Genomic DNA, 57,671 nt, shown 5'->3' on the forward strand with positions numbered 1-57,671 from the left:
GGCGAGCGAAGCCAGGGCGGCGGCGAGGCCGGTGGAGGGATCGGAAACGATCATCTCGGCAATCCTTTGCGTACGAGGGTGCGCGACCCCGGGCCGCGCAGCCTTTTCCTATAGCACAGGCCATCGTCGGCTCAAAACGCCAGGCGCCCGTTTGCAGCTGGCCATCACGCGCGGGACACGCCATGGAACGTCGTGGTGGGACGCTTCCCGCCCCGTCACGGCGCCAGCCCGCGGCTTCAGGGGTCGCATCGGTCGCGGCGCTGAATGCGGCGGCGCCCACGCGATCGGGCTGCATGGCCTGAAGCGTCCCGGCCGGGTGGGCCGCCGGCGGTGTCGGCCGCCTGCCGGGCGGTCCGGCCCCTGCGGGACATGGGTCGCGCCGCTCCGAACCCGGCCGTCGCGACATGCCGACCGCAGCCCTCGCCGCGATGCACGCAAGGCACGGGCGACGCGAGTGCTCGACGATCGGACCACGTCGTACCGGACGGCGTTGAATCGAAGACGCGGACGTCCCGGTCCGACACGTGCCGGTGCGACCCCGGCGTCGCGTGGCATGACCGATCACGAGGATTGTGTAGCCTTGGCGCATGACCTCTCCCAAGACCGATCCAGGTGCGGGCACGCCCGCCGATGCGCCCCTGCGCGACCCGCACTTCGCCGACACCGATACCCTGCTGCGCGACGAGGTGCGCCGGCTCGGCACGCTGGTCGGCGAGATGCTGGCCGACCAGGGCTCCCCCGCGCTGCTCGACGAAGTCGAAGCGGTGCGTCGTGCGGCGATCGCGCGGCGCGAGTCGGGCTTGCCGGTGGATGAGCTGGCGGAGCAACTCGCACGGATTCCGCTCGAGGACGCCGAAGCGCTGGTGCGTGCGTTCGCCGCGTACTTCGGTGCGATCAACCTGGCCGAGCGCGTCCACCGCATCCGGCGCCGTCGCGATTACCAGCGCGAGGAGGGCGCGCCGCAGCCGGGCGGGCTGCAGGCGGTGCTGGCCGGACTGCAGCGCGACGGCGTGGGGTTCGACGACGTCGCGGCGTTGTTGCCGCGGTTGCGCATCGAGCCGGTGTTCACCGCGCATCCGACCGAAGCGATGCGGCGTGCGCTGCTGGAAAAGGAGCGCGACATCGTCGCCAGGCTGGTCGCCGATATCGACCGCGGCCGCACGCCGGACGAACGCGCCGTCGACGTGGCGCGCATCCGGCAGGCGCTGACCGCCGCCTGGCAGACCTCGGAGGCACCGCCCACGCGCCCGACGGTGATCGACGAGATGGAGCATGTCGGCTTCTATCTCGGCGACGTGCTCTACCGCGTCCTGCCGACGTATTACCGGGTGTTCGCCGAAGCGCTGTCGGCGGTCTACGGCGAGTCCGCAGAAGGACTCGATGCGTTGCCGGTGCTGCTGCAGTTCGGCACCTGGGTCGGCGGCGACATGGACGGCAATCCGAATGTCGGCGCGGAGACCATCCGTGCCACGCTCGCCGCGCAGCGTGCGCAGGTGGTGACGCACTATCGCCAGGATCTGGGCAAGCTGATGACGGTGCTCACCCAGACCGCGGACCGGGCCGGCATCGATCCCGCGGTCGGCGAGCGGCTGGAGGCGTACCGCGCGCTGCTGCCCGAGGCGGCCGCGCGCCTGAAGCCCCGCCAGGCCGACATGGTCTATCGGCAGTTGCTCGACATGATGCGCGCACGCCTGCAGGCGACCGCGGATGCGGACGCCGGCGGTTACGCCGACGCCGGCGCGCTGCTGGCCGACCTCGACCTGATCGCCGCCAGCCTGCGCGCCCACCGCGGCGATCACGCAGGCCTGCATGCGCTCGACCGGGTACGGATACGCGTGCGCACCTTCGGTTTCCATCTCGCCAAACTCGATCTGCGCCAGGATTCGGCGGTGCACGACGCCGCCCTCGGGCAACTGCTCGACGACGACGCCTGGGCCGAACGGCCGCTCGACGCACGGCTGGCGGATCTGCATCGCTGGCTCGACGGCGCGCCGCCCGACACCGCGCCGGACGACACCACCCAGCGCACCCTCGCCGTCTTCGCCGAGGTGCGCGAAGCGCGCGCGCGTTACGGCGAACACGCCTTCGGACCCTACATCGTGAGCATGAGCCGCACCGCCGCCGATGCGCTGGCGGTCCTCGCGCTCGCGCGGCTGGCGGGCTGCGTGGAAGACGATGCGGTGCCGCTGGATGTCGCCCCCCTGTTCGAGACCGTGGACGATCTGCAGGCGGCCCCCGGCGTGATGCGCTCGCTGTTCGACGATCCGGTCTACCGTGCGCACCTGGCCGCGCGCGGCGACCGCCAGACGGTGATGCTGGGGTACTCCGACAGCACCAAGGACGGCGGCGTGCTCGCGTCGCGCTGGGCCCTGCAGCGCACCCAGGTGGAACTGACCGCGCTGGCGAAGGAGGCCGGCGTGCGCATCGTGTTCTTCCACGGCCGCGGTGGTTCGGTCAGTCGTGGCGGCGGCAAGACCGAGCGCGCGATCATCGCCGCGCCGCGCGGCTCGATCGACGGCAGTTTGCGGGTCACCGAACAGGGCGAGGTGATCCACCGCAAGTACGGCATCCGTGCGCTCGCGCTGCGCAATCTCGAACAGACCACCGGCGCGGTGTTGCGCGCGACCCTGCGCCCGCGAGAGGCGGATGCGCGCGAAGACGACTGGCGCGCGCGCATGGGCGAACTGGCGCAGTGGTCCCGCAGCCGCTATCGCGGGCTGGTCCACGAGCATCCGGACTTCGTGGCCTACTTTCGCCAGGCCACACCGATCGACGTGATCGAGAGGCTGCAGATCGGTTCGCGCCCGTCGCGTCGTCGCGAGGGCGGGGTCGGCAACCTGCGGGCGATTCCCTGGGTGTTCGCGTGGTCGCAGAACCGCTCGGGTCTCACCGGCTGGTACGGCGTCGGCACCGCGCTGGCGCGCGGGGTCGAGGCCTGGGGCCTGGATGCGTTGCAGGCGATGGCGCGCGACTGGCCGTTCTTCGCCGCGACCCTCGACGATCTCGAAATGCTGCTTGCCAAATCCGATCTCGACATCTTCGAGCGCTATTCGCGCCTGGCCGGCGATCTGCACGCGCCGTTCTTCGACGACATCGCCGGCGAGTTCGCGCGCACCCGCGATGCGATCCTCGCGATCAAGGACCGCGAGCGGATCCTGGCCGACGATTACCGTCTGCGCCTGTCGATCCGGCTGCGCAATCCCTACGTCGATCCGATCAGCCTGCTGCAGGTGGAACTGCTGCGGCGCTGGCGCGCCGAAGACAGCCCGGACGGCGAGCATCTGCGTGCGTTGATCGCCACCGTCAACGGGATCAGCGCAGGCATCCAGAACACCGGCTGAGAGGCGGCCGTCCCGGTTGCGGCGACGGCGCCGACAAGTTCCGCATCGGCCGGGGGCGTTCGACCGGGCACGTTGGTCCGCGCGCGATGCGCACGCCGCGTCCGCCGTGGGCGTGCGGGCACCTCGGGCCGAGGACGCTGGGCGAAGGGAGGCCGCCCGCAGCGAGCGGCCGCGTGCGCGTCGCCGTCGTGTTCCGGTCGCCATCGGGATGGAAGCGATCCGGCCCTGGCACGGAACGCCATGGGCGTCGGCGTGCGTCGGGTGCGCGAGGCACTCCACCCGAGCTCGGCGGATGCCGCAGCGCAGCATCCGGAGATCACGAAGGATGATCCAAAGAATAATTATTCATTACTTGTTCTGATCGAAATCCTCTCGTTAGAGTCGGCTCGACTTCGGACATCGCGCGACACGGTCCACGCAGAAGGCAGGCCGCGCGACGCCACGGGCTTCGACACCGGGAGGGGTGCCATGAACGCCATCGATGCTGCTCCGGCGGCGTTGCCGTCCATCGACAGTGCCGCGGACCTGTTCGTGCGTAGCCTGGCCGAGGCGGGCGTGCGCTACTTCTTCGCCAACGGCGGCACGGACTTTCCGCCGATCGCCGAGGCCTTCGCCCGCGCCGGCGTCGAAGGCGTGGCGACACCGCTTCCGATGGTGATCCCGCACGAGAACGTCGCGGTGGCGATGGCGCACGGCAGCTACATGATCGACGGGCAGCCGCAGGCGGTGATGGTGCATGTCAACGTCGGCACGGCGAACACCGTCAACGCGGTGCTCGATGCCAGCCGCGACCAGACGCCGGTGCTGCTGTTCGCCGGCCGCTCGCCGTACAGCGAACGCGGCCGCGCCGGGACCCGGACCCGCTACATCCACTGGGCGCAGGAGATGTTCGACCAGGCCGGGATGCTGCGCGAGGCGGTGAAATGGGATTACGAGCTGCACCTGCCCGAGCAGGCCGGCGACATCGTGCGCCGAGCGATGCAGGTGGCCATGACCTCGCCACGCGGCCCGACCTACGTGACCCTGCCGCGCGACGTCCTGGCCGAGTCCGCGGGCGAGCGGATCGCCGTGCCGGGGCCCCTGCAGCCACCGGCTGCGCCACGCCCGGATCCGGGCGATCTTGATCGCCTCGCCGGCTGGCTGCGCAACGCGCGGCGGCCGCTGATCGTCACGGCCAGCGCGGGTCGCACCGCCGAAGGCTTCGACGCGCTGTCGCACTTCGCGCAGACGCATGCGATCCCGGTGGCGGTGTTCCATCCGCGGTTCCAGAACATCTCCGCGGACCACCCGATGTTCGCCGGCTACGATCCTGCACCGTTGATCGCCGAGGCGGACCTCATCGTCTCGCTGGAGTGCGACGTGCCCTGGGTGCCGGCGGTGCAGGCGCCGCCGGCCGACTGCCGGGTGGCGCATCTGGGCGAGGATCCGGTGTACGCGCGTTACCCGATGCGCAGCTTCCGGACCGATGTCGCCCTGACCGGCACGGTGGACACCCTGCTCGATGCGCTGGACGCGCGGATCCGCGCGGCGGGTGGTATCGAAGCTGATCGCCTGGAGTACCGGCGCGGCGCCGCGGCCGCTCGCGGCCAGCGCCTGCGCGAGGAATGGGCCGCTGCCGCGCGCCGTCCGGACGGTGCGATCACCCCGGAATGGATCAGCGCCTGCCTCCATGCGGCCGTCGGCGACGACGCCATCATCGTCAACGAGTACCCGTTGCGGCAGCCGCAATGTCCGCAGACGCAGCCGGGCACCTACTTCGGCCTGAGCCCCGCCGGCGGCCTCGGCTGGGGGTTGGGTGCGGCACTCGGCGCCAAGCTCGCCGCGCCGGACCGGCTCGTGGTCGCCACGCTCGGCGACGGCGCCTACATGTTCGCCAACCCCACCGCCTGCCACTGGGTGGGCGAGGCACACCGCCTGCCGGTGCTGACGGTGATCTTCAACAACGCGCTCTACGGCGCGGTACGCAATTCCACACGTGCGATGTACCGCGACGGACACGCCGCGCGGGATGCGCACCGGATGCTGGCCGAGCTGTCGCCGTCGCCGCGGTTCGAGCACGCGGTCGAAGCCAGTGGCGGGCTCGGCATCCGGGTCGAGGCCGCGGATGCGCTGCCGGAGGCGTTGGCGCATGCGGTCGCTGCCGTCCGCGGCGGGCGTCAGGCGCTGGTGAACGTGGTCTGCGACTACTGAGCGCGCCGGCCACCGGCACGCCGCCCATCCGGTTTAGCCGTCGCTCCGACGGCCGCCATCAATCTCCACGCAACGGGCCGAAGAGTCCGCCAGTGCCCTCGGGAGGGGTCGAACGATGAACCGATGCAAGCCCGCGTCATCCATGCTGCACGCACTGCCCGATTCGGGAGACGGCCGCCGTGTCTGAGCCGAACAATCTCATCGTCCTGGCCGCGACCGTGGCCTATATGGTCGCGCTGAGCCTGATCAGCGTGTACGCGCTGCGCTACTCGCGCAGCGCCTCGTCCTACACCTCCGGCACCGGCCACGGCGGCAAGGCGATCCCCGCGTTCCTGATCGGCCTGCTGCTGATGTCCGAGTTCATCGGCACCACCGCCAGCGTGGGCACCGCGCAGTATGGCTACCAGTTCGGCATCTCGGCCGGCTGGAACGTGGCGGTGCTCGGCATCGGCTTCCTGGTGTTCTCGTTCCTGCTGGCGCGCAAGTACAAGGAGCTCGGCGAGAACACCATCTCCGGTGTGCTGTCGAGCGTGTACGGTCCGCGGGTGAAGGTCGCCACCTCGGTGATCATGATCTTCGCGCTGCAGATCGTGGCCGTGTCCACCTTGGCCAGCGCAAGCGCGGTGCTGGCGCCGCTGCTGGAGATCGACCGCCAGCTGGCGATCGTCGTGGTCGGCGTACTGGCCTCGCTGTACGTGGGCATCGGCGGCATGCGTTCGGTGATCTACACCAACGTGATCCACGGGGTGGTGATCATCGGTGGCATCTTCCTGGCGATGTCGTTCGGCCTGGTCCAGGTCGGCGGCCTGTCCGGACTCAACGCGGCGGTGCCGCCCGAGTTCTGGTCGCTGACGAACGTGGGCTGGTCGCAGATCATCGCGTGGCTGGTGGCCGGTGCGGGCGCGACGTTCGCCACCCAGTACGTGATCCAGGCCATCGCCACCGTCGAGGACGGCAACAAGGCGCGGGTGGCGACGATCTGGTCGTCGGTGATGCTGATTCCCCTGGGCTTCGCCGCGGCGATGATCGGCGTGATCGCCAGCGTGCTGTACCCCGGCATCGAATCGCTGCAGGCATTCCCCACCCTGATCGGCGACATGAACACGTTCCTGGCGTCGCTGGTCGTGGCCGGCCTCGCCGCCGCCGCCTTCGGCACCATCTCGGCCCTGAACATCGGCAGCGCCACGCTGATGCTCAAGGACTTCTACATGCCGATGACCGGCCGCACCGCGGCCGACCCGAAGTCGTTGCGGTTCGTGCGGGTGATGACGGTGATGGTCGGCCTGATCCCGCTGCTGCTGGCGCTGGTCGCAGCCGACGTGGTCAAGGTGACCTTCCTGGCCAAGGCGCTGCGCGCGGCACTGGCGGTGCTGGTGTTCATGGCGTTCTATTCGCCGCGCTTCGGCACCCGCACCGGCGCCATCGTCAGCATCGGTCTGGCCCTGGTGGGCACCATCGGCTGGTTCCTGGCGGGCAATCCCTGGGGTATCGACAACGCCTACGTGGCGCTGTGCGTGCCGCTGGTGGTGATGACCATCAGCCACCTGTTCCGCGGCGCGCAGGCCGACGCCGTACCGGCTGCCGGAAGCGGTGGCGGCGTGAGTGGACCGGGAGCACGATGAGCCACGCCCACGCGACTGCTGTATCCGACGGCGCCGCGCTCCCGCGCGGCGCCGCCTGGACCGGCCGCGCGCTGCCGCGTGTGGAGGACGCCGCGCTGCTGACCGGGCGCGGCCGCTACTTCGACGACATCGGCACGCCGCCCGGCACCCTGCACGCGGCGATCGCCCGCTCGCCGCACGGCCATGCGCGCATCGTGCGCATCGACGCGGCGAAGGCGCGCGCGCTGCCGGGGGTGGCGGCGGTGCTGACCGGCGACGACATCCAGGCGCTGACCACCAGCCTTGTGGTCGGGGTGAAGGCGCCGATCCAATGCTGGCCGATCGCCACCGACCGGGTGCGTTACGTCGGCGAGCCGGTGGCGGTCGTGGTCGCGCGCGACCGCTATCTGGCCGAGGACGCGCTGGACCTGATCGAGATCGAGTACGAGGCGCTCGACGCCGTGGTCGATCCGCAGGCCGCGGTCGCCGCCGGCGCGCCGGTGCTGCACGACGGCCTCGGTGGCAACCTCGCCAGCGAGCGCAGCTTCCGCTACGGCGATCCCGAGACGGCGTTCGCCGAGGCCGCACACCGGGTGGCGGTGGATGTGCGCTACCCGCGCAACAGTTGCACGCCGATCGAATGCTACGGCGTACTGGCGGAATACGATCCCGGCCTCGACGGCTACGACGTACTCGCCAACTTCCAGGGGCCCTTCAGCATCCACGCGGTGATCTCGCGCGCGCTGAAGGTGCCGGGCAACCGCCTGCGCCTGCGTACGCCGCCGGAGTCCGGCGGCAGCTACGGCGTCAAGCAGGGCATCTTCCCCTACATCGTGCTGATCGCGGCCGCCGCACGCGTGGCAGGTGCGCCGGTGAAGTGGTTGGAGGACCGGCTGGAGCATCTGTCGGCGTCGGTGTGCGCGACCAACCGCGATACCCGGCTGGAGGCCGCGGTCGATGCCGACGGCCGCGTGCGCGCGCTGGCCTGGGACCAACTGGAGGATTGCGGCGCGCATCTGCGCGCGCCGGAGCCGGCCACGCTGTACCGCATGCACGGCAACATGACCGGCGCCTACGCGATCGAGCACGTGTCGATCCGCAATCGCGTCGTGCTCACCAACAAGATGCCGACCGGCCTCAACCGCGGCTTCGGCGGGCCGCAGGTGTACTTCGCCCTGGAGCGGTTGATGCAGCGCATCGCGATCGAGCTCGGTCTCGATCCGCTCGAGGTTATCCGCCGCAACCTGGTGCCGGCCGACGCCTTCCCCTATCGCACCGCCACCGGTGCGCTGCTCGATTCGGGCGATTACGCCACCGCGGTGACGCGCGCGGTCGAGGAGGGCGGCCTGGCGGACCTGATCGCCCGTCGCGACGCCGCGCGCGCTGAGGGTCGCCACTACGGCATCGGCTTCACCGCCGCGGTCGAGCCCAGCGTCTCCAACATGGGTTACATCACCGCGGTGCTCACCCCCGAGCAGCGCGCCAAGGCCGGGCCGAAGAACGGCGCGCAATCCACCGCCACCATCCAGATCGATGCGGTGGGGTCGGTGAGCGTGCACATCGCCTCGGTGCCGCAGGGTCAGGGTCACCGCACGGTGATCGCCCAGGTCGTGGCGGACGCGTTCGGGTTGACGCCGGCCGACATCCGCGTGGTCGCCGAGATGGACACCGCGCGCGACGCCTGGTCGATCGCTTCGGGCAATTACTCCAGCCGCTTCGCCGCGGCCGTGGCCGGTGCCGCGCACATCGCCGCGACCCGGCTACGGGAGAAACTGGCGAAGATCGCCGCGGTGCAGTTGAAGTGCGACGCGGCCGAGGTCGAGTTCACCGAGGGCACCCTGTGCGTACGTGGCGGCGATGCGAAGCCGCTGCCGTTCGCGCGCGTCGCCTCCAGCAGTCACTGGGCGCCGGGCACGCTGCCGGACGATGTGGACCATGCGATTCGCGAGACCGCCTTCTGGACCCCGCCGCAGCTGACCGCGCCGACCGCGGCCGACGAGGTCAACAGCTCGCTGTGTCACGGTTTCATCTTCGACTTCTGCGGCGTGGAGATCGATCCGGTCACCGCCGAGGTGCGCATCGACAAGTACGTGACCATGCACGACTGCGGCCGGATCCTGCATCCGGGCATGGTCGAAGGTCAGGTCAACGGCGGTTACGCGCATGCGGTGGGCGCGGCCTTGTACGAGGAACACAGCTACGGCGCCGATGGCAGTTTCCTGTCGGGCACGTTCGCCGATTACCTGGTGCCGACTGCGATGGAGGTGACGCCGCCGCTGATCCTGCACCACGAGACGCCGTCGCCGTTCACCCCGCTCGGCGCCAAGGGCGTGGGCGAGGGCAACTGCATGTCCACACCGGTCTGCCTGGCCAACGCCGTGGCCGACGCGTTGGGCGTAGCCGACATCGCGCTGCCGCTGGTGCCGGCCAGGCTCGCGCCGTATCTGCACGGCGACGAGCCTGCGCCATTGAAGGCGCCGGCGAAGAAGGCGCCGGCGGCGAAGCCCGGCGAACGCCTGCTGACCGGCGAGGGCGTGGCGAAGGTGGCTGCGTCGCGCCAGCAGGTCTGGGACATGCTGCTCGATCCGGACACGCTGGCCTCGGTGATCCCGGGTGCGCACGGCATCGAGAAGCCCTCGCCGACCGAGTTCACCGCCGATGTCACCCTCGGCATCGGCCCGGTCAAGGGCCGCTACAAGGCGAAGGTCGGCCTGCACGATCTGCACGAACCCGAATCGCTGACCCTCAAGGGCACCACCACCGGCGCGCTGGGCTTCGGCAACGGCGAGGGCGCGGTGACCCTGGTCGAGCCGACCCCGGGCCACACCGAGATCCACTATCGCTACCAGGTCGCCATCGGCGGCAAGGTCGCCTCGATCGGCGGCCGTCTGCTCGACGGCGCGGCGAAGGTGGTGATCGGCCAATTGTTCGACGGCCTCGCCGCCAAGGCCGGCGGCGGTGGCGGCATCGGCACCTGGTTCCGGCGCCTGCTGCGCCGGTTCGGAGTGGGCGCATGAAGCCGGCACCGTTCGATTACGTGCGCGCGACCCATCCGGACGAGGTGCTCGCACACCTGCACGAGGCCGGTGATCAGGCGCGCATCCTGGCCGGCGGCCAGTCGCTGGTGCCGATGCTCAACATGCGCCTGGCCAAGCCGGCGGTGCTGGTGGACGTGATGCACGTGGACGCGTTGTCGCGGATCGAGCACACGGACGACGGCATCCGGGTCGGCGCCGGCGTGCGGCAGGCGAAGCTGTTGAGCTGGACCGCGCGCGATCCGCGGCTGCCGCTGCTGGCGCGTGCGTTGCCGTGGGTGGGACATGCGCAGACCCGCAACCGCGGCACCGTGGTCGGTTCGATCGCCCATGCCGACCCCAGCGCCGAGCAGCCGCTGTGCCTGCTCACCCTGGGCGGCACGTTGCAACTGCGTCACCGCAAGAAGGCGCGTTCGATTCCCGCCTCGGAGTTCTTCGTCGGCATGATGGCGACCGCCCGCGGCGACACCGAGCTGATCGAGTCGGTCACGTTCCCGGTCGCGCAACCCGGTACCGGATACGCGTTCAACGAAGTCGGCCGCCGCCACGGCGATTTCGCCATCGTCGCCTGCGCCGCCGTCGCGTCCGCCGAAGGCGTGCGCCTGGGCATCGGTGGCGTGGCCGATATCCCCACGGTGCGCGCATTGCCGCTTCCCGGCGCATCGGACTTCGACGATGCGCTCAACCAGTACGCCTGGGACCTGGACGCCCGCGACGACCTGCACGCCACCGCGCGCTACCGCCGCGAGCTGGTTCGCCGGCTCGGGCGCCAGACCATCGAGGAGGCCTTGCGATGCAGAAGCTGAGCGCCGGTCGCCGCCATGCGGTGACCCTGACCCTCAACGGACGCGAGGTCCGCGGCGAGGCCGAGCCGCGCATGTTGCTGTCGGACTTCCTGCGTCACGAACTCGCCGCGACCGGCACCCACGTCGGCTGCGAGCACGGTGTGTGCGGCGCCTGCACCGTGGTCATCGACGGGGCCCCCGCACGCGCCTGCCTGGCGCTGGCGGTGCAGACCGACGGCGCCGAGGTGCGCACCGTCGAAGGCCTGTCGCCCGACGGCGGTCGCACGCTGTCCGTGCTCCAGGAAAGCTTCCGCGAGCACCACGGTCTGCAGTGCGGGTTCTGCACGCCCGGGATCCTGATGTCGCTCGACAGCTTCCTGCGCGAACAGCCCGACGCCGACGAGGACGCGTTGAAAGACATGCTGTCCGGCCATCTCTGCCGCTGTACCGGTTACATCACCATCATCAAGGCCGCCGTGCACGCGCAGCGCCGGCTGAAGGAGGAACGCGCGCATGCTTGATCTGGGAACCAGTTTCCTCGCCGCCGTCGAGCGCGATCCCGACGCCCTGGCGATCGTGGACGGCGACACCCGCCTGACCTACGCGGCGTGGTACCACGCGATCTCGTCGGTGGTCGCCGGCCTGGACGCGGCCGGCGTGCAGCGCGGCGATCATGTGGTCGGCGTGCTGCGCAACCGCTGGGAGGCGGCGACGCTGCACTGGGCCTGTCAGTTCGCTGGCGTGATCCTGGTGCCCTTGAACTGGCGCGCCACCGCGGAGGACGTCGCCTTCTGCGTGCACGATGCAGAGGCCACGGTGATCGTGTACGAGGACGCGCCGGCCAAGGCGATCGCGGCCGCGGGTCTGGACGAGGCGGTGCTGCACGTCACGCTCGACACCGACCGCGCCGGTGCGCAGCGCTTCGCCGACTGGCTCGCGCTGGACGCCGCGCCGGCGCAGCCGCGCGCGGCCGCCGACGCCTGGTCGCTGATGCTCTACACCTCGGGCACCACGTCCAAGCCCAAGGGCGTGCCGCGCCGCCAGCATGCCGAGCGCGCCGCGGCCGTCGCCCACATCGCCCAGAACCGCTACGGCAACGGCGCGCGCACCCTGGGGGTCATGCCGCTGTACCACACGATGGGCGTACGTTCGCTGCTGGCCTGCACGCTGCTCAACGGCACCTTCGTGTGCCTGCCGAAATTCGACGCCGCCGAGGCGTTGCGGTTGATCGCCGCCGAGCGCATCGACAACCTCTATCTCGTGCCGACGCTCTATCACGACCTGCTGCACCACCCGGACTTCGCCGCCACCGACGTGTCGTCGGTGCGCACGCTGGGCTTCGCCGGCGCGTCGATGACCGACGGTCTGCTGCAGAAACTGCAGGCGGCGTTCGCGCCGGACCTGTTCGTCAACCACTACGGCTCGTCGGAGATCTACACCTTCACCATCGAGGACGACGCGCCGTCGAAGCCGGGCAGCGCCGGGCGTTCCGGGCTCAACCAGATGGTACGGGTGGTGCCGCTCGATGCGACCGACGGCCACACGCGCGCCGCGGCGAACGAGGAGGGCCAGATCGTCGCCCTGCTGGCGGGCGACGAGTCCTTCGAGGGCTATTGGCGGCGTCCGGATGCCGACGCCAAATCGCTGCGCGGCGGCTGGTACTTCACCGGCGACACCGGCTATGTCGACGACGACGGCGACCTGTTCGTCACCGGTCGCGTCGACGACATGATCATCTCCGGCGGCGAGAACGTCTCGCCGGTGGAGATCGAGAGCCACCTGTCGCTGCATCCCCAGGTCGACGAGGTCGCCGTGGTCGGCTTGCCCGACGAGCGCTGGGGCCGCGTGGTCACCGCGTTCGTGCGCCGCAGCGGGCCGGTCACCGAGGACGAGCTCGACGCCTGGTGCCGGGACTCGAAGCTCGCCAACTTCAAGCGTCCGCGCCGGTTCGTCTTCGTCGAGGAAATCCCGAAATCACCGGTCGGCAAGTTGCTGCGGCGCAAGCTGACCGCCGGCGAGTACACCGCGGTGTCCTGACCGGGCGCCGCACCCCTTCACGTTCCACGGTCCAAGCATCTCTCACACAAGGCAGTTTCCCCATGTCCCAGAACACCGAACAGTTCGACGGCTTCCGCGTCGAGATCGATCCCGAGACGCAGCGCGGCGACATCGTGCTCGCGCGTGCGCCGTTCAACACCATCAGCATGGACCAGCGCGACGCGCTGCGGCTGGCGTTCGAGCGCCTGGACGACGACGACCGCGTGCGCGTGATCGTGATCCGCGCCGACGGTGAGCATTTCTCCTCCGGCGGCTTCATCAAGGGCTTCATGGAGGCCTCGCCCGAGCACGTTTCGCATCTGGCCTGGAACGTCGCCGCGCCGGCGCGCGCGAAGAAGCCGGTGATCGCCGCCAACCGCGGCTACACCTTCGGCGTCGGTTTCGAGATCTCGCTGGCCTGCGATTTCCGCATCGTCTCCGAGACCTGCGAGTACGCGCTGCCGGAGCAGAAGCTCGGCCAGATCCCCGGTTCCGGCGGCTCGGCGCGGCTGCAGAAGATCGTCGGCATCACCCGCACCAAGGACATCGTGATGCGCTCCAAGCGGATCAAGGCGCAGCAGGCCTACGACTGGGGCATCGCCACCGAGCTGGTGGCCGACACCGAGCTCGAGGCCGCCACCGCGGCGCTGGTGAAGGAACTGGTGGCGTTCTCGCCGCTGGCCCAGCGCACCGCCAAGAAGCTGCTCAACGACACCGAGGACGCCAGCCTGTCGATCGCCATCGAGCTCGAGGGCCATTGCTACAGCCGCCTGCGCAGCTCCGAGGATTTCCGTGAGGGCGTGGAGGCCTTCCACGCCAAGCGCAAGCCGACCTTCACCGGCCGCTGAGCCGGTGAACGCGCCCGGTTCGGATCGGCCACCCTGCGCCGCGCACGGCTCGGCGCGGCGGAGAGGCGGACGTGCGTCCCCGGCCTCAGCCGGCGCCGGCGTGCCGGCGCGGGCCCGGCCGAAGCCCGGCCGACCCAGTCGAGTGCGGCCTGGGCACAGGCTCCCGATGCGAGGCGGGCTGTCGACGGCGCTGCGCAGGACGTGGAGGGCGGTGGAATGAGCATCGGCGTCCGCGGTATCGGCGGGGTCGCGTTCGACGACGGCGTGTTCGACGATGTGATCGTCGGCGGTGGCTCGGCCGGTTGCGTACTGGCCGCCCGGCTGTCGGCCGATCCGGCACGACGCGTACTGCTGTTGGAAGCGGGTATCGACACGCCGCCGGGGGCGGTGCCCGAGGCGCTGCTCGACAGCTATCCGATGGCGCTGTTCCATGGCGACCGTTACGTCTGGCCGGGGCTGTCGGCGGCGACCACCCGTACCGCCGGCGGGCGCGTGCTGTCGCGCGCCTACGAACAGGCCCGGGTGATGGGCGGTGGCTCCAGCATCAATGTGCAGGCGGCCAATCGCGGCCTGCCGCGCGACTACGACGAGTGGGCGGTGCTCGGCGCGCACGGCTGGGGCTGGGCGGACGTGCTGCCGTACTTCCGTCGGCTCGAGTGCGACCTGGATTGCGACGGCCCGCTGCACGGACGCGACGGTCCGATCCCGATCCGCCGCATCGGCACCGAGGCGATGCCCCCGTTCGGACGCGCGGTCGCCACGGCGTTCGCCGCCGAAGGGCTGACGCTGCGGCCCGACCAGAACGGCGACTTCGAGGACGGTCTGTTTCCGCCGGCGTTCTCCAACCGCGACGACCGCCGGGTGTCCACCGCCACCGGTTATCTCGATGCGCACGTGCGTGCGCGTCGCAATCTCGAGATCCGTGCCGGCGCTCGCGTGATCGGCCTGTGCCGGGCCGGGGCCGCGATCACCGGTGTGGTCGTGGCGCACGACGGCGCGCAGCAGACGATCCGCGCGCGGCGCACGCTGCTGACGGCCGGTGCGCTGCAGACGCCGGCGCTGCTGATGCGCGCCGGCATCGGCCCGGGTGCGGCGCTGGCGGCGCTGGGCATCGAGGTGGTCGCCGACCGCGGCGGGGTCGGCCGCAATCTCCACGACCATCCGGCGCTGACGTTGTGCCAGTACCTGCCGCGTTCGCTCCGGCTACCGGCGGACTACCGGCGCGCGAGTTTCGTGGCGATGCGCTACAGCTCGGGGGTCGCCGGCGGCTCGACGTCGGACATGTACGCCACGGCGTCGGCGCGTGCGGGCTGGCACGCGCTGGGGCGGCGGTTGGGGCTGTACTTCCTGTGGTGCAACCGGCCGCATTCGTCCGGCCGGCTGCGGTTGCGGTCGCCATCGCCGGACGATCTGCCGGATGTGGACCTGGGCTTGCTCAACGATCCGGTCGATCTGGCGCGGATGATGGACGGCGCGCGTCGGCTGGCGCGGCTGGTGGTGTGCGAGGCACTCAATCCCGATCCCGACGACCTGTTCCCGGCAGGCTTCACGCCGGCGATCCGCCGGTTGAGCGCGGTGTCACGGCGCAATGCGGCGTTGACGGCGGTGCTGGGCGCGATGCTCGACGTGCCGGCCGGGTTGCGGCACCGGGTGTTGCGGCAGGTGATGAACGGTGGGCGTTCGCTGGCGTCGGTGCTGGCCGACGATGCGCAGCTGGAGGCATTCGTGCGCGCGAACGTGTTCGGGGTGTGGCACGCCAGCGGAACGTGCCGCATGGGCGACCCGCGCGATCCGCACGCGGTGGTGGACCCGACCGGGCGGGTGATCGGGGTGGAGAACCTCTACGTCGCCGACGCCTCGGTGATGCCGCGGCTGCCCACGGCCAACACCAACATCCCGGTGATCATGATCGCGGAGAAGATCGCGGACGGGTTGTTGCGGGATCACGGTTGATCCGGCCTCCTCTCGAAAGCAGAAGCAAGATCAAGAGCAGCGGATGCTGTGTTTTCTTCGGACAGAAGCGGCGCCATGGCCCGGTTGCGGCGACGCTCCTTCCGGAGCCAGCATACTTTCCGCTTCCGCTCTAACTGCTGGTCTCGTGGGAAACAAGCGCTCGCCTTCAACAACGCCGAAGCACTAACCCGCCGCCGGTTCCCGCCAGCGCTTCACCGTGCCCGCGTCGATGTCGAACAGGTCCAGCACCCGGCCGACCGTGTGTTCCACCATCGCCTCGATCGAGTCCGGGCGCGCGTAGAACGCCGGCACCGGTGGCGCGATGATCGCGCCCATTTCCGACAGTTGCGTCATGCTGCGCAGGTGGCCGGTGTGCAGTGGTGTCTCGCGCACCATCAGCACCAGCCGCCGACGCTCCTTGAGCACCACGTCCGCCGCGCGCGTGAGCAGGCTCGACGTCACCCCGGTCGCGATCTCCGCCATGGAGCGCATCGAGCACGGCGCCACCACCATCCCGCGTGTGCGAAACGACCCCGACGAAATCCCCGCCGCGATGTCGTGCGGCGGATGCACCACGCTGGCCAGCGCCTTGACCTCGGCGATCTTCAGGTCGGTTTCGTGGGCGATGGTGATTTCGGCGGACTTGGACATCACCAGGTGCGTGGGGATGCCGAGATCGCGCAGCAGTTCCAGCATGCGCACCCCGTAGATCACCCCGCTGGCGCCGGACATTCCCACGATCAAAGGTGGGTTGTCGCGCGGGTGGCTCGGCTCGGATCGCATCGTCGGGTCTCCGTCGCCCATCAACCGGCCGCGCCGAGCACGCCCGGCGCCTGGTAGATGTGCTTGAGTTCGGTGAAGTCGGCCAGCGCGTCGTAGCCGTGCAGACGGCCCAGCCCGCTCTGGCGGTAGCCGCCGGTCTCGACCTCGGGCAACAGGCGGTTGTGGGCGTTGATCCACACCGTGCCGTTGCGCAGTGCGCGCGCGACACGCTGCGCCGTGGCCCCGTCGCGCGTCCACACACTGGCCGACAGGCCGAACACCGTGTGATTGGCGCGCGCCACCGCCTCGGCTTCGTCCTCGAACGGTTCCAGCACCACGAACGGCCCGAAGATCTCGTCCTGCACGAAGTCCGCGGCGCTGTCGCGGTGATAGACCAGCGACGGCGTCAGGAACGCGCCGTCGGCCAGCGCGCCGCCGGGTACCTCGCCGCGCAGCAGCACTTCGTCCGCACTGTCGAACGCGCGGGCGATGCGCGCGGCGACCTGGTCGCGCGCGGACGTGTCGATCAGCGGCCCCATGCCCGTCGTGGGGTCGAGCCCCGGCCCCACCTTCAGCGCCTGCAGTGCCGCGGTGAGCGCCCGCTTCATCGCGTCGAGCCGGCTCGCGTGCACCAGTACGCGACGTGCGGCGGTGCATTGCTGACCGGAGATGATCGTCGCCGCGGCGGCCAGTTGCGGCGCCACCGCGTCGATGTCGGCGTCGGCGAACACCAGGCAGGCCGAGTTGCCGCCCAGCTCCAGCGACAGCTTCTTCATGCTGTCGGCGGCGTCGCGCATGATCGTCTTGCCGACTGCGGTGGAGCCGGTGAAGCAGATCGCGTCCACGTCGTGCGAGGTCGCCAGCAGCGACGCGCCGGCGTGCCCGGCCTCGGAGAACACGTTCACCGCGCCGGCCGGCAACTGCGGATGGGTCAGCAACGGGGCCAGCAGGGCGGCGTTGAACAGCGTGGTCTGCGCTGCGGGTTTGACCACCACCGTGCAGCCCGCGGCGAGCGCCGGGCCGAGCGCGCGCGCCAGCAGCACCGCCGGCGCGTTCCACGGCACGATGATGCCGGCGACGCCGGCCGGCTCGCGCAGGACCGTCGACAGCACGCCGGGCTCGGGTTCGAGGACGTGGCCGGGGATGTGGCGGGCGAGGCCGGCGTAGTACTCGATCTCGGAAATGGTGGCGGCGATCTCGCCGCGCGCCTGCGCGACGACCTTGCCGTTGTCGCGGGTGAGCAGTTCCGCCAGCGACCCGGCCTGCGCCTGCAGCGCCGCGGCCCAGTCGAGCAGGACGCGCTGGCGCAGGCGCGGCGAGGCGGCCCACAGCCCATGGTCGAACGCGCGGCGCGCAGCGGCGATGGCGGCACCGGCCTCGGTCGCGCCGCCGTCGGCGAAACGGCCCAGCACGGCGCCGGTGGCGGGATCGAGACTGGTCAGGTCGGGCGTGCCGACAGCGGCACCGTCGATCCAGTGCTGCGCGTCGTGCGGAACGGGAGAAGCGTTCACGGCCATGCGGTCCTGTGCCTGCGACGCGCTGCTCCGGAGGACGATGCGGCACGGATGCCCATCGCAGACGGCCGAGGCCGTCCGCCCGCGCCTCCCGGACCGGCGCGCCTCTTCTGCGGAGGGTCGACGGCGGCGCACCCGCGGACGGTGCGCCCTCGACGGCACGCTAGCGCGGCCAAGGTATCAAGTCGAATAATCAGTCTTTATTTTTTCGATCATTGATTCTGATGATCTTCGGCGCCAGCGCCTCGCGTGCGACGTTCAACGCTTCGCGCAGCCGCTCGATCAGCAGCAGTGCCGCCGGCCCGGGCGGATGCCGCGCCTGGTGCACCACCACCAGATGGCGGGCGATGCGCGAGCGGCCGATCGCATGCGCCACCAGGCTGCCGTCGAGCAACTGCCGATGCACGGCGATGCTGGGCAGCACCGTGAACCAGTCGCTGCGCGCCACCAGGTCGGCGATGGAGTCGGTGGAGTCGAGCTCCAGGCGCGGGGCGAGGTCGGCCGCCAGGCCGGCCATGTGGCGGTCGAGCTCGGCGCGCAGGCCGTGGCGCTTGGACGGCAGCACCAGTTTCAGCTGGGCCGCGTCGGACAGCGACCGCACCGGCGGCGGCTGGTTGCCGCGCGCGGCCACCAGCACCATCTCCTCCTCCAGCAGCGGAATCGACTCCAGTCCCAGCCGCCGGGCGGGCCGGTTGATCACCGCCAGATCGAGCTTGCCGGTGTTGACCCACTCGATGAAGGTCTGCGAATAGCCGTCGGCAATCGAGATCTCCACGTCGGGATAGTCGCGCGCGAAATCGATCAGCACGCTCGGGATCACGCTGCGGGTGACCGAGGACAGCACGCCCATGGCCACCTGCCCGGAGATCGTGCCCGACAGGTTGGCCATGTGCGCCATCGCCGCGGCGAGATCGCGCTGGATCGGCACCACCAGCCGGTGCAGCGTGCGTCCGGCCGAGGTGGGCACCATGCGTTTGGGCGTGCGCTCGAACAGCTTCTGCTCGAGCTCGCGTTCGAGCTTGGCGATCTGCATCGACAGCGCCGGCTGCACCACGTTCATGCGTTGCGCGGCACGGGTGACGCTGCCTTCCTCGTACAGGGCGAGGAAGTAATTGATCTGTCGCAGGTCCATCGGTCGTCCCTCCACGACGCGGGTCATGCTTCATTCGATCTGATCGATCATATCTAAATTCATTATTTGGATTTATCGCGAGACTGGGGGACGCTCGGTCCACAACGACAAGAAACACCGGGAAGTCCCCCACGCGACGCCGCGCCGCCGGCCCATCGTCGCCCTGCTTCCCGTGCACGACACCGCCGTCCGCGCGCCACGGTCCACATGCACGCCGGCCACGGTGACAACACGAACGATCATCCGTTCCCGTGGAGGGGAAAAATGACCGAACCCACGCCGCCGCCGGCTGCGCCGGCGGACGATGCCGCGCCGATTCCGCCGCGCAAGGTCCTCACCGCCGCCTTCGCCTCGACCTTCGGTTGGGCGCTGGACCTGTTCGACCTGTTCATCCTGCTGTACGTGGCGCCGATCGTGGCGCGCCTGTTCTTTCCCTCCGATTCGCCCACGCTGTCGCTGGCGGCGGTCTACGCGTCGTTCGCGGTGGCGTTGCTGGTGCGCCCGATCGGCTCGGCGATCTTCGGCGTCTACGCCGACCGCCACGGCCGGCGCAAGGCGTTGATGGTGTCGATGGTCGGCGTCGGCCTGGCCACCGCCGCGTTCGGCGCGCTGCCGACCATCGCCCAGATCGGCGTGGTCGCACCGCTGCTGTTCCTGATCCTGCGCGTGGTGCAGGGCATCTTCGTCGGCGGCATCGTCGCCTCCACCCACACCATCGGCACCGAGTCGGTGCCGCCGCGCTACCGCGGGCTGATGTCGGGCATGGTCGGCGGCGCCGGTGCGGGCATCGGCGCGCTGCTGGCGTCGCTCGCCTACTTCGTGCTGTCGAACGTGTTCCCCGGCGAGCAGTTCGACGTCTGGGGCTGGCGCTTCATGTTCTTCTGCGGGCTCATCAGCACGGTGTTCGGGCTGGTGATGTTCAAGTATCTGGAGGAGACCCCGGTCTGGCAGAAGCTGCAGGCGGCCAAGGCCGCGGGCAAGGTGGCCCCGGTGGCGTCGCCGCTGCGCCGGCTGTTCGGCCAGGAATACCGCAAGATCATGTCGGTCAATCTGCTGATCACCTTCGGCGGCGGCGCGACGTACTACATCGCCTCCGGCTACCTGCCGACCCTGCTCAACATGGTGGCCGAGGTGCCGCACGGCGAGACCTCGAAGATCCTGATGTACGGCTCGCTGGCCACCATCGTCAGCTCGCTGTTCTTCGGCTGGCTGGCCGATGCGCTCGGCCGCAGGCCGGCGTTCGCGATCGCCGGCGTGGCCGCGTTGGTGGGTCTGCCGTCGATGTACCTGGCGATCGCCGCGACCACGTCGCTGGTGGCGATCACCTGGCTGGCGATCGGCATCGCCCTGGTCGCCGGTGCGGTGATCGCGCCGATCCTGATCTTCCTCAACGAGCGCTTCGCCACCGAGTTGCGTGCCAGCGGCACCGGCCTGTCGTGGAACATCGGCTTCGCCCTGGGCGGCACGATGCCGACCTTCGTCTCGCTGCTCAGCGCCACGCCCGCACAGATCCCGATGGTGCTGGCCGGCTTCGGCGCCGCGCTCGCGGTGATCTACCTGATCGGCGTGCTGGTGATCCCGGAGACGCGCGGCCGCGCGCTCTGAGCCACGCCCCGCCTCGTGCGCCGGCCGCCCGTGCCGGTCGGCGCGCGCGGTCCCATCACCGAACCGCGTCCGTCCCGACGGATGCGACGCATCGCACACACCCCGGAGGGCCCATGACCGTTTCCGAGACCACTTCCGATCCGACTGACGGCGCCACGCCGTCCGCCGGTACCCCCCATGGCCGCCGGCGCGCGCTGTCGCTGCGCGACTGGCTCGACCGCCTGGCCAATCGCGACGATGTGGCCGTGGCGCGGGAGGGCCTGGCGCTGAAGCACCAGATCGCCGCGGTCGCCAAACGCTTGGACGGCGACAAGGCGACGTTCTTCCCGAAACCCGATGGCGCGCATGCGATCCCGGTGATCTCAGGGCTGGTCTCCGATCGTGGCTGGATGGCCGAGGCGCTGGGCGTGCCGCAGGACCAGCTGCTGGCTCACTTCCAGCGCGCCGCCGCCAACCCGATCCCGTTCAACGAAGTGACCGCGGCGCCGGCGCAAGAGGTCGTGCACACCGAGGTCGATCTGCTCGGGCAACTGCCGATCCCCACCCACAACGAGCACGACAGCGGCGCCTACATCACCGCCGGCCTGTTGATCTCGCGCAGCCCGGAAACCGGCATCCAGAACGTGGCGATCCACCGGTGCCAGATCAGCGGCAAGAACCGCATCGGCGTGCTGCTGCTGCCGCGGCATACCGACCACTACCACCGCATGGCGGAGAAACAGGGCAAGCCGCTGGAAATGGCGATCGCCATCGGCGTCGATCCGGCCACGCTGCTGTCCTCGCAGGCGATCGTGCCTGTCGACCACGACGAACTGGAGATCGCCGGCGCCCTGCACGGCCGAGCGCTGGATGTGGTCAAGTGCACGACCAACAACGTGCGTGTCCCGGCGGATTCGGAGATCGTCATCGAAGGGCGGTTGCTGCCCGACGAGCGCGAGGAGGAAGGTCCGTTCGGCGAGTTCCCGCAGTACTACGGCGAGCGCGCGCGTCGCCACGTGATCGAGGTCGACGCGATCACCCACCGTCGCGACGCGATGTTCCACACCATCGTCGGCGGCGGTCTCGAACACCTGCTGCTGGGCGCGATCCCGCGCGAGGCGACGATCCTCAACGAGCTGCAGCGCAGCTTCCCGGGCGTGCGCGACGTGCATCTCGCGCTCGGCGGCGTGGGTCGCTACCACCTCTACGTCAAGCTGGACAAGCGCCAGGACGGCGAGGGCAAGAACGTCATCCTCGGGGCGTTCGCCGCGCACTACGACATCAAGCACGTGGTGGTGTGCGATACGGATGTCGACATCCACGATCCGCGGGAGGTGGAGTGGGCGGTGTCCACGCGTTTCCAGGCCGACCGCGACCTGGTGGTGATCGCGCACAGCCAGGGCTCCAAGCTCGATCCGTCCACGCGCGACGGGGTCGGCGCCAAGATGGGGCTGGACGCGACGGTCCCGCTCGACGCGCCGGAGATGAAGTACAAGCGCATCCGCATTCCCGGCGAGGAGAGCCTGGACCTGGATGCCCTGATGTCCGGCGCCAGCGACTGGCGCGCCCGGTTGAAGGCGTGATCCGGCCATGACCGTCACGATCATGTCGCCGATGCCGCGCCTCGCCGTGCTGGCCCTGGGCCTGGCGTCGGCCTGTGCGTTCGCGCAGACCCCGCCGCCGGCCGGGCAGGCCCAGGCGCCTGCCACCCCGACCACCGCGACCGAAGCGGCGGACACCGCCGTCGCCACCGCCCGCACGCCGGCACCCTCGGGCTACCCGCTCGCGGCCCAGGGCTGGGGCGGTCGGACCGGCCCCGACACCTGGATGTCGCGCTGGGTCGAGGACTGGCGGCCGCAGGCCACCGCCGGGCGCGCGCCGGAACGCTTCGACGGACTCAAGTACATCCCGCTCAACGATGCGGGCGATGTCTATCTGACCCTGAGCACCGAACATCGCTTCCGCACCAACTATCTCGACAACCCCGGCCTGCGCGCCGGCTCGTCGCAGCAGCAGTGGATGTATCGCGGCTTCCTGGGTGCCGATCTGCATCTGGGCGAGCGCGTGCGCGCCTATGCCGAGCTCGCCCACGGCAACCTCGACGGCCGCAACACCACCCGGCCGGTGAGTCAGCACAACGATCTCACCCTGCAGCAGGCATTCGTCGACGTGACCGGACAGTGGGGCAACGCCGAGACCGGGGTCCGGATCGGTCGCCAGGATTTCAGCGACGGCCCGATCCCGCTGGTGTCGGTACGCGAGAACCCCAACATCCACTTCCGTCTCGACGGCGTGCGCGCCTGGGCGATCGCACCGACGCGGCGGATCAATGTATTCGAGTACCGCTACGTCGACGAGCAGCCCGGCGTGTTCGGCGAGGGCACCGAGCAGCGCAAGCGGTTCCGCGGTGCGGTGGCCGGCTTCCGCCTGGACGGCGCGCTGTCGGGGCTTTATCTGGAGCCGTTCTGGTATGGCGCGCGCGACGACGACCGCCGCTGGGGGACCACGGTGGGCCGCGAGGAGCGCGATTTCCTCGGCATGCGGCTGTGGGGCACGCGCGGGGCGATGACCATGGACGCTTCGGTCGTCCACCAGAGCGGCGACTTCGACGGGCGCGACATCCGCGCGTTCGCGGCGTTCTCCAACCTGCGCTGGGCGCTGTCGGACACGGGCATGAAGCCGGCGTTCGGCGTCCATGCCGACATCTCGTCGGGCGGCGGCGCGTACGGCGATGGCACCCTGCGCAACGCGTCGTTCCTGTTCGGTACCGTGCCGTACTTCAGCTTCGCCAGCTTCGTCGGCGGGACCAATCTGATCGACGTCGCGCCGACTTTCCAGTTCGCGCCCACGGCCAACACCACCGTCGCGCTGGAATGGGAGTGGCTGTGGCGGCACCGTGCCGACGACGCGGTCTACAGCGGAGGCGGCACGCCCTATGCCGGAACGGAGCTGGTCGACGGCCGTCGCATCGGTCATCTGCTGCGGCTCAACAGCACCTGGCGATTGAGTCGTTACTGGTCGTTGACCGGACGCGCCGAACGGCTGTTCGCGGGGCCGGTGCTGGAAGCTGCCGGCTACGGCGATGCGACCTTCGTCGGCGCCTGGGCGACGTTCCGGTTCTGACGTCGGCGGGCGCCCCGGTCCTTTCGGGGCGCGCCGGAGGGTGCGGGTAGAATCGACGACGCGCACCGCACGGCGAAGGAGACGTGGTGATCGAGGGGGTCTGGATGTTTCCGCTGGTGGGCGCGTTCGCGGGCCTGCTGGCCGGCCTGCTCGGCATCGGCGGCGGTCTCGCCCTGATCGCCGTACTGGTCTGGGTGTTGCCTGCCCACGGCATCGCTCCGGATACCGCGATGCATGTCGCGCTGGCCAGCACCATGGCCAGCATCGTGGTGACCACCGCCGCGTCGGCGTGGGCGCATCATCGCCGCGGCGGTGTGCTGTGGCCGACGGTGGCGTGGATGGTGCCGGGACTGCTGCTGGGAGCCTGGCTCGGCACGTTCCTCGCCGTACGGGTCAGCGGCGAACTGCTGCGCATGGCCGTCGCCGCCTACTGTTTCCTTTCGGCGCTGCAGCTGGGCCTGGGCCGGGCGCGCACCGCACTCGGCGCGGATGCGGTGCCGCGGGGGCCGCTGCTGTCGCTGGCTGGTGCCGGGATCGGCGCGGTGTCCTCGGTGGTGGGGATCGGCGGCGGCAGCATGACCGTGCCGCTGCTCGTCTGGCGTGGCGTCGCACCCGTGCGTGCGGTGGGGACGTCGGCCGCGGTGGGCATCTTCGTCGCCCTGGCGGCCGCGGCCGGTTTCGCGGCCCACGCGCCGCCGGAGACGGCACTCCCGCACTCGATCGGCTATGTCTATCTGCCGGCCACGTTGGGGGTGGCGGTGACCGCCGTGTTCACCGCGCCGCTGGGCACGCGCCTGGCGCACGCGATCAGCGCCGCCGTGCTGCGGCGCGCGTTCGCCGCGTTCATGCTGGTGGTGGGCACGAGCCTGTTGCTGTACTGAGCGGGCCGCAGGGACTTTCGATGTCGGGCGTCTCGGCCTGTATACTCGCCCCCAGTATCCAGGAGGGGCCATGCCGCACTCGCCGGAAGAGAAGAAGCGCGTCCTGACCCGCGTGCGCCGCGTGCGCGGGCAGATCGACGCGCTCGAGCGCGCGCTGGACGCCGGTGCGGACTGCGCACCGGTGCTGCAGCAGATCGCGGCGATCCGCGGCGCGGTCAACGGGCTGATGGCGGGCGTGCTGGAAAGCCACCTGCGCGAGGAACTCGCCCAGGCCGCGGCCACGCCCGAGCAACGGCAGGCGTCCATCGACGATGCCGTATCGCTGGTGCGCTCCTACTTGCGCTGACACGCCACATTCCGCGCCCCGGCGGCCACCGCCGTGCGCATTCGCATGTATCCAACGGGAGGACCCGCCATGAAATCTCGCGCCGCCGTCGCCTTCGCCGCAGGCGAACCGCTCAAGATCGTCGAGATCGACGTCGCCCCGCCGCAGGCCGGCGAGGTGCTGGTGAAGATCACCCATACCGGCGTCTGCCACACCGACGCGTTCACCCTGTCCGGCGACGATCCGGAAGGCCTGTTCCCGGCCGTGCTCGGCCATGAGGGCGCCGGCATCGTGGTCGAGGTGGGCGAGGGCGTGACCAGCGTGAAGCCGGGCGACCACGTGATCCCGCTGTACACCGCCGAGTGCGGCGAATGCCTGTTCTGCACCAGCGGCAAGACCAACCTGTGCGTGGCCGTGCGTGCCACCCAGGGCAAGGGCGTGATGCCCGACGGCACCACGCGCTTCTCCTACAACGGCGAGCCGGTCTACCACTACATGGGCTGCTCGACCTTCAGCGAGTACACCGTGGTCGCCGAAGTCTCGCTGGCGAAGATCAATCCCGATGCGAACCCGGAGCACGTGTGCCTGCTCGGCTGCGGCGTGACCACCGGCATCGGTGCGGTGCACAACACCGCGAACGTGCAGGCGGGCGACAGCGTGGCGGTGTTCGGACTCGGCGGCATCGGCCTGGCGGTGATCCAGGGTGCGCAGCAGGCCAAGGCCGGCCGCATCATCGCCATCGACACCAATCCGTCGAAGTTCGAGCTGGCGAAACAGTTCGGCGCCACCGAGTGCGTCAACCCGAAGGATCACGACCGGCCGATCCAGCAGGTGATCGTCGAGATGACCGGCTGGGGCGTGGATCACTCGTTCGAGTGCATCGGCAATACCGAGGTCATGCGCGCCGCGCTCGAGTGCGCACACCGCGGCTGGGGCCAGTCGGTGATCATCGGCGTCGCCGGTGCGGGCCAGGAGATCAGTACGCGGCCGTTCCAGCTGGTGACCGGGCGCAGCTGGAAGGGCACCGCGTTCGGCGGCGTCAAGGGCCGCAGCCAGCTGCCGGGCATGGTCGAGGACGCGATGAAGGGCGACATCCAGCTGGCCCCGTTCGTGACCCACACGATGCCGCTCGACGAGATCAACGATGCCTTCGAGCTGATGCACGCCGGCACGTCGATCCGCTCGGTCGTCCATTACTGATACGCGCCGGCAGGTGCCCGGTTTCGGTCGTCGCCCGACGATCGGGGCCGCCGCGGTCTTCGCGGTCTGGGGCGTGCCTGCCGGACGAGAGGAGAGTCCCCTATGCAACGGATCGAACATCGCGCCTGCTTCGGTGGCTGGCAGGACGTCTACGAGCACGCATCCGATGTCCTCGGTTGCACGATGCGGTTCGCGGTCTATCTGCCGCCGCAGGCCGAGGCGGGCGCCGCGCTGCCGGTGCTGTACTGGCTCAGCGGCCTGACCTGCAACGAGCAGAACTTCATCACCAAGGCCGGCGCACAGCGTTACGCGGCCGAGCATGGCGTGGTCATCGTCGCGCCGGACACCAGCCCGCGCGGCGACGACGTCGCCGATGCCGACGGCTACGACCTCGGCAAGGGCGCCGGCTTCTACGTCGATGCGACGCAGTCGCCCTGGGACGCGCACTATCGCATGCACGATTACGTGGTCAACGAACTGCCCGCGCAGGTCGAGGCGCATATTCCGGTGTCCGACGCGCGCGCGATCAGCGGGCATTCGATGGGCGGGCACGGCGCGCTGACCATCGCGCTGCGCAACCCGGGCCGCTACCGCAGCGTGTCGGCGTTCTCGCCGATCGTCGCGCCGTCGCAGGTGCCGTGGGGCGAGAAGGCGTTCGCCGCCTACCTCGGCGACGACCGCGAGACGTGGAAGGCCTACGACGCCACCGCGTTGATCGCCTCCGCGACCGAGCGGCTGCCGTTGCTGGTCGACCAGGGGGGCGACGACGAATTCCTCGACGGTCAGCTCAGGCCCCAGTTGCTGCAGGCCGCCGCCGAGACGGCGGGGCATCCGCTCACGCTGCGCATCCACCCGGGCTACGACCACAGCTATTACTTCATCGCCAGCTTCATCGGCGAGCACATCGCCCATCACGCGCGCGCGCTGCGCGCCTGATCCCCGCCGGCATGGCGGTGCCGACGCGGTCGCGCGGGCACGTGCGGTGCCGACGACCGCGACGGGGCGCTGCGGCCCGTCAGCGCAGGGTCGGCACGAAGTCGGTGTAGGCGAACCGCGCGTCGCGCAGCACGGTCGCGCCCGGGTCGAGGGCGAGCGGTGCGGCGAACATCGGCCCGGCGTGCACGCAGGTGTGGAATTCGCCGTTCTCGCCGCAGGGATCGATGCCGGCGGGCAATGCGTCCAGCAGGTCGGAATCGAACGCGCGTCCCGCGAATCCCGCATCGAGGCGCTCGGTGTCCACGCAGCACAGGTGGGCGCGCAGGCCACCGTCGATCATGGTCCGCGCCAGTGTCGCGGTGTCGGCGGGGGTGCCGAACAGCGGAAACAGGGGGGTCCAGCCCAGGCGTGCGCACGAGGCCTCGCGCCAGGCGCGGATGTCGGCAAGGAAGAGATCGCCGAACGCGATGCGGTCGATACCGGGCCAGCGCACGCGGGCCTCGTCGAGGGCGCGGGCGAAGGCGGCTTCGTAGCCGGCGTTGTCGACGTCGGCGGGCATCCGTGCCTGGATCACCGGCAGTCCCGCGGCGTCGGCCTGGCGAAGCAGGATGTCGACGCGGATGCCCTGCATCGACACCCGCTCGTACTCCTCGGTCACCGTGGTGACCAGACCGACCACGTCGACCTCGCCGCGCGTGCGCAGCGTATGCAGGGTCCAGGCGGCGTCCTTGCCGCCGCTCCAGGAGAGCAGGGCGCGCGGTCGGCGCGGCACCTCAGCCGCGCACGTTGCGCAGTTCCCACGCGCCGCCGGCCAGCAGGCGCAGGCGGTGGCGCACGATCTCGCCGGGCAGGGAGGTGGTCGCGGTCAGGTCGAATGCCATGTCGCGCTGCTCGCCCTGCACGCTCGCCCCGGCATCGACGACGCCGAGCGCTGGATCGACTTCGTCGGGTTCGTCCTGGGACAGGCGCCAACGCTCGAACAGTCCGTCGCCGGCGAGCGCGGCCTGCAGCTCGTCGGCCATGCCGCCGGCACTCTGCGAGCGGAAGGCGAACGGGCCGCCGGCGCGGGCGGCTTCGGGATCGGGGATACGGATGTCGTAGGTGGCCATGCGGGCATCGTCTCGGGAGTGGGGCAGCAGCCTAGCAGCCGCGCGCGTGAGCGCTGCGGCAAGCGTCGCGCAGGTCCGGCAGGTGCGCTCAGGCGAAGGCGTGCGGCGGCGAGGCGAAGCCCACGGTGAGCGAACCGACGCCGACGTTGACCATGCCGGTCAGGCTCATCACCGTCTCGAACACCTCGATGCCGTGCGTGCGGCAGGCGGCCATCAGCGGCTCGTAACCCGGCAGGGCGCGCAGATCCTCGAGCAGACCGCCGTAGCTCAGGCACAGCGTGGGCGTGAGCAGTCCGGCCTCGACGCGTTCGGTCGCGAAGCCGAGCAGTTTCGCGGCTGCGGGTTCGAACCCCCGCACCTTGCCCACCGGCCCGGTGTCGCCTTGGTGGCAATGCAGGATCGGCTTGATGTCGAGCGCGCCGCCGATGGTCGCCGCGAGCAGGCTGACGCTGCGGTCGCCACGGTGGCGGGTGCGCGCGCGCAGGTAGGCCAGGTCGCGCGGCACCATGTAGGTGTAGCTGCGTCCGGCGAGGAACTCCAGCCGCGAACGGATCTCGGGCGCGGCCACGCCCGCCTCGCGCAGGCGTACCGCCTCGACGGGCAGGATGCCCTGGCCCGCGAACACCTGCTGCGAGTCGATCACCCGCAACGAGAACGGCGTGGTGTGGCCGGCCTGGCTGCGCCCCTGGCGGTACTCGTTGAGGATGGCGAAGCTGGCATGGGTGGCGTTGTCGTGGATCTGGCTGCGGCTGCGGGTCACCGTCAGGCAGAACACGTAGTCGTAATCGATCGTCAACCGCTCGAGGAACAGCGACTTGATGCGGTCGGACGGGAACGCCGCGGTTTCGGCGGTGTGCCCGCGCTCGGCGACGTGCGCGTCGACGAAGGCGAGCGTGGCCTGTTCGTCGCGCAGATCGACCAGCTCGGCCTCGCCGATGCGCACGGTGACCGGCAACAGGACGATGCCGGCCGCCTCGAGCCAGGCCGGTGGCAGATCACAGGCGGAGTCGACGACGATTCCGATACGCATGGTCCCTCCGGGGAGATGTGCGGATGGCCCGGCTGTCCCGCAGGGTCCGCGCCGGTCTGTGCGCCAGGTCCGCACTGTACGTGATTAATCGCCCGATTCGCATCAAGGCGCTGTCGGCGGACGCGGTCGCCGGATGCCTTCGGGCAGGGCGGCGACGCGGCGCATCGGCGGCGTGTCGAGCAGCCCGGGATCGTCGAGCAGCGCCAGGGCGAAATCGTGGGCATCGTCGCCCCAGACCAGCGCGTCGCCGACGGCCAGCGTCGGCACGCCGAACACGCCGGCCTCCAGCGCCGCCCGGGTGTCGTCGTGCAGTCGCTGCTTGACCGCCGGATCGCCCAGCGCCTGCGGGTCGATGCCCCGCGCCTGCAGCAGCGGCGCCAGCGCCTCGACACTGTCGGCCGCTCGCCCCTGGCCCCAGATCCAGTCGAAGAGCGCGTCGATCGTCTCCGGGTCGTTGCCGGTGGCGATACAGGCACGCAGCGCGGGCAGCGGGTTGAACGGGTGCGCGGGCGGGAACCGGAACGCGACGCCGTCGCGCGCCGCGCGCCAGACCAGGTGCCGATACGCAGACAGCCGCTTGGCCGGGATCTCGGCCGGGCCGCGTTGCCCGAGATGGTCGAGCACCGCGCCGAACAGGATCGGCACCGGCACGATGCCGCGCGCGTCGAGCATCGGCTGCAGTTTGCGCCACTGCAGGTAGGCGTACGGCGAGATGAAGTCGAAGTACCAGCGCACATCCATGGTCGGTCTCCCTGTCTGCAGTCGCGCTCGAGGTCGTCGTCGGCATTGTGGACCCGGGAGCGGGCGCTGCGTGCACGCGTAGACTGGCGGCCTCACCTGCTCCCGGAGGACGCCGCATGGCCGACAACGAACTGCGCCTGGCGCTGCTGATCGACGCCGACAACGCACCGGCCTCGCGCATCGAGCCGATCCTGACCGAACTCGCCCGTCACGGCGTGGCCAACGTGCGCCGCGCCTACGGCAACTGGAAGAGCCCGCACCTCAAGGGCTGGGAGGCCGCGCTGCATGCCTATGCGATCCGCCCGATCCAGCAGTTCGCCTACAGCAGCGGCAAGAACGCCTCCGACATGGCGATGGTGGTCGATGCGATGGACCTGCTGTACGGCCGCACCCTCGACGGCTTCGCCATCGTGTCCAGCGATGCCGACTTCACCCCGCTGGTGATGCGGTTGCGGCACGAGAACATGCGCGTGTTCGGATTCGGCGAGGAGAAGACCCCGGAGCCGTTCGTCAAGGCGTGTTCGACCTTCCTCTACCTCGACAAGCTGGCGGGCTCGGGCGATACCGACGGCGGCACGGCACGACCCAAGACCGCGGCGCAGCTGCGCCAGGACACCAGCCTGGTGCACCTGCTGCGCAACGCGGTCTCGGCCACCGCTGACGAATCGGGCTGGACCCACCTGGGCGCCGTGGGCAGCCACATCGGCAACCAGGGTTCGTTCGATTCGCGCAACTACGGCTACCGCAAGCTCAGCGACCTGATCGAGGCCACCGAACTGTTCGAGCTGCGCCGCGACGGCCAGGCGGTGGAACTGCGCGAGAAGCCCGAGGCCCCCGCACGGCGCCCGCGACGGCGGACGCGCACGCCGGCGAAGTAGGGCGGCATCAGTTTTCTTGGTTCGCAGGACTGAGCCGCCTGCGTGGATTTCTTTGGGACGCCGCGCCCAGGTGGCCGGGCATCGCTCTTCCCTCGACAGGGCATCCTGCCCTGACTCGGGAGCGCGCCATTCATGGCGCGCTCGACGCGACGCGCCCGCCGAAGCCCGCATAAGCACCCGCTTTCGCCATGAGGATCAGATCATTCGGGAGAAAAGCCCGGAAAAAGTGTGGCGGCGACCGGATCCAACGCGAGTGCAGCTCGCGAAGCGTCCGGACGACGCGACGGCACCCAGCACGGAGCGTGCTCGGGGTCGTCCATCGTGCCGACGAATGAGGTCCGCGCGTCCCGCAAGCCGAAGCGCCGTCGGGACCGGTGGCCTTCTCGGCGAAATCAAGGAGGCCGCCGCCGCCGCATGGCGGTGGCCGGGGGACATTCGCGCGAGGAGGCTGCCGGTCTCGGCGGTGCCCGCCAGGTCGCGACGCCATCAAGCGAACGAGCGCATCGATGTCGGCTAGTACAGATCCACGGGATCCACATCCAGCGACCAGCGCACGCGCCGTGCCATCGGCAGTGCGTGGATGTCCGGCACCGCCCGGTCGAGCAGCGCATGCAACGCGCCGCGCTGTGCCGCGGTCAGCAGCAACTGCGCGCGATGGAAGCCTGCGCGCCGCGGCATTGGCGCCGGCAACGGCCCGTCGCGCGCCACGTGGCCTTCGGGGTCGTGCGCCGCCAGCACCGCCGCGACCTCGCGCAGGAACGCCGGCGGCACGTCGGCATGCTGGGCCTCCGCCCGCAGCAGCGCGAGGTGCGCAAACGGGGGAAAGCCCGCCGCCTCGCGCTGGACCAGCTCGGCCTCGGCGAAGGCCGCATAGCCGCCGCCGAGCAAGGTGCCCAGCAGCGGATGCTCGGGATGATGGGTCTGCAGCAGCACCTGCCCGGCACGGACACCGCGGCCGGCCCGGCCGGCGACCTGGATCAGCAGTTGCGAGAGTTTTTCCGGCGCCCGGAAATCGGCCGAGAACAGGCCTTCGTCGATCCCCACCACCGCCACCAGCGCTAGATCGGCGAGGTCGTGCCCCTTGGCCAGCATCTGCGTCCCCACCAGGATGCCCGGGCGGTCGCCGAGCGTCGCCAGCGCCTGCTCCACGCCGTCGCGGCGGCGGGTGCTGCCGCGGTCGATGCGCACCACCGGCACCTCCGGAAACGCGCGCACCAGATGTTCCTCCAGCCGCTCGGTACCGACGCCCTGCGGCTGCAGTGCGAGCCCGGCGCAGTCCGGACACGCCGGCGGTGCGGGCTGGCGATGCCCGCAGTGATGGCATTGCAGGCGCCGGCCACCGGCATGCACGGTCATCGGGGCGTCGCAGCGCACGCACTGTGCGCTCCAGCCGCAGTCGTGGCACAGCAGCACCGGCGCGTAACCGCGGCGATTGCGGAACACCAGCACCTGGCCGCCCGCCGCCAGCGTGGCGCGCACCCCGTCGAGCAATTCGGGCGACAGCCCGGCCTCCAGCGCACGCTTGCGCACGTCCAGGACCCGCACCGTCGGCGGCCGGGCGGTGCCGGCGCGCTGCGGCAGGCGCAGCGCGGTGTAGCGTCCGCTGCGTGCGTTGTGCAGGGTTTCCAGCGAGGGCGTCGCGCTGCCCAGCACCACCGGCACATCCAGCGCCTTGGCACGGACCAGGGCGAAATCGCGGGCGTGGTAGCGGATGCCGTCCTGCTGCTTGTAGCTGCCGTCGTGCTCCTCGTCGATCACGATCAGGCCCGCATCGGGCAGGGGCACGAACACGGCCGAACGCGTCCCGACGATCACCCGCGCCTCGCCGCGCTCGGCTGCGGCCCAGACGCGTGCGCGCTCGGTGTCGTTGAGCCCGGAGTGCAGCGCATGCACCGGCACGCCGAGACGGGCGCGGAACCGGGCCAGGGTCTGCGGGGTCAGGCCGATCTCCGGCACCAGCGCCAGCGCCTGCCGGCCGCGCGCCAGCGTCGCCGCGATGGCGCGCAGGTAGACCTCGGTCTTGCCGCTTCCGGTGACGCCGTCGAGCAGGAACGGCCGGAACCCGTCCGCGTCGCCGATCGCCGCGATCGCCGTCGCCTGGGCGGCGTTCGGCTCCGGTCCGTGCGCGGGGGCCGGCGCCAGCGCCGAGGGCGGCAGCGCCACCCGCTCGGCCTGGCCGCGGCCGGCCAGTGCGCGTGCCGCCGCGCGCCAGCCGGGTAGCCGGTCGTCGAGCGCGTCCTCGTCGAGGGTGCCGTCGGCCAGCAGTGCGGCCAGGTCGCGTGGGCGTCCGGCCCGCATGCCGGCGAGCGCCGTGGCGCCGGCCTCGCTCAGGCGCCAGGTCCAGGTGTGGGTGTCGGGCAGGGGGTCGCCCCGGCGCAGTGCGGCGGGCAGTGCGGTGCTCAGCACCTCGCCCAGCGGCGCATGCAGGTAGCGCGTCAGCCAGCGCAGCGAATCGAGCAGTTCGCCATGCAGGACCGGCGCCGGATCGATCCACGCCAGCGCGGCACGCAGGCTGTCGCCGGCATGCGCGGCGGGCCCCGTGTCGGCGACGATGCCCACCAGTTCGCGCGGTCCGAACGGTACCCGGATCCGTCGCCCGACCGCGTCCGGCGGCGCGGGCGCGCCATCGGGCGGGAGGTAGTCGAACAAGCGCGGCAGCGGGACCGGCAGGGCGATGCGCAGGCAGCGGGGAGGCGTCATGCCGGCGGGCAGGGAGGTGATGGCGTGCGGGCCGCCAGTGTACGCGCTGGCGTGGAAGGCGACTTGCGATCCATAGCTGTCCGCCTGCGGGATGAAGTGGACGCAACTGCCGGTCACCAAAAGGAATTCGGGTTTATCCACATCGGCTGTGGATAACCCTGTGCATCACGGGTGTCACGAGGTGGTCGCAAAGCCTGAGAACAGCGCCCGGGAAGAATTGGCTAAAAAATGACCATTTTGATTTTTTCTTTTTCATTCATGCACTTATTCGTGAAACATTGCTGAACCCCGCCTTTTCAGCGACGTGCATGCCGCGTGTATGACAGTCCCATGCCGGCTGTGTACAACCCAGGCCGCTCGCTGCCCTGGAATTCGCGTTTCGGTCGACTTGTCAAGGGGCGATGCGGCACGCGTGGCTGGCTATGATGTACGGGTGAAAGCCAGCCGCAGCGAGCGTCGTCGACCGTGAATCAGGGCCCAGGGGCGTCTCCGGCGCTGAGTGCGTTCCTGCGCGGCGTCGAGCGTCGCGCTGCCCTGTTCGCGCAGCTGCAGGTCGGCGACATCGAGGCGGGCGATGCCGCCCTCCATACCGCCATGGTCGGCTTCCGCGATGCCGCGGCACGCACCCCGTTCCCGGACTGGCCCCGCCGGTTCTGGTCGCAATTGCTGTCCGCTCCGCAGTTGCGCGAGCCGATGCAGCGTCCTGGCTGGTCCGGCGATTTCGATGTCCTGGGCACGATCGGAACCGGCCCGCGGGCAGCGCTGCTGTTGCGGCTGGTGGCCAACATCGCCGAAAGCGATGCGGCTGGCGTCCTCGGTGTGTCACGGGAGACCTATCGGCTGGCGCTGCGGCGTGCCCTGCCGCGCCTGCCCGACGGCCAGCCCGACGAAACCCGTTTCCGGGCCCTGGCCGATGCGGTGCAGCTCGCCCTGCGCGACACCGCACCCGAGCGGCTGGCCGAGCTGGCGCGCCTGCGCGACGCCGCGCTGCGCGGACGGATCCACACGCCCCGCCGCCGTGAGCAGCCCGCCGCGCGCCAGACGGCCGAGTCGGTGCAGGCACGGCCGCGCTGGTTGTGGCCGGCGCTCGCGGCGGTGGTCCTGGCCACACTGGCGGCGCTGGCGTGGACGTTCGTCTCGGACGACTTCGTCGACCTGGACGGCGAGCCCTACGGGATCCGCATCGACCGTCTTCCCGACAGTGGCACCGGCGGCCACGTGGGCACCGATGCCGCGATCATCACGCATCCGGATTTCGCCCTGCTCCTGAGCGACGACGCCGAAGGTGCGGCGCGCGATCCGGCCTTCCATGCCTGGCTGACCGCCCAGCTCGAGCGCGGCGACCTGGAGGCCGACATCGTCCGTCCCGAGCAGGAAGAAGGCGCCCGCGATACCGACGAGAACGCACTGGAGATGTCGGATGACCCGTGATGCCCGCCGCCGTCGCGCGCTGTGGTGGGCGGCGCTGTTGATGGTGCCGGTCGCTGTCTGGGGCCAGGCGTTGCCGCCGGATCTGGTCCGCGCGCTGGAGGCCTTGCCGGCGGGCGAGCGGGCCCGGGTCCAGCAGCAGGCCCAGCAGTGGGCGCGGCTGTCGCCCGAGCAGCAGCAGGCGCTGCGCACCCGGGCCAGCGAATGGGACGCGCTGCCGCCGTTGACCCGCCAGGCGCGACGCGCGTCCTGGGAAAGCTGGCAGGCCCTGCCCGACGACGAGCGGGCACGCCTGCGCGCCACGGCTGCCGCCTATGCCCGCATGTCCGAGGCACAGCGGCACGAACTGGCCGAGCGCTACGCGGCGCTGGACACCTTCGAGCGCGACGGTTGGCGACTGGGGTCGGTGCTCGGGGCGGACTGGCCGCGCCTGCACGGGTTGTTCGCGCTGGTCCCGGACGACCAGCGCGTGCCCCTGCTCGAACTGCTGCGCGGCCTGGACGACCGCGCGCGCGGCGACCTGGCCGTGATCGCCCAGCGCACGCCGCCGGACGAGCGCGACGCGTTGCGCCGCAAGTTGCTGTCGATGGCCCCACAGGCACGCGCGGACTGGTTGCGCGGGCAGGCCTCGCCGAACTGACGCGTCGGTTCGCGCCACGCCCGGCCGCGCCACGTCCGCCCGCAGCTGCGCCGGGCTACAGCGCGAACAGCGAAAAGCCCATCACGCCCAGCGCCACGATCAGGAACAGCGCCGCGTAGACCTGGCCGATGACCAGGTACTTCACCTGCGTCATCAGCCAGCCCTGCTGGTAGACGTTGCGCTGCATCCACAGCAGGTAGAGCGGCATCGAGCAGATCAGCGCGACCTCCAGCATCGACAGCAGCGACCCCAGCCAGGGTGCCCGTGCCGCCATCCAGCCGCGGATCGCCACGCTGGCGAAGATCAGCAGCAGCGCCAGCATCAGGTACACGTGGCTGTACAGCGCGACGACCACGTGTTCCAGATAACTGCGGCGCTGGAACACGTACATGATCTTGAGCATCAGCGCGAACAGCGGCACCAGCACGAACAGCGTCGGCGGCGCCGCCCCCAGCATGAACCGTACGAAGGCCTGCCCGTCGCCCTCGAAGCGTTCGATGCGGTGGCCGATGCGGGCCAGGAAGGGGTGCCCGTCCCAGGGGCTGAGGCCCGTCGCGTGCGCTGCGCGATCGTCGTCGTCGGCTGCGGACGACGCGGCCGCGTCCCGCGCGGCGTCTGCGTCGGCATCGCGTGCAGGCGGCGCACCGCCCAGCGCGACCACCCGGGCATCGGCGGCGTCGTCGATCCGCCGCCGCGCCTCGCGCAGCGCGAAACCGAGTGCCGGCAGGGCTTCGGCCTCGGCGAGGTCGCGCAGCAGGCGCGTGCGCACGCGCTCGACGTCCTCCGTCGAGTCGGCCGAGGCGAAAGCGGAATCGATACCGGCCGGTCGCGCCGGAGCGACCGGCGCCGGTGCCGGACCCTCGGCACTCGCCGCCTCCGCCAGCGCCGCCGCGCCCTGCGCCGGCGCGTCGGAGTCGTTGCGTTCGATGGCCGGCGCCAGCAGCACCTTGGCCACGAACACGGTCAGCGCGGTCACGATGACGAACATCCGCAGCGGCGCGATGTAGCGCACCCGGTGGCCGGCGAGATAGGCGCGTGCCACGCGTCCGGGCACGAACAGGTCGCGCAGGGTGCGGAACACGCGGCCGTCCAGGTGCCAGAAGGATTCGAACACTTCCTCCACGGCATGGCCGAAGTGACGCAGCGGGTTGTGCGCCGACTGCCCGCACAAATGGCAGAAGCCGCCTTGGAGCCAGGCGCCGCAGTTCTCGCAGGCGGACCCGTGGCGTTCGGCGTGTGCCGGATCGGTCATTTCGAAAGGTTTCCCCGGACGACATGGACGCGGCGGCGCGGCGCCGCGTGCGAGCCGGTAAGATACCGGGCCACCGCGACCCGGTGCCAGCGCCGTTCCCCGATGCGCGGCCGCAGTCGCGAAGACCCGTGCCATGTCCGCCTCCGCCCCTCCGGCGCGCTTCGGTCGCGAAGTGCGCACCACGGCCGTTCTTGCCGCGCCGCTCGTCCTGGGTCACATCGCCACCGGCCTGATCGGTCTGGTCGACAGCGTCATCGCCGGTCGCCACGGCACCTCCACGCTCGCCGCGGTGTCGGTGGGCACGGCGATGTTCTGGCTGCCGATCATGATCCCGATGGGCACCTTGATGGCGCTGCCGCCGTCGGTGTCCGAACTCGAAGGGTCGGGGCGACGGCACGAGATCGGCCCGCTGTTCCGCCAGGCCCTGTGGCTGGCCGCTGCGCTCGGTCTGCTGCTGTTCGCCTTCATGACGGTGTCGGCCTACGCGCTGGCGCCGATGGGCATCGAGGCCGGCATCGTGCCCGGTGCCGTCGACTTCCTGCACGGCATCCGCTGGGGCGTGCCCGCGCTGACCGCGTACTACTGCATGCGCTATCTCAGCGACGGCCTGCACTGGACGTTGCCGACGATGCTGTTCGGCTTCGGCGGCCTGCTGTTGCTGGTGCCGATGGGCGTCGTCCTGACCTTCGGCCTGTTCGGAGCGCCGGAACTCGGGGCTGGCGGCCTGGGCTACGCCTCGGCGGCGATGATGTGGCTGCAGGCGATCGGTTTCGCGGTGTACCTGGCGCGTGCGCGACGGTTCGCCGACCTCGGCCTGTTCGCGCGCTTCGAACGTCCACGCTGGGCCGACCAGCGCGCCCTGTTGAAAGTGGGCCTGCCGATCGGCGTGACGGTGACGATGGAAGGTGGCCTGTTCGTCGTCACCGCGCTGCTGATCGGCCGCCTCGGCGAGGTGCCGGCGGCCGCGCACCAGATCGCGATCAACGTCGCCGCGCTGTGCTTCATGATCCCGTTCGGCCTGGCCGAAGCGACCACGGTCCGGGTCGGGCACGCGCTCGGCAGCGGTCTCGGCCGCGCCGGCGTGCGCACCGCGATGCGCGCGGGGCTGGCGCTGGTGTTGCTGACGCAGGGCCTGACCGCGGTGCTGCTGCTGACCGGCAGCGGTGTCATCGTGAATCTCTATACGGCCGACGCCGCGGTCGCCGCGCTGGCGGCGACGTTGCTGATCTACGCCGCCGTGTTCCAGTTTCCCGACGGCATCCAGGTCCTCTCGGCGGGGGCCTTGCGTGGCCTGAAGGACACCCGGATCCCGATGTTCCTGGCCGCGTTCGCCTACTGGGGCGTGGGCATGAGCCTGGGGGCCGGTCTTGGCCTGGGTCTGGGCTGGGGGCCGACCGGCATGTGGACGGGGTTGATCGCCGGCCTGCTGGTCGCGGCGGTGCTGATGACCGCGCGATTCCGCTACAGCCTGGCGCGGCTGTCCGATACCGCCGCGCCGGCCGTGGCCAGGCCGGAAGCGGGCACGACTTCCGGCGCATGAAACTTGAACGGGCCTGCCGCTAAGCTGTCGGCTGGCAAGGAATCCGTCCCCCCCTTCTGGAGTCGATGTCGATGAACCAACCGCGCCGCCGCGGCCCGATCGCCCGTGTCCTGGTCGGCGTCTGGGACGCCGTGAATTTTTCCCGACGGCTGGTGTTGAACCTGCTGTTCCTGCTGGTGGTGCTGCTGTTCGTGGCCCTGCTGGCCAGCCGCGAGGGCGCCAAGCCGCTGCTCGACCGCACCACCCTGGTGATCGCTCCGGAAGGGCGGATCGTCGAGCAGTACTCGGTCGATCCGACCTCGCGCATGCTCGCGCGGGCGATGGGCCAGCCCGGGCCGGGCGAGATCCAGCTGCGCGATCTGCTGCGCGCGCTGGACGCCGCCGCCCATGACGACAACATCGAGCGCGTCTACCTGCGCCTGGACGGCCTGTTGCCGTCGGGCATGGCGACGATGCGCGAAGTCGCCGCCGGCGTGCGTGCGGTGCGCGATGCCGGCAAGCAGGTGGTGGCCTACGGGCAGACGCTGCCGCAGTCGAGCTACCTGCTCGCGGCGCAGGCCGACGAGGTCTACGTGGATCCGATGGGCAGCGGCGTGCCGCTCGAAGGCCTGTCCAGCTACGGCCTGTACTTCGGCGAAGCCCTGCAGGAGAAGCTGTCGGTCGACGTGCACGTGTTCAAGGTCGGCGAGTTCAAGTCGGCGGTCGAGCCGTTCATCCTCAATGCCGCATCCGACGAGGCCAAGGAAGCCGACCTGTACTGGCTGAGCGATCTCTGGCAGCGCTACCTGGCCGACATCGCGCAGGCGCGCGGGCTGGACCTCGGCCGGATCGAGGCCGGCATCGACGGCATGGCCGACGGCGTCGCCGCCGTGGGCGGCGACCTGGCCCGTTACGCGCAGGAACAGGGCCTGGTGGACGGCCTGATGGCCGAGCACGAGGTCGAGACGCTGCTGACCGAACGCGGCGTGGCCGACGAGGACGACGACCTGGGCTTCCGCAATGTCGGCCTGGACGGCTACCTCGCCCATGTCGACCGCAATCTGCCGAGCGCGATGGCATCGCGGCCGCAGGTGGCGGTGGTGGTGGCCGAGGGCACGATCGTCGACGGCGAGCGGCCGCCGGGGAGCGTCGGTGGCGTCTCCACCGCGGCCCTGCTGCGCGAGGCGCGCGAGGACGACGATGTGCGCGCGGTGGTGCTGCGGGTGAATTCGCCCGGCGGTTCCGCCTATGCCTCGGAGCAGATCAATCGCGAGATCGAACTGCTCAAGGCGGCCGGCAAGCCGGTGGTGGCGTCGATGGGGTACGTGGCCGCGTCGGGCGGTTACTGGATCAGCATGAATGCCGATCGCATCTATGCCGACCCGTCCACGATCACCGGTTCGATCGGCGTGTTCGGCATGATCCCCAACCTCACCCGCAGTCTGGGCCGGATGGGCGTGTACGCGGACGGTGTGGGCACCACGCGCTTCGCCGGTTCCTTCAATCTCACCCGGCCGATGGAGCCCGACGTGGGGCGCCTGATCCAGTCCAGCATCGAGCGGATCTACGGCGACTTCGTCGGCAAGGTGGCCGCCGGCCGCGGGCGCACGCCGGAGCAGATCGACGCGGTCGCGCGCGGACGGGTGTGGAGCGGCGCGCAGGCGCGCGATCGTGGCCTGGTCGACGATCTGGGCGGTCTGCGCGAGGCGATCGCGGATGCGGCGCGCCGCGTCGAGCTGGACGAGGACACCTACCGGGTGCGTTACGTCGAGCAGCCCCTGAGTCCGTTCGCGCAGTTCCTGTCGGGCTTCGGCGGCAGCCGCCTCGGTGCCGCATTGTTCGGCGACACCGCGTTCGCGCGCGCACTGGCGGTGCGTGCGCTGCCGGAGATGGAGCGTCACCTGGAGACGCTGGAGCAGGGCATGGACCAGCCGGCCCAGGGCCGTGTGCGCCCGATGACCTACTGCTTCTGCCCGACGTTCTGAACCGAGCGGTCGCTGTCGTGTCGAAAGAGACCCGGCCATGTGCCGGGTCTTTTTCTTGCTGCTTCGCCGGTGGGCATGACCGACACCGGGCTCAACGACGCACGTCGAGGCGCTCCTGCTGCACGAACGCGGTCACCGCGGCGGCGTCGACGAGGTTGAAATCGCCGGGCACCGAGTGTTTCAGGCACGCGGCGGCGTGGCCGAAGGCGAGGGCGTCGGCGTCGGGCATGCCCTCGAACAGGCCGTGCAGCACGCCGGCGGCGAAGGCGTCGCCGCCGCCGATGCGGTCGACGATGCCCTCCAGCGGATGCGGTGCGATGCGGTGCACGTCGCCGTCGCGGGTCACCATCATCGCGCCGAGCGTATGCGCATCCACGCTGCGTTGCCCCCTCAATGTGGTCACGATGCGGCGCAGGTGCGGGAACGCCGCGAACGCGCGGCTCGCCGCGGCGAGGATGCGCGACGCGTGGCGGCCGCCGTCGTCGGCGCCGGTCGGCGCGTCATCGGGTGCAGCGTCCGGCTCGGGCCCGAGGACCACATCGATGTCGCGGTGATCGGCGAACGCGATCGACGCCTCGGACAGCAGCGCATGCAGCAGCGGGCCCGGCCGGCTGTCCCAGGCGGCCCACAGTTTGGGCCTGAAATTGCCGTCGAACGAGACCTCGACGCCGCGCGCGCGCGCAGTACGCGCGGCCTCGATCGCGGCATGCGCACAGGCCTCCCCGAGTGCAGGCGTGACACCCGACAGGTGCAGCCAGTCGACCCCGTCGAGCAGCGACGGCCAGTCGTAGCCGGCTGCGTCCGCGCGGGCGAACGCGGAGTCCGCGCGGTCGTAGATCACTTCGCTGGGACGGTGACCCGCGCCCGTGGCGAGGAAGTAGAGGCCCATGCGACCGCCCTCGCGCCGGAGCCTCGCCGTATCCACGCCGTGCAGGCGCAATGCGCCGAGCGCCGCCTGCCCCAGCGCGTTGTCGGCCACGGTGCCGGCCATCGCGCTCGGGTGCCCGAACCGCGCCAGCGACACCGCGACATTGGCCTCCGCGCCGCCGACATGGACCTGCAGCGCGGGCGATTGCAGCAGGCACTCGCGGCCGGGTGCACCCAGGCGCAGCAGCAGTTCTCCGAAGCACAGTACGCGTTGGGTCATGGAAGATCGCCTCCGGTTCGGGCCGGCCGTCACGCGGCTGTCGCAGCGCAGCATGCTTCGGCCAGGATGATTTGTTAGGGTTTTGACCATCGGTGTCATTCGCTTCGAATGGCACGCGAGCCCAGGCACGATACCAGCCAAGAACGCCTTCAGAGCGGTCTGGCCTCACGGGAGGGGAAACACCAATGGCAGTTGCAGTCCGTGCAATAAAGACACCGGTTACCATGCTGGCGGTCGCGATCTCGTTCGTGCTCGGCGCGCAGGCGCACGCACAGGATCAGGCGCCCCCGCCACCGCCCCAGACCACGCCAGCCGCCGACGCCACCGAGCTCGATGTGGTCCGCGTCACCGGCTACCGCGCCAGCCTCGAACGCGCGCTGGACATCAAGCGCGGCGAGGCCGGCGTGGTCGATGCCATCGTCGCCGAGGACATCGCCAACTTCCCGGACATGAATCTCGCCGAGTCGTTGCAGCGCATTCCCGGCGTGACCATCACCCGCGAATCCGGCGAAGGCCGCAACATCTCCGTGCGCGGGCTCGGCGCCGACTTCACCCGCGTGCGCATCAACGGCATGGAGGCGCTGACCACGGTCGGCGGCACCGACACCTCGGGCGGCACCAACCGCGGCCGCGGGTTCGACTTCAACGTGTTCGCGTCCGATCTCTTCAGCCAGCTGGTGGTGCGCAAGACATCGTCGGCCGAGGTCGAGGAGGGCTCGCTCGGCGCCACCGTCGACATGCGCACCGCGCGTCCGTTCGACTACGACGGCTTCACCTTCGCCGCCAGCGGCCAGCTCGGTTACAACGACCTGTCCAGCGACACCAATCCGCGCGCCACCGCGCTGATCTCCAACACCTGGGCGGACAACCGTTTCGGCGCCCTGTTGTCGGTCGCATTCACCGACCGCGAGCTCGTCGAGGAAGGCAGCGGCAGCGGACGCTGGGCGTCGGGCACCAGCAATGGCGGCTTCGATCCGTCGTCGCCGTACACGCCGGCCCTCGGTGCCGATGTCTTCCATCCGCGCATTCCGCGTTACTCGCTGATCCACCACGACCAGCAGCGCGTGGGCGTCACCGGCGCGTTGCAGTTCGCGCCCAGCCGGGACACCGAGATCAGCTTCGACATGCTGTACGCCAAGATCGATGCCGAGCGCACCGAGGACTACATCGAGGCGATCTCCTTCAGTCGCGGCGCTTCGGCCGGCGGCAAGCCGAACACGATCGTGCGCGACGGTGCGGTCGACGATCGCGGCAACCTGGTCTACGGCGTGTTCGACAACGTCGACATCCGCTCGGAGTCGCGCATCGACGAATGGACGACGGAATTCACCCAGTTCGCCCTGTCGGGCGAGCATCGCTTCAACGATGCGGTGAAGATGAACGCCCTGGTCGGCCGGTCGAAGTCGGAGCACGAGAATCCGATCCAGACCACCGTGATCATGGACAAGTTCGATGTCGACGGGTACAGCTACGACTATCGCGGCAACAGCCGTCTGCCGGTGTTCGACTACGGCATCGATCCGACCGACCCCAACGGCTGGACCCTGGCCGAGATCCGCCTGCGTCCGCAGTACGTCGACAACACCTACGATACCGCCCGGCTGGACGTCGACTGGTCGCTGACCCCCGGCTTCCGCCTGAAGGCCGGCCTGCAACGCAAGGAATACAGCTTCGAGACCACCGAACTGCGCCGTGCCAGCGAGCTCGATGTGCCGACGCTGACTCCCGAGCAACTGGCCGAGCTGACCAAGCAGGTCAGCGCCTACGACATCCCGGCCACGCCCGGCACCTGGGTGGTGCCCGACATCGCCGCGTTCGACCAGCGCTTCGGCCTGTACAGCAACAGCGGAACCTTGCAGGTGCTGCCGCGCCCGGTCAACGACCGCAGCGTGACCGAGACCGCCGACAGCGTCTTCGTGCAGGCCGACTTCTCCACCGATCTCGGCCAGATCCCGTTCTCGGGCAATGTCGGCGTGCGCTACGTGCAGACGAGCATGGATTCGACCGGTTACGCGACCGTCAGCGGGGCCCCGATCCAGGCGCGGGTCTCGCGCGAGTACTCGGACGTGCTGCCGTCGATGAACCTGGTCGCGGAAGTCGCGCCGGACATGCTGTTGCGATTCGGTGCCGCCAAGGTGATGGCGCGCAGCGGACTCGGCTCGCTGACCCCGGGCGTGACCGTCAACGTCGCGGGTGGCGCCCGCACGGTCTCGGGCGGCAATCCGGATCTCGATCCGTTCCGCGCCAAGACCTACGACCTCGGCTTCGAGTGGTACTACGGCGACGGTGCCCTGTTCGGCGTCGGCCTGTTCTACAAGGACATCGACACCTACGTGCAGACGGTGCGCGAGACCCGCATCTACGCCGACAGCGGCCTGCCCGCGAGCCTGCTGGCCGGCACCGGCGCGTCGCCCACCGACGAGTTCGTGTTCAGCGTGCCGGTCAACACGCCGGGCGGTCCGCTGCGCGGCGCCGAACTGAACCTGCAGCAGCCCTTCAGCTTCCTGCCCGGGCGCTGGAGCAATCTCGGCGTGCAGTTCAACTACACCTACGTCGACGCGGAAATCAGCTATCTCGACGGCGCCGGCGAGGAAATCATGCGGACCTCGATGGTGGGACTGTCGGACAACGCCTACAACGCCACGCTCTACTACGAAGGCGATGTGTTCTCCGGGCGCGTCTCGGGCACCTATCGCAGCGACTACCTCACCAGCGTGCCGGGGCGCGACGGCAACGACGTCGAAGGGGTCAAGGGCACGACGACGTTCGACGCGTCGATCTCGTGGAAGATCAACGACCGCCTGCAGCTCACCCTGGAGGGACTCAATCTGACCGACGAGTACCAGGACGAATGGGTCGACTCGGTCGCCGACCGCAGCTCGGTCTACTACCACACCGGTCGCCAGTACATGCTCGGCATGCGTTACCGCTTCTGAGCGACGCCGGAGGTCCCGCCCGCGGGCGGGACCGCGCCGTCGGCGTGCCGGTCGCGGCGAGGCGTCCGCTCGCGGGCCCGATGCACGGGCGCGAGTCGCGGGGTAAGGTCCGCGCGATCGCGCCGTACAGACGCCGGCCACCAAGGCCGGCATCGTCACGAGGGAAACGATGATCCAACCGTCCACGTCCGTTCTCGCCGCGCTGCTGGCGCTGTCCGCCGCAATCGCACCGAACGCGCGTGCACAGGCGCCCCAGCCGCCCCAGTTGCTGTTCCACGTGCCCGCCGACGACGGTCTCGAAGCCACCGTCGCGGGAGGCGATCCGGTTCCGAACTTCCAGGACCGGGTGCGCCTGGTCGAGGACGGCGTGCGCGGCTCGGCCATCGAATGGGACGACGACGGCGTCCTGGCGTGGAACGCGCCCGGCAACATCCACGCGCAACGCGGCACCCTGAGCTTCTTCTGGCGGTCGCGCGATCCGGTGGGCGAGGCGCCGTTCGTGATCTTCCGGGTCGGTTACGCCGACCACAGCAGCTGGGACATGGCCTGGCTGCGCATCGACTGGAACGGCGAGGGCTTCGACGCCTTCGTCACCGATGCCAACCTCGCACGCTCGCGGGTGTCGTTCCGGATGCCGGCACCGCCGCCCGCCGATGCCTGGACCCATCTTGCCTTCGGCTGGGACGAGACCATGGGGGTGCGCCTGTACGTGGACGGTCGCGAGGTGGGCCGCGAGGATCGCCCCGCCAGCGCGCAGGCCTCGTTCGATTACGACGCGGGCCTCGACCAGCTCGGTCTCGCGGCGCGCGTGCTCGCGCCGCACCAGGTGCAGAGCCGCTACAACTTCCTGCGCGGCAGCGATTTCGACGACATCCGCGTCTACGACCGCATGCTCGACACCGCCGGCGTCCAGGCCGTGCGCAGCTTCGGCGCGCCACGGACCTCGGTGGCCGGCGGCGACCGCGACACCGCCTGGCTGTTCCGCCATGGCTGGCAGAACGGTGTCGCGCCGCCGCTGCTCGACGCCACCACCACCACGATCCGCAAGGTCGAGTTCGCCGACACCAAGGATCTGAAGCAATGGATGTGGAAGGCGACCGACGGTATCGCCGAAACCACATGGCCGGGCGTGTACAACCGCTCGCGCCTGCGGGGTCGCGACGATTACTTCCAGTTGCCGGACTGGGATACCTATGTCGAAGGCGGCCAGGCGCTGGACCTGACCTTGCCGGACGAGCCGGTGAACCGGGTCGAGATCCGCGGTGCGGCGTTCGGCCAGGCCCTGCACGGCCCCGACGGGACGCGGCTGCAGCCGCTGTTCGAGCGGCCGCAGGGCGTGGTGCGCAGCGTCGACACGTTCGACACCCGCCACGGCGGACATCTGCGCTTCGCCAATACCGCGCAGGAGACGCCGATCCAGGAGATCTGGGCGTATCACGTCAGCGATGCCGACGAGCCGGACGGCACGGTGAAGCAGCGCTACGTCGTGCGTGCCGATGCCGCGGTGGACTACACCAATCTCGACGATCTGCGCGCGTTCATCGACGGCCGCTTCCCTCCGGACGAGCGCGATCTCGTCATCGCGTTGCCGGAACGCGCGGCGGCGCGCCCGCGCGAGGTCGCGACTGCGCCGTCGGCCGCCGTCGGCGCGCCGCGGCAACCGCTGGTGCACGTGCTGGTGCCGTCCGGGGTCGGCGCGGCGCCCGCCGCGCAGCCGCTGGTGCGCAGCTGGGCCTACAGCTGGGAGCACATGCACGACGGGCTCGACGGGGTCGCCATCGACATCCCCGCGCTCGATCTCCCTGCGACCCATCGTGTGGACGGCGAGCCGGCGATCCCGCTCAACATCCGCATCAAGGACCCGATCTGGCCGGCGCGCGACATGATCGACGTGTCGGTGTCGGTCCGGCCCGGACAGGCGCGCACGCTGTGGCTGGACCTGCGCGACCGCATCCTCACCGAGGACAGCCTGTGGATCAGCATCGCCTCGGCCGCGCCGGGATTCGATGCCGCCGCGCTCGACGGCGCGGAGATCCGCCTGGTCTACAAGCCGCGCGAGGCCGCGATCGCCGAGCACGTCGCCGACCGCTTCAACCAGGTTCGCGACAACTGGGGCTTCCTGGTCGAGGAGCACACCACCTCGCGGCGCCAGCGTCTCTACGCGCGCGTGCATGCCGACATCGGCGACCTGCTGCGTGTCGATCCGGATCACCATCTGGGCCGCCTGTATTGGCACTACATGAGCTACGGCAGCCAGGGGCGCCCGCCGGTGGACGTGCCCGAGCCGCCGCCGGGCGTGCCGGCGTGGGCCTTCCTGCAGCTGGAAGACCTGAAGGCGGTGCGGCGTTTCATCGAATGGTGGATCGACGAGCGTCAGGTCGATTTCGGGGATTTCGGCGGCGGCATTTCCGACGACAGCGATCTCTCGCAGCAGTGGCCGGGTCTGGCGCTGATGGGCGTGATTCCGGACAAGGTCAACGCCTCGTTGCTGGCGCTGGCCGATGCGGCCTACGCCAACGAGATGTTCGTCGACGGCCTGTCGACGATCGAGACCGACGAACTGCACGCCTACGAGGAAGGCATCAACACCAACAGCGCCGCGCTCTACCTCAACTGGGGCGACCCGTTGAGCATCGAGCGCCTGATGGAGACGGTGCGCGCGCTGGACGAACGCATCGTGCGGCGCAATCCGCACGGGAACCTGCTGTTCGCCAGCAATTGGTTCGGTGGCCGCAAGGTCTACCGCGAGCCGCGCTGGGAATGGCAGAAGCCGTACTCGTTCCCGCTGCTGCATCCCGCGTTCCTGCTCGGCGTGTTCAACGCCGACCCGACCAGCCGCGACATGATCGTCGGCCTGGCCGACGGCTACCTCGCCCACGCCTACACCGCCGCCGACGGCCAGTGGGTACTGCCCAACGAGATCCAGTGGTCCACCGGCGACGTGCGCGGCGGCGAGCTGCTGGACGGCTCCGGCGGCGGCGACACCATGCACCTGTTCTGGGCGGCATGGCGCTGGACCGGCGAGGACCGCTTCCTGCAGCCGCTGGACTACCGGGTCGCGCGCAGCGGGCCGGCGGCGCTGTCGAATCTCGCCGAGAACTTCGTCGACGTGCTCGAGCGCCGCGACGACTGGGGCGCGCGGCTGCAGGCGTCCGCGGAGGGCGGCAGCGTCGGCTTCCCCAGCCTGGTGGCGTGGCAGCAGACCGGCGACACCCGCCATCTCGAGGCGCTGCACCGCGAGGGCATCGAGACCAAGGCCTTGCGCGAGTACATGAACACCGAGGGGCACTGGTGGTCGGACCGGGTCGAGGCGCCCAGCGAGTTCCTGCAGCGGGCGCGCCTCGGCGGCCTGGCCTTGCGCCGCAACACCACGTATCCCGGTCACACGGTGAGCTGGCGCTTCGACGACGACGCCGATGCCGAACGCGTCGCCCTGCTGGTGCCGGCGCCGCGCCGCGACCGCTTCACCGTGATCGCGCACAACACCGGCGACCGCGAGGCGCGCGCCACCATGACCGGCTGGAACGTGGACGCCGGTCGCTGGCGCCTGCGCAGCGGGATCGACCGCAGCGGCGAGGGTCGCATCGACGCCCAGGCGCGCGAACGCGAGGTGACGCTGGAGACGAGTGCGTCGATCGAGCTGGCGTTCGCGCCCGGGCAGACCCAGGTGTTCGAGTTCGAGCGGATCGAGGCCGGAACGCCGGTCGAGCGGCGGCCCGACATCGGGATCGGCCGCGGCGATGTGCGTCGCGCCGAAGGCGGCGTCGAAGTGACCGTGCACAGCCTCGGCCATGTCGATGCACCGGGCGGCGTGGCGACGCTGGTCGATGCACGCGGGCGCGAACTCGCGCGTGCGGACATCCCGCCGCTGGCCGCGCCGCGCGACCTGCGGCCGCGTACCGTGACGCTCGCCCTGTCCGCCGACGACAAGGCGCTGGACGGCGCGCACGTGCGGATCGCCCTGCACGACGAGGCCGAGGAGGTGACCCGGCGCAACAACGAGGCCGCGGTGCCCTGACGGCAGCTCCGCGGCCCGCACGCCGCGGCAGTCCCAGCAGCCGGCGCCCTCCCTTCTCCCGCTCGCGGGAGAAGGGGCCCGAAGGGCGGAGGAGGGCGCTCGGACCCTCGCCGCCTAGAACGTTCCCCGCTGCACGAACGGCGCCTGCCGGTAGAGTTCGCGCTCGCCGCCGCGCGGGTCGCGCTGCAGCGTCGAGCGGCGGTCGAGCACCATCGTCTCGCGACGTTCGAGCGAATAGGAGCGCCAGTCCGGCAGGCCGGGATGGCCGGGGTCGCCGTGGCGGGCGAACGCGAGCAGCGCATCGCGCAGGGTCGCCGCCATGCGCCGGGCATCGGCATCGGCTCCGGTGCGGGCGCCGGGCATGTCCACGGTGTCGAACACCAGCGGGATGTCGAGGGTGTGGAACGCGCGCAACCGTTCGCCCTCGGGGGTGCGCGGGTACCAGTCGAGCTGATACGCCCAGGTCGGTGCCCCCTGACGTGCGCGCGCCTCCAGCGTCTCCACCGCGCCGCGCCACGAGCGCCCGGCGGTGGTCGCGGCGAAGAACACGTCCGAGGGGCTGTAGTGCGGATACATGCGCCGGTACGCGGCGACGACGCCGTCGGGATCGAGATCCACGTACTGCTGCGTGCGCAGTCGCTCCGGCAGCGTCGCCCAGGTCAGCGCGAAGTGCGCCGGATCGCTGCCGAGAAACGCCCGGGTCTCGTCGCGCGTGTTGCCCACCACCATCGGGACCGCCGCCGACTGCGGCGCCGCGTCCGGCCAGAACGGATGCCGCGGCAACGACACGCCGTCCATCACCGGGCCGAAGTACAGGCGGGTGTCCTCGATGCGCGAGGGGTCCGGCGTGGACAGCGCCGCCAGCAGGTCGGTCGCGGGCAGGGCACACAGGCGTTCGAAGTCGACGTCGGCCCGGTGCGCAGCTTCGGCACGTGGCGGGCCGGCGCCATTCCGGGCATCCAGGGCATCGAGAAACAGCTGCGCGCGCTGCATCGCGGCACGTGGACCGGCTGCGGTCACCTGCTGCCCGCTCATCGTCCAGGCGCGATGGAACAGTCCCCGCGCGGCCGGCATCGCCATCAGTGTGGCGATCTTCGCGCCGCCGCCGGACTGGCCGAACAGGGTCACGTTGTCGGCATCGCCGCCGAAGCGCGCGGCATGGCGGCGAATCCAGTGCAGCGCCATGACCAGATCCAGCTGGCCGATGTTGCCCGACTGCGCGAACGCCGCTCCGCCGAGGTCGCGCAGGGCCAGGTATCCGAAGACGTTGAGGCGATGGTTGACGGTGACCACGACCGCGTCGCCGTGCCGGCACAGGCGGCCGCCGTCGTACAGCGGATCGCTGCCGCTGCCGGTATCGAATCCGCCGCCGTGCACGTAGACCAGGATCGGGCGTTTCGCGCCGTCGTCCAGGGCCGGCGTCCACAGGTTGAGGAACAGGCAATCCTCGCACCCGGGGCCTCCTGCGCCGTTCTGCGGTGCGTTCGCGCCGAACGCGTCCGCGGACCGGATGCCGCGCCAAGGGACCGGTGGCGCGGCCGGCCGGAAACGCCGGGGCGCGGTGTCGGCGCCGTAGCGGATGCCCCGGAAGACGTGCAGCCCGTCGATCCTGGTGCCGGCGACGCGTCCGCCCTCGACCGCGACCACCGACGCGACCGTCGCCCGGGCGGGCGGCAGCAACGCGCATGCACCTGCGGCGAGTGCGGCGCCGATGAAGCGACGACGCGACGGTTGCGGATCACTCATCGAGCGGACGTCCTGGGGCGGCATCTGCGGGTAGGGCGCGCATCCAGGCGATCGCCAGATCCGGCCATCCGGCCAGCGGACCGTGCGCATCGCGGATGCCGAACCCGTGCCCTCCGTGCGGAAACACGTGCAGGCTCGCCGGCACCCCGGCCGCGACCAGAGCCCGGTGGAAACGCAGGCTGTGCGCGACGGGCACCGCGGTATCGTCCTGCGCGTGCAGCAGGAAGGTGGGCGGCGTCCGCGCATCGACAAGGGCATCGAGCGACCACGTCGCCGGATCGGCGCTGGCGTCGGCGGCGCGCAGACGAGCGACCGAGCCGGCGTGGGCGATGGCGGGATCCATCGAGATCACCGGATAGCCGAGCACGACGAAATCGGGACGCGCGTCGTGGCCGTCTCGCAGGCCTCCCGGTGTCGGAAGACGCGCGTCCCGGCGGGTCGCCAGCTGGGCGGCGAGGTGCCCGCCCGCAGAGAAGCCCATGACCCCGATGCGTGCGGCATCGAGCGACCAGTCCGCAGCGCATGCGCGCAGCTGGCGCATCGCCGTGCGTGCATCGACCAGCGGCGCATCCGCGGCGTCCGGATGGGCGATGTCCGGCAGCCGATAGTGCAGCACGAACAGGGTGATGCCGGCCGCGTTGAAGCGCGGCGCCAGCGCGGTGCCTTCCTTGTCCAGCACCACGCGTCGATAACCGCCGCCGGGCAGCACCAGCAAGGCGCTGCCGTCCGGTTGGGCGGGACGATGGACCGTCAGCCAGGCCTCGCCGATGGCTTCGGCGTAGCGGTCGGGCCGACGTGGGTCCGGGCTGCGCTCCACGATGCGCGCATCGGGCGCATCGACGGGGCGTCCGGCGAGGGTGAACGAGGCCGCATTGTCCACCGTAGGCCAATCGCAACCGGCGTGTGCGCTCGCGGTCGCCGCGGCGGCGATCAGCAACGCGCCCGCGCAGGCCACGGCCCGGGCGCGCACGGAGGCGTATCCGGACGGGACCGGATGGGCACGTTCGGCCGTGGACCCCGGAAAAACGGGGCTCCGCGGTGATGCGTGGATGGTTCGGATGCACATTTGCCGCACTGCACATTGAAGATGACACCGGTTTACCATACAAGGAACACCACGGTGCGGCGATCTGCATCGCACCACGCTTCCGCGGGAGACCACACGCTTGAACCAGCACGACGACACGCAGCATGAGGACGCGGTGCCAGACGGCGCCGGACACGACACGGATGCCGATGCGATCGCGCAGCGTTTCGTCCAGGCCCGCGCATCCGCGCGCCCGTTGCAGGATTTCCCCGGCGTGATCCCCGCCGATCTGGAGGCCGCCTACCGTGTGCAGGATCTGGCCATCGCGCGCTGGCAGGACGCCGTGGTGGGCTGGAAGGTGGGCTACATCCAGCCGGAGCGCCGCGACGCCTCGGGCGACGAGCGCCTGCTCGGACCGATCTGGCGACGTCACCTGTGGGTCGCCGCCGGCGAGATCGCGATTCCGGTCTACGCCGGCGGTTTCGCCGCGGTGGAAGCCGAGTACGTGCTGCGCCTGGAGGCCGATGCCGATCCGGCGCGCCTGGCGTGGACCCCGGACGACGCGGGCGCACTGCCGGCCACGCTGCTGGTGGGCATCGAGATCGCGAGCAGCCCGCTGGCGACCATCAACGCGCTGGGGCCGCGCGTGGTGGTGTCGGACTTCGGCAACAACAACGGGCTGGTGCTGGGCCCGGAGATCCCGGACTGGGTCGTGCGCGACGAACGCGAGCTGACCGTGCGGACGTACATCGACGGTGCGGAAGTCGGCGCGGGCGGCGCCACGCATCTACCCGGCGGCCTGCGTGCCGCCTTCGCCTTCGCACTCTCGCGCTCGGCCCGGCGCGGACGGCCGCTGCGCGCCGGCGACCTGGTCGCGACCGGAAATGCCACCGGTATCCACGACATCCTGCCCGGCCAGCGGGCCCGGGTGGCCTTCGACGATGTGGCCACGCTGGACGTCCGTGCGGAGGCGGCGGCCGCGGAGCCGGAGGCGCTGCGATGACGCTCGGCCGCCGCGCCTTCCTGGCCGGCCTGGGTGCACTGTGCGCCGTCCCGGCCTTGCGCGGGCTCGCGGCCGACGAGGGCGGGGTGACGCTGACCGCCACCGACGTGCACGTCAGCGACTACCCCACCGTGGAGGCGGTGCGCTGGATCGGGGAGACCATGGCCCGAGAGACCGACGGCCGCGTGCGCATCCGCCAGTACCACTCGGGCCAGCTGGGCCGCGAATCCGAAGCGATCGACATGGCGCGTTACGGCGTCATCGACATCACCCGCGTGTACAGCGGTGCGCTCAACAACGCCTTTCCGCTCACCGTGCCGCTGTGCCTGCCTTACGTGTTCGACTCGGTCGCGCACATGCGCCACGCGCTCGATGGCGGCATCGCGCAGACCGTGCTCGACGGCTTCCGCACCCGCGACCTGGTCGGCCTGGCGGTCTACGACAGCGGCGCGCGCTGCTTCTACAACGTGCGTCGCCCGCTGCGCACGCCCGCCGACCTGCACGGCCTGAAGATCCGCGTGGCCGCGTCGGACATCTTCATCCGGCTGGTGCGCCTGCTCGGTGCGAACCCGACGCCGATGTCGCTGGGCGACACGTTCTCGGGCATGGAAACGCACATGATCGACGGTGCCGAGAACAACATGCGCAGCTTCCATTCCAGCCGGCACTTCGAGGCCGCGCGGTACTGGTCGCAGAGCGAGCACTCGTACGCGCCGGACATGCTGATGATCTCGCAGCGCTCGCTGGATGCGCTGCGCCCGGGCGACCGCGACCTGCTGGTCGACACCGCGCGTGCGTCGGTGGCCGTGATGCGCGAACTCTGGGACGCCTCCGAGGCCGAAGCGCGCGCGGCGGTGGCCGAGGCCGGGATCGCCTTCAACGATGTCGATACCGATGCCTTCCGCGCCGCAGCGCGTCCGCTGGTCGACGACTACCTGCGCGATCCCGCGATCGCCGCCCTTCATCGCCGCATCCGCGATGCGGCCTGAGTCCGAGCCGATGTCCGATCCGAATTCCGCACCCCGTCCCGCATCACCTCCCCTTCCGCGTTCGGCCACCGAGCCGACGCCCGTCGAGGCACCGCTCGAGACGCCGCGCCGCGGTTGGCGCCACGGCCTCGACCGCCTGTCCGGTGTGTCGATCGCCATCGCCGCCGGGGCCTTGCTCGGCCTGGTGGTGGTGCAGGGCTGGCAGGTGTTCGCCCGCTACGTGATCAACGACTCGCCGAGCTGGACCGAGCCGGCGACCATCCTGCTGTTGTCGACCGCGATGAGCTTCGGCGCGGCGTCGGGTGTGCACACCGGGCGCCACTTCGGCTTCTTCCTGCTGGCCGAGGCCATGCAGCCGGCGCTGCGCCGGCTGGTGGACGTGGTGGTGCAAGCGGTGATCGTCGCGATCGGTGCGGCGCTCGCGGGGTGGGGCGCGGTGCTGTTCGTTGATGGACTGGACATCCGCATGGCGGGCGCGCCGTTGCCGCAGAGTGCGGTGTATCTGCCGCTCGCGCTGGGCGGTGCGTTGATGGTGGTGTTCGCGATCGCGCGCGGGATCGATCTCTGGCAGGCGTCGCGTGCGGTGCCGGTGTCCGGCACCGGGCCGGGTGCGCCGGCAGGGGACGCGAGGGGCGAGCGTGACGGGGAGCGGCCGGGTGCCGCGGGAGGCAACGACTGATGGCGATCGCCGTGCTGTTCGGGGTGTTCGTGGTGCTGCTGATGATCGGCGTGCCGGTGGCGTTCGCGCTGGCGGCGGCGTCGCTGGCGACGCTGTTCTTTCTGGATCTGCCGAGTGTGGTGCTGGTGCAGCAGATGGGTGCCGGCATCGGCACGGCATCGCTGATCGCGATTCCGTTGTTCATCTTCGCCGGCGAGTTGATGATGCGCGGCGGCATCTCCGAGCGTCTGATCGCGCTGGCGTCGTCGCTGGTGGGCCGTATCCGTGGCGGTCTCGGGCAGGTCAGCATCCTGTCGTCGCTGTTCTTCGGCGGCGTGTCGGGGTCGGCGATCGCCGATGTGTCGGCGGTGGGTGGGACGATGATTCCGCAGATGGTCAAGCGCGGCTACGACCGGGATTTCGCGGTCAATGTGAGCATCACCGCGGCGTTGGTGGCGCTGCTGGTGCCGCCGTCGCACAACCTGATCCTGTACTCGGCGGCGATGGGCGGCGGGATCTCCATCGCCGATCTGTTCGCGGGCGGCATCCTGCCGGCGTTGCTGATGACGGTGACGCTGATGGTGACGGCGTACTTCGTCGCGCGCCGGCGTGGCTACGGCACCGAGCCGTTCCCGGGACTCGGCGCGATGCTCATCCGGCTGGTGGCGGCATTGCCCGGGCTGGGCCTGGTGGCGCTGATCTTCGTCGGCATCCGCGCCGGCATCTTCACCGCGGTGGAGAGCGCGGCGATCGCGGTGCTGTACGCGTTGCTGGTCACGACGGTGTTGTACCGGCAGCTGCGTTGGCGGGAGTTCTTCGAGACGGTGACGCATGCGGCACGCACGACGGGGGTGATCCTGTTCGTGATCGCGGCGGCGGCGCTGTTCGGGTGGTTGCTGGCGTATCTGCAGGTGCCGGCAGCGGCGGTGAACGCATTGCAGGCGGTGGCCGACAGTCCGCAGGCGGTGCTGATGATGATCGTGGTGATGCTGCTGTTGCTGGGCATCTTCATGGATCTGGCGCCGATGATCCTGATCTGCACGCCGATTTTCCTGCCGGTGGCGCGTGCGTTCGGGATCGATCCGATCCATTTCGGGATGGTGCTCGTGCTGGCCGGCGGCCTGGGCCTGGTGACCCCGCCGGTGGGGTCGGTGCTGTTCGTGGGCACGGCGATCGGCAAGATCACCATCGGCCAGAGCCTGCGCACGATCTGGCCGTTCTGGCTGGCAGGTCTCGCGGTGCTGCTGGTGGTCGCGTTCTTCCCGTCGCTGTCGCTGTGGCTGCCGGCGTTGCTGCGGGCTTAGTCCTGTCCGTCGCCTTCGGGCGACGAGGCCAAAGCAGAACCCACAACCGGCCAAAGCAGAAGCAGAAGCATCGGCTCCGGATGCAGGCGTCGGGGCAGCCGGGGTCTGCTCCTCGGCTCGGTCAGCCCATGCCGCTTCGCGGCCCGGACCGGCCCGGCGCTTTGCGCGCCGGGCGTTCGCACGGGCCGCGCGGCAGTGCCGCGCAAGCGGCCCTGCTCACCCATGTCTGACTCGCCGCCGCAGGCCCGCTCCGCGGTCCGGCCCCTCGCAGCGCTCGGGGCGTTCGCGCCGACGCGCGGCATGCCGCGCAAGCCGTCGGCGCTCACCCATGGCCTGCTCTCCGCAGACCCCAGCCGCCCCGCCGCATCGGCGAGTCGTTGGCGGTGTGCTATCGCCTGCGTCCGAGGCAGCGTGTCGGGGTGATGCCGCGGAGGTCCCAGCTGACTCTGAAAGCAAACGCTTTACTGGCGTCGGCCTGCGGCCGCTTCCTCGTTGATCCTGTCGCGGGGGCAGACAGGAACACGCGGTGCATCGGATTTCGCTGTCACCTGTCCAAGGAGCAAGCCGTGGAGCGTGCCGGAGGCGGCATCTCGCACGTTCCGCAAGCCGACGCCCGTCGGGACCGGTGGCCTTCTCGGCGAAATCAAGGAGGAGGCCGCCGCCGCATGGCGGTGGCCGGGGGACATTCGCGCGAGGAGGCCACCGGTTCCGGCGGGGCCCCTCAGGTCGCGACATCAAGAGGCGACGCGGCGAATCCACGCTGCCGACCCGTCGAACGGGCAGGTTGCCGATCCTGTAAGAGGCCATCAGCTCGCCACGATGCAATGTGATGCCGCGCGTCCGAGGCTGTAGTCGGGACCGACGGCTGCCGCGTGGCAGGCAAGCGGCAGCGCGCGAGGCCTGCGGAGGGCCGTCAGCCCTCCATCTGCTCCAGCTCGCGTCCGCGGGTCTCGTGGACGTAGCGCAGCACGAAGAACACCGACAGGATCGCCGCGGCGGTGTAGAGCCCGTACGCCCCGGCGAGGCCGATGCCGGCCAGCAGCATCGGGAACGTCCAGGTGATCATGAAGTTCGCGCCCCACTGGAACAGCCCGGCTACCGCCAGCCCGGAGCCGCGGATCTGGTTGGGGAACATCTCGCCCAGCATCACCCACATCACCGGGCCCCACGAGAAATTGAAGAACACCACGTACGCATTGGCGGCCACCAGCGCCGTCAGGCCCATCGTGCCGGACAGCATCAGCCGGCCGTCGTCGCCGAGCGTGCCGGTCGCGAAGGCCGCGGTGACCGTGCCCAGCGTGATCGCCATGCCCACCGAACCGGTCCAGAGCAGCGGCTTGCGGCCGATGCGGTCGATCAGCGCCATCGACGCCAGGCACGCGCCGATGCTCAGCGCGCCCGACAGCACGTTGATCAGCAGCGCGTCGCTCTCCGAGAAGCCCACCGCCTGCCACAGCACCGCGCCGTAGTAGAACACCACGTTGATGCCGACCAGCTGCTGGAACGTGGCCAGGCCGATGCCCACCCACACGATCGGGCGCACCCGGCCGGTGGCCCTGGCGATCAGGTCCGACAGCCGCGGGCGGTGGTGGTCGCCGGCGAGGCTGGCCTGGATCTCCCCGAGCTTGCGCGTGCCGGCCTCGGCGCCGTACAGGCGCGTCAGCACCGCCGCGGCCTGTTCCAGCCGGCCCTTGGCGACCAGATAGCGCGGGCTCTCGGGGATGAAGAACAGCGCCACCAGGAACACCGCCGACGGCGCGATCTCCACCCAGAACATCCAGCGCCACGCCTCGTAGCCCCACCAGAACTCGGCGGTCGACGCGCCGGCCACGCGTGCCAGCAGGTAGTTGCTCAGGAACGCCGCGAACAGGCCGAAGATGATCGCGATCTGCTGCAGCGAGGCCAGCCGGCCGCGGTAGCGCGCCGCCGAGACCTCGCTGATGTAGGCCGGCGACATCACGCTGGCCGCGCCGACGGCCAGGCCGCCGAGCACGCGGTAGAGCACGAACTCCGCGGAACTGGCGGCGATGCCGGCGCCCCACGACGAGACACCGAACAGCACCGCCGCCACGATCAGCACGTTGCGCCGGCCGAAGTGGTCGGCCAGCCGGCCGGCGAAGTAGGCGCCGATCGCGCAGCCCAGCAGCATCGACGCCACGTTGAAGCCGGTGCCCACCGAGTCCGAATCGAACGCCGCGCGCAGGCCGTCGACCGTGCCGTTGATGACGCCCGAGTCGAAGCCGAACAGGAAGCCGCCCAGCGTGGCGACGCAACTGATGAGCACGATGAACGCAGTGTTGCCGCCGTCGCGATG

The 57,671-nt window shown here is 70.6% G+C and carries 40 protein-coding genes (1 of these 40 running past the window's edge); 27 read left to right on the top strand and 13 right to left on the bottom strand.

Annotated elements, in window-relative coordinates:
• Positions 1–587: 587 nt before the first annotated feature.
• The 9 genes from ppc to RG19_RS00060 all read left to right on the top strand — a co-directional run bounded on the left by ppc (position 588) and on the right by RG19_RS00060 (position 15,790).
• Positions 588–3,341 carry a phosphoenolpyruvate carboxylase gene (ppc, locus tag RG19_RS00020; RefSeq protein WP_082672374.1) on the top strand — a complete coding sequence of 918 codons (2,754 nt, stop codon included), beginning with the start codon at positions 588–590 and terminating at the stop codon, positions 3,339–3,341.
• Between the two features lie 468 nt (positions 3,342–3,809).
• Positions 3,810–5,531, top strand: coding sequence for a thiamine pyrophosphate-requiring protein (locus RG19_RS00025; RefSeq protein ID WP_058833476.1), 1,722 nt, complete (start codon positions 3,810–3,812; stop codon positions 5,529–5,531).
• Between the two features lie 179 nt (positions 5,532–5,710).
• Positions 5,711–7,153 carry a sodium:solute symporter family protein gene (locus RG19_RS00030; protein WP_202905293.1) on the top strand — a complete coding sequence of 481 codons (1,443 nt, stop codon included), beginning with the start codon at positions 5,711–5,713 and terminating at the stop codon, positions 7,151–7,153.
• Positions 7,150–10,149 carry a xanthine dehydrogenase family protein molybdopterin-binding subunit gene (locus RG19_RS00035; protein ID WP_058833477.1) on the top strand — a complete coding sequence of 1,000 codons (3,000 nt, stop codon included), beginning with the start codon at positions 7,150–7,152 and terminating at the stop codon, positions 10,147–10,149. Before RG19_RS00030 ends, RG19_RS00035 begins: the two co-directional genes overlap by 4 nt.
• The gene (locus RG19_RS00040) at positions 10,146–10,973 is read left to right on the top strand and encodes an FAD binding domain-containing protein (protein ID WP_058833478.1); all 828 of its coding nucleotides are present in this window, start codon (positions 10,146–10,148) and stop codon (positions 10,971–10,973) included. Before RG19_RS00035 ends, RG19_RS00040 begins: the two co-directional genes overlap by 4 nt.
• Positions 10,961–11,473: a (2Fe-2S)-binding protein gene (locus RG19_RS00045; RefSeq protein WP_058833479.1), complete on the top strand. Its 513-nt coding sequence runs from the start codon at positions 10,961–10,963 to the stop codon at positions 11,471–11,473. The genes RG19_RS00040 and RG19_RS00045 overlap by 13 nt, the downstream gene beginning before the upstream one ends.
• Complete coding sequence (locus tag RG19_RS00050; RefSeq protein WP_058833480.1) at positions 11,466–12,989, top strand: AMP-binding protein; 1,524 nt, start codon at positions 11,466–11,468, stop codon at positions 12,987–12,989. Before RG19_RS00045 ends, RG19_RS00050 begins: the two co-directional genes overlap by 8 nt.
• A 62-nt stretch (positions 12,990–13,051) precedes the next feature.
• On the top strand, positions 13,052–13,837 hold the full coding sequence (locus RG19_RS00055; protein ID WP_058833481.1) for an enoyl-CoA hydratase/isomerase family protein: 786 nt from the start codon (positions 13,052–13,054) through the stop codon (positions 13,835–13,837).
• 216 nt (positions 13,838–14,053) lie between these two features.
• Positions 14,054–15,790, top strand: coding sequence for a GMC family oxidoreductase (locus RG19_RS00060; protein WP_058833482.1), 1,737 nt, complete (start codon positions 14,054–14,056; stop codon positions 15,788–15,790).
• Positions 15,791–15,973: 183 nt separating this feature from the next.
• Here the strand turns inward: RG19_RS00060 and RG19_RS00065 are convergent, their stop codons facing one another.
• The 3 genes from RG19_RS00065 to RG19_RS00075 all read right to left on the bottom strand — a co-directional run bounded on the left by RG19_RS00065 (position 15,974) and on the right by RG19_RS00075 (position 19,225).
• On the bottom strand, positions 15,974–16,573 hold the full coding sequence (locus tag RG19_RS00065) for a UbiX family flavin prenyltransferase (RefSeq protein WP_058836306.1): 600 nt from the start codon (positions 16,571–16,573) through the stop codon (positions 15,974–15,976).
• Positions 16,574–16,593: 20 nt separating this feature from the next.
• The gene (locus RG19_RS00070) at positions 16,594–18,063 is read right to left on the bottom strand and encodes an aldehyde dehydrogenase family protein (RefSeq protein ID WP_202905294.1); all 1,470 of its coding nucleotides are present in this window, start codon (positions 18,061–18,063) and stop codon (positions 16,594–16,596) included.
• A 196-nt stretch (positions 18,064–18,259) separates the two neighbouring features.
• Complete coding sequence (locus RG19_RS00075) at positions 18,260–19,225, bottom strand: LysR family transcriptional regulator (protein ID WP_202905295.1); 966 nt, start codon at positions 19,223–19,225, stop codon at positions 18,260–18,262.
• A gap of 237 nt (positions 19,226–19,462) precedes the next feature.
• Between RG19_RS00075 and RG19_RS00080 the strand changes: the two genes are divergently transcribed.
• The 7 genes from RG19_RS00080 (at position 19,463) to fghA (ending at position 27,247) form a co-directional block, all read left to right on the top strand.
• Positions 19,463–20,803 (top strand): MFS transporter, encoded by a 1,341-nt coding sequence (locus RG19_RS00080; protein WP_058833484.1) that lies wholly within the window; start codon positions 19,463–19,465, stop codon positions 20,801–20,803.
• A 113-nt stretch (positions 20,804–20,916) separates the two neighbouring features.
• On the top strand, positions 20,917–22,365 hold the full coding sequence (locus tag RG19_RS00085; RefSeq protein WP_082672375.1) for a UbiD family decarboxylase: 1,449 nt from the start codon (positions 20,917–20,919) through the stop codon (positions 22,363–22,365).
• A 7-nt stretch (positions 22,366–22,372) separates the two neighbouring features.
• Entirely contained in the window at positions 22,373–23,905 is a 1,533-nt protein-coding gene (locus tag RG19_RS00090; protein ID WP_058833485.1) for an alginate export family protein, read from the top strand.
• Positions 23,906–23,991: 86 nt separating this feature from the next.
• Positions 23,992–24,786, top strand: coding sequence for a sulfite exporter TauE/SafE family protein (locus RG19_RS00095; protein ID WP_238376557.1), 795 nt, complete (start codon positions 23,992–23,994; stop codon positions 24,784–24,786).
• Positions 24,787–24,856: 70 nt separating this feature from the next.
• Positions 24,857–25,132, top strand: a complete 276-nt coding sequence (gene frmR / locus RG19_RS00100; protein ID WP_058833486.1) for a formaldehyde-responsive transcriptional repressor FrmR — start codon at positions 24,857–24,859, stop codon at positions 25,130–25,132.
• Between the two features lie 69 nt (positions 25,133–25,201).
• Complete coding sequence (locus RG19_RS00105) at positions 25,202–26,311, top strand: S-(hydroxymethyl)glutathione dehydrogenase/class III alcohol dehydrogenase (protein ID WP_058833487.1); 1,110 nt, start codon at positions 25,202–25,204, stop codon at positions 26,309–26,311.
• Positions 26,312–26,413: 102 nt separating this feature from the next.
• Positions 26,414–27,247, top strand: coding sequence for an S-formylglutathione hydrolase (gene fghA / locus RG19_RS00110; RefSeq protein WP_058833488.1), 834 nt, complete (start codon positions 26,414–26,416; stop codon positions 27,245–27,247).
• A 79-nt stretch (positions 27,248–27,326) separates the two neighbouring features.
• Here the strand turns inward: fghA and RG19_RS00115 are convergent, their stop codons facing one another.
• The 4 genes from RG19_RS00115 to RG19_RS00130 all read right to left on the bottom strand — a co-directional run bounded on the left by RG19_RS00115 (position 27,327) and on the right by RG19_RS00130 (position 30,127).
• Complete coding sequence (locus RG19_RS00115) at positions 27,327–28,019, bottom strand: Dph6-related ATP pyrophosphatase (RefSeq protein ID WP_058833489.1); 693 nt, start codon at positions 28,017–28,019, stop codon at positions 27,327–27,329.
• A gap of 1 nt (position 28,020) precedes the next feature.
• Positions 28,021–28,356, bottom strand: a complete 336-nt coding sequence (locus tag RG19_RS00120) for a hypothetical protein (protein ID WP_058833490.1) — start codon at positions 28,354–28,356, stop codon at positions 28,021–28,023.
• Positions 28,357–28,444: 88 nt separating this feature from the next.
• The gene (locus tag RG19_RS00125; RefSeq protein WP_058833491.1) at positions 28,445–29,386 is read right to left on the bottom strand and encodes a DegV family protein; all 942 of its coding nucleotides are present in this window, start codon (positions 29,384–29,386) and stop codon (positions 28,445–28,447) included.
• 102 nt (positions 29,387–29,488) lie between these two features.
• On the bottom strand, positions 29,489–30,127 hold the full coding sequence (locus RG19_RS00130) for a 2-hydroxychromene-2-carboxylate isomerase (protein WP_058833492.1): 639 nt from the start codon (positions 30,125–30,127) through the stop codon (positions 29,489–29,491).
• Positions 30,128–30,243: 116 nt separating this feature from the next.
• Between RG19_RS00130 and RG19_RS00135 the strand changes: the two genes are divergently transcribed.
• Entirely contained in the window at positions 30,244–31,005 is a 762-nt protein-coding gene (locus RG19_RS00135; protein ID WP_058833493.1) for an NYN domain-containing protein, read from the top strand.
• 513 nt (positions 31,006–31,518) lie between these two features.
• Here the strand turns inward: RG19_RS00135 and RG19_RS00140 are convergent.
• Positions 31,519–33,705, bottom strand: a complete 2,187-nt coding sequence (locus RG19_RS00140; RefSeq protein ID WP_058836310.1) for a primosomal protein N' — start codon at positions 33,703–33,705, stop codon at positions 31,519–31,521.
• Between the two features lie 465 nt (positions 33,706–34,170).
• Between RG19_RS00140 and RG19_RS00145 the strand changes: the two genes are divergently transcribed.
• A complete protein-coding gene (locus RG19_RS00145) occupies positions 34,171–35,136 on the top strand; it encodes a hypothetical protein (protein ID WP_058833494.1) in 966 nt (321 codons plus the stop codon).
• Positions 35,126–35,773 (top strand): DUF3106 domain-containing protein, encoded by a 648-nt coding sequence (locus RG19_RS00150; RefSeq protein WP_058833495.1) that lies wholly within the window; start codon positions 35,126–35,128, stop codon positions 35,771–35,773. Before RG19_RS00145 ends, RG19_RS00150 begins: the two co-directional genes overlap by 11 nt.
• Before the next feature lie 55 nt (positions 35,774–35,828).
• On the opposite strand, the gene RG19_RS00155 is transcribed toward RG19_RS00150, so the two are convergent.
• Positions 35,829–37,025 carry a DUF3667 domain-containing protein gene (locus RG19_RS00155; protein WP_058833496.1) on the bottom strand — a complete coding sequence of 399 codons (1,197 nt, stop codon included), beginning with the start codon at positions 37,023–37,025 and terminating at the stop codon, positions 35,829–35,831.
• 133 nt (positions 37,026–37,158) lie between these two features.
• On the opposite strand from RG19_RS00155, the gene RG19_RS00160 reads away from it, so the two are divergent.
• Together RG19_RS00160 and sppA are read left to right on the top strand one after the other, a co-directional pair.
• Positions 37,159–38,565 carry an MATE family efflux transporter gene (locus RG19_RS00160; RefSeq protein ID WP_058833497.1) on the top strand — a complete coding sequence of 469 codons (1,407 nt, stop codon included), beginning with the start codon at positions 37,159–37,161 and terminating at the stop codon, positions 38,563–38,565.
• 71 nt (positions 38,566–38,636) lie between these two features.
• Positions 38,637–40,529, top strand: a complete 1,893-nt coding sequence (gene sppA, locus RG19_RS00165; protein WP_058836311.1) for a signal peptide peptidase SppA — start codon at positions 38,637–38,639, stop codon at positions 40,527–40,529.
• Positions 40,530–40,620: 91 nt separating this feature from the next.
• On the opposite strand, the gene RG19_RS00170 is transcribed toward sppA, so the two are convergent.
• Positions 40,621–41,676 (bottom strand): sugar kinase, encoded by a 1,056-nt coding sequence (locus RG19_RS00170; RefSeq protein WP_058833498.1) that lies wholly within the window; start codon positions 41,674–41,676, stop codon positions 40,621–40,623.
• Positions 41,677–41,861: 185 nt separating this feature from the next.
• On the opposite strand from RG19_RS00170, the gene RG19_RS00175 reads away from it, so the two are divergent.
• Positions 41,862–44,612, top strand: coding sequence for a TonB-dependent receptor (locus RG19_RS00175; RefSeq protein ID WP_058833499.1), 2,751 nt, complete (start codon positions 41,862–41,864; stop codon positions 44,610–44,612).
• 169 nt (positions 44,613–44,781) lie between these two features.
• Positions 44,782–48,630, top strand: coding sequence for a LamG-like jellyroll fold domain-containing protein (locus RG19_RS00180; protein WP_082672377.1), 3,849 nt, complete (start codon positions 44,782–44,784; stop codon positions 48,628–48,630).
• A gap of 114 nt (positions 48,631–48,744) precedes the next feature.
• Here the strand turns inward: RG19_RS00180 and RG19_RS00185 are convergent, their stop codons facing one another.
• Together RG19_RS00185 and RG19_RS00190 are read right to left on the bottom strand one after the other, a co-directional pair.
• The gene (locus tag RG19_RS00185) at positions 48,745–50,376 is read right to left on the bottom strand and encodes a carboxylesterase/lipase family protein (protein ID WP_058836313.1); all 1,632 of its coding nucleotides are present in this window, start codon (positions 50,374–50,376) and stop codon (positions 48,745–48,747) included.
• Entirely contained in the window at positions 50,369–51,346 is a 978-nt protein-coding gene (locus RG19_RS00190; RefSeq protein WP_238376558.1) for an alpha/beta hydrolase, read from the bottom strand. The genes RG19_RS00185 and RG19_RS00190 overlap by 8 nt, the downstream gene beginning before the upstream one ends.
• Before the next feature lie 232 nt (positions 51,347–51,578).
• On the opposite strand from RG19_RS00190, the gene RG19_RS00195 reads away from it, so the two are divergent.
• From RG19_RS00195 to RG19_RS00210, 4 genes are read left to right on the top strand one after another with little or no spacing between them, the layout of a single operon-like run.
• Entirely contained in the window at positions 51,579–52,406 is an 828-nt protein-coding gene (locus tag RG19_RS00195; protein ID WP_058836315.1) for a 2-keto-4-pentenoate hydratase, read from the top strand.
• Complete coding sequence (locus RG19_RS00200; RefSeq protein WP_058833500.1) at positions 52,403–53,395, top strand: TRAP transporter substrate-binding protein; 993 nt, start codon at positions 52,403–52,405, stop codon at positions 53,393–53,395. The genes RG19_RS00195 and RG19_RS00200 overlap by 4 nt, the downstream gene beginning before the upstream one ends.
• 10 nt (positions 53,396–53,405) lie before the next feature.
• Positions 53,406–54,074 (top strand): TRAP transporter small permease, encoded by a 669-nt coding sequence (locus RG19_RS00205; RefSeq protein ID WP_082672379.1) that lies wholly within the window; start codon positions 53,406–53,408, stop codon positions 54,072–54,074.
• Complete coding sequence (locus tag RG19_RS00210) at positions 54,074–55,357, top strand: TRAP transporter large permease (protein ID WP_058833501.1); 1,284 nt, start codon at positions 54,074–54,076, stop codon at positions 55,355–55,357. The genes RG19_RS00205 and RG19_RS00210 overlap by 1 nt, the downstream gene beginning before the upstream one ends.
• Positions 55,358–56,270: 913 nt before the next feature.
• Here RG19_RS00210 and RG19_RS00215 read toward each other — a convergent pair.
• A protein-coding gene (locus RG19_RS00215) for a sugar porter family MFS transporter (RefSeq protein WP_058833502.1) crosses the window boundary here: on the bottom strand, positions 56,271–57,671 show its 3' portion. 24 nt of this gene lie beyond the right edge of the window; 1,401 of the gene's 1,425 nt are visible here — the last part of the coding sequence; the start codon falls outside the window, past its right edge; it ends in the stop codon at positions 56,271–56,273.

Source organism: Luteimonas abyssi, assembly GCF_001482195.1.
GTDB classification, from domain to species: domain Bacteria; phylum Pseudomonadota; class Gammaproteobacteria; order Xanthomonadales; family Xanthomonadaceae; genus Luteimonas; species Luteimonas abyssi.

Excerpts from the sequence above, each read along its gene's own strand:
- ppc (WP_082672374.1), top strand. The coding sequence starts at position 588 with ATGACCTCTCCCAAGACCGATCCAGGTGCGGGCACGCCCGCCGATGCG.
- RG19_RS00025 (WP_058833476.1), top strand. The coding sequence starts at position 3,810 with ATGAACGCCATCGATGCTGCTCCGGCGGCGTTGCCGTCCATCGACAGT.
- RG19_RS00035 (WP_058833477.1), top strand. The coding sequence starts at position 7,150 with ATGAGCCACGCCCACGCGACTGCTGTATCCGACGGCGCCGCGCTCCCG.
- RG19_RS00040 (WP_058833478.1), top strand. The coding sequence starts at position 10,146 with ATGAAGCCGGCACCGTTCGATTACGTGCGCGCGACCCATCCGGACGAG.
- RG19_RS00045 (WP_058833479.1), top strand. The coding sequence starts at position 10,961 with ATGCAGAAGCTGAGCGCCGGTCGCCGCCATGCGGTGACCCTGACCCTC.
- RG19_RS00050 (WP_058833480.1), top strand. The coding sequence starts at position 11,466 with ATGCTTGATCTGGGAACCAGTTTCCTCGCCGCCGTCGAGCGCGATCCC.
- RG19_RS00055 (WP_058833481.1), top strand. The coding sequence starts at position 13,052 with ATGTCCCAGAACACCGAACAGTTCGACGGCTTCCGCGTCGAGATCGAT.
- RG19_RS00060 (WP_058833482.1), top strand. The coding sequence starts at position 14,054 with ATGAGCATCGGCGTCCGCGGTATCGGCGGGGTCGCGTTCGACGACGGC.
- RG19_RS00065 (WP_058836306.1), bottom strand. The coding sequence starts at position 16,573 with ATGCGATCCGAGCCGAGCCACCCGCGCGACAACCCACCTTTGATCGTG.
- RG19_RS00075 (WP_202905295.1), bottom strand. The coding sequence starts at position 19,225 with ATGACCCGCGTCGTGGAGGGACGACCGATGGACCTGCGACAGATCAAT.
- RG19_RS00080 (WP_058833484.1), top strand. The coding sequence starts at position 19,463 with ATGACCGAACCCACGCCGCCGCCGGCTGCGCCGGCGGACGATGCCGCG.
- RG19_RS00085 (WP_082672375.1), top strand. The coding sequence starts at position 20,917 with ATGACCGTTTCCGAGACCACTTCCGATCCGACTGACGGCGCCACGCCG.
- RG19_RS00090 (WP_058833485.1), top strand. The coding sequence starts at position 22,373 with ATGACCGTCACGATCATGTCGCCGATGCCGCGCCTCGCCGTGCTGGCC.
- frmR (WP_058833486.1), top strand. The coding sequence starts at position 24,857 with ATGCCGCACTCGCCGGAAGAGAAGAAGCGCGTCCTGACCCGCGTGCGC.
- RG19_RS00105 (WP_058833487.1), top strand. The coding sequence starts at position 25,202 with ATGAAATCTCGCGCCGCCGTCGCCTTCGCCGCAGGCGAACCGCTCAAG.
- fghA (WP_058833488.1), top strand. The coding sequence starts at position 26,414 with ATGCAACGGATCGAACATCGCGCCTGCTTCGGTGGCTGGCAGGACGTC.
- RG19_RS00120 (WP_058833490.1), bottom strand. The coding sequence starts at position 28,356 with ATGGCCACCTACGACATCCGTATCCCCGATCCCGAAGCCGCCCGCGCC.
- RG19_RS00125 (WP_058833491.1), bottom strand. The coding sequence starts at position 29,386 with ATGCGTATCGGAATCGTCGTCGACTCCGCCTGTGATCTGCCACCGGCC.
- RG19_RS00130 (WP_058833492.1), bottom strand. The coding sequence starts at position 30,127 with ATGGATGTGCGCTGGTACTTCGACTTCATCTCGCCGTACGCCTACCTG.
- RG19_RS00135 (WP_058833493.1), top strand. The coding sequence starts at position 30,244 with ATGGCCGACAACGAACTGCGCCTGGCGCTGCTGATCGACGCCGACAAC.
- RG19_RS00140 (WP_058836310.1), bottom strand. The coding sequence starts at position 33,705 with ATGACGCCTCCCCGCTGCCTGCGCATCGCCCTGCCGGTCCCGCTGCCG.
- RG19_RS00150 (WP_058833495.1), top strand. The coding sequence starts at position 35,126 with ATGACCCGTGATGCCCGCCGCCGTCGCGCGCTGTGGTGGGCGGCGCTG.
- RG19_RS00155 (WP_058833496.1), bottom strand. The coding sequence starts at position 37,025 with ATGACCGATCCGGCACACGCCGAACGCCACGGGTCCGCCTGCGAGAAC.
- RG19_RS00160 (WP_058833497.1), top strand. The coding sequence starts at position 37,159 with ATGTCCGCCTCCGCCCCTCCGGCGCGCTTCGGTCGCGAAGTGCGCACC.
- sppA (WP_058836311.1), top strand. The coding sequence starts at position 38,637 with ATGAACCAACCGCGCCGCCGCGGCCCGATCGCCCGTGTCCTGGTCGGC.
- RG19_RS00170 (WP_058833498.1), bottom strand. The coding sequence starts at position 41,676 with ATGACCCAACGCGTACTGTGCTTCGGAGAACTGCTGCTGCGCCTGGGT.
- RG19_RS00175 (WP_058833499.1), top strand. The coding sequence starts at position 41,862 with ATGGCAGTTGCAGTCCGTGCAATAAAGACACCGGTTACCATGCTGGCG.
- RG19_RS00180 (WP_082672377.1), top strand. The coding sequence starts at position 44,782 with ATGATCCAACCGTCCACGTCCGTTCTCGCCGCGCTGCTGGCGCTGTCC.
- RG19_RS00185 (WP_058836313.1), bottom strand. The coding sequence starts at position 50,376 with ATGAGTGATCCGCAACCGTCGCGTCGTCGCTTCATCGGCGCCGCACTC.
- RG19_RS00200 (WP_058833500.1), top strand. The coding sequence starts at position 52,403 with ATGACGCTCGGCCGCCGCGCCTTCCTGGCCGGCCTGGGTGCACTGTGC.
- RG19_RS00205 (WP_082672379.1), top strand. The coding sequence starts at position 53,406 with ATGTCCGATCCGAATTCCGCACCCCGTCCCGCATCACCTCCCCTTCCG.
- RG19_RS00210 (WP_058833501.1), top strand. The coding sequence starts at position 54,074 with ATGGCGATCGCCGTGCTGTTCGGGGTGTTCGTGGTGCTGCTGATGATC.